The following is a 41,536-nucleotide window of genomic DNA, read 5'->3' as shown; positions in this document are numbered from 1 at the left end:
GACCGGCGCCGGCGGCGCTGCGGGCTCGCTGGCGGACGGCGGCGGCGCGAACGGCGGCGACGCCGGCAACGCCTGGGCGAACGGCGGCGACGCCGAGGGCGGCAACGTCAACCAGTACTTCGGCCAGAGCAGCCAGGTGGCCTCGGGAGACAACTCGATCGCGGCCGGCGGAGACGTCGACGTGCGCAACATCGACACCGACATCACCGTCGGCGACATCTCGATCGGGAACCGCTACGCCACGGACTCCTTCAACGAGGACTTCTCCGACAACTGGGAGATCAACGACTCGTTCCAGGACAACTCGGACAACTCCGACAACTGGTCGGTCGACGACTCCTTCCAGGACAACTCGGTCAACCCCGACGTCGACGTGGACGTGGATGTCGACAACTCGAACGTGCTGAGCCCCGGCGGCGACGCGAACGAGCTCGACTTCTGACACAGACGTCGTACACTCTGCCCGGTCGCCCCTCGCGGGCGGCCGGGCAGCACCACTACACTCCAGGAACACCCGATGCGGGGAGTGGATCATGTTCGAGATCGTGGATGGCGACCCGGCTGACGAGCCGGCGGTCGACCATTTCGGCGCGGGTGCGGAGCTCGACCCGTTCACGAGCAACGCCTTCACCGAGGAGATCCGGAACGTCGACGAGGCGGACTGGACGGGCCTCGACCCGGATCTGCTGTGGGGTGCGGATCCGGCGGACGGTCCTGACGCGGATGCCGCGGGACCGGATCTTCTGGCCTGACAGAGCAGGCCGACACGAACCAGCGGGGGACACGTGCAGCAGCAGGGGATGGACACCGAGCGGGCGCTCCTCGACATCGCGAAGGCGGTCGAGGAGCTCGCCGCGTCCGCGGGCAGGAACGATCTGGCGGCGCGGCTGGAGACGACCCGCGCACGGCTGATCGATCCGGCGGTCCGCGTGATCGTCGTCGGGGAGTTCAAGCAGGGCAAGAGCAAGCTCATCAACGCACTGGTCAACGCTCCGGTGTGCCCGGTCGACGACGACGTCGCCACCAGCGTGCCGACCGTCGTCGGCTACGCCGATCAGGCGGCAGCCTGGGTCATCGAGCGTGCCTCCGCGGACGCGCCGCCGGAGCGGAGAGAGGTGCCGATCGACCGGCTCGCCGACTACGTCTCGGAGCGCGGCAACCCCGGCAACGAGCGCGGCGTGCTCTCGGCCGAGGTGCAGCTGCCCCGCGAGATCCTGCGCGGCGGCCTCGAACTGGTCGACTCGCCGGGCGTGGGCGGGCTGGAGTCGTCGAACTCGCTCGCGACGCTCGCCGCGCTGTCGTCGGCGCACGCCGTGCTGCTGGTCTCGGATGCCTCGCAGGAGTACACCCAGCCCGAGGTGCAGTTCCTGCGCCATGCGATGCGGATCTCGCCGAACGTCGCGGCCGTGCTGGCGAAGACCGACCTCTATCCGGAGTGGCGGCGGATCGAAGACCTCGACCGTCGGCATCTGAGCACCACAGGGGATGTGCCGATCTTCGCCGTGTCCAGCGATCTGCGGCTGATGGCCGCCGAGATGCAGGACCGCGAGCTGAACGACGAGTCCGGCTTCCCCGCCCTGGTGTCGCACCTGCGGCGCAGCATCCTCGGCCGGGCCGAGGCCATCCACGAGCGCAGCGCCGCGCACGATCTCAACGCGATCGTCGAGCAGCTCGCGATGTCACTGAAAGCCGAGCTGAATGCGCTGCAGAACCCGGAGGACACCCCGCGGATGATCGCGCAGCTGGAGGAGGCGAAGGCGCGCGCCGACGAGTTCCGCGGGCGCTCGGCCCGCTGGCAGGTGACGCTGACGGATGGGATCTCGGATCTCGTCGCCGACATGGAGCACGATGTGCGCGACCGGCTGCGCCGCGTGCAGCGCGAGGCCGAGCGGGCGATCGACGAGGGCGACCCCGGCCCGATCTGGGACCAGTTCCGGGAATGGCTCGACCAGCGCGTCACCGCGGCGATCACCGAGACGTTCGTGTGGACCGATGAGCGCTCGCGCTGGCTGGCCGAGGAGGTCGCCGAGCTCTTCAGCCAGGACCAGACCGAGGTGCCTGTGGTCTCGCGAGGAGACGCCCGTGACGCGCTCGACCAGGTCGACGACATCGCCGGCCTGGATCCGGGGCAGCTGGGCGCCGCCGAGAAGATCTACATCGGCGTGCGCGGTTCGTACGGCGGCGTGCTGATGGTGGGCCTCGCGACCGGGCTGATCGGCATGGCCCTGATCAACCCCCTCTCGCTGCTGGCCGGCGTGCTGGTCGGCCGGCGCGCCTACCGTGAGGACATGAACTCGAGGCTCTCGCGCCGCCGCCAGGAGGCGAAGGCGATCGTGCGCCGGCACATCGACGAGGTGACGTTCCAGGTGGGCAAGCAGCTGAAGGACAGACTGCGCCAGGTGCAGCGCAACGCGCGCGACCACTTCGGATCGCTGGCCGAGGAACTGCACAGGTCGCTGTCCGAGGCGCTGACCAACGCCAAGGCCGCCGCCGGAACGTTCGCAGCGAATCGTGACGAACGCGTGGTCGTGCTGAAGCGCCGCCTCGCCGAGCTCGAGCGGGTGCGTCGCGCGATCCCCGCGCTTCCGGAGCCGCTCGAGGCGGGGCCCGCAGCGGGGACGGCCATCGCGCGCCGGCCGCCCGCCGGCATGATCGCCCCGGCGGCGCGGTCATGACCGCCGACGTCATCGAGCAGACCCGCGAACTGCTCGGCACCGCACGCGAGATCTACGAAGGCGAACGGGAGTCGCTCGCGCTCATCGACCGGCTCGAGGTGCGCCTGGACGAGCCGCTCCGGCTTGCCGTGGCCGGCATGGTCAAAGCGGGCAAGTCCACGCTGCTCAACGCGATGCTGGGGGAGCGGATCGCCGCCACCGACACCGGCGAGTGCACTCGCGTGGTCACCTGGTACCGGTACTCGGCCACGCCCACGGTCACGATGCACCTGAGGCAGGGTCCCCCGCAGCGGATGGCGATCAGACGCGATCAGGGCCTGCTCCAGTTCGACCTCGGTGGCCGCACCGCGGAGGAGATCGAGTGGATCGACGTGGGCTGGCCGCTCAGCGGCCTGAAGGACCAGATCCTGATCGACACCCCCGGAATCGCGTCCTTGTCCGAGGACACCTCGGCGCGTGCCGCGCGCTTCCTCACTCCCGAGGAGGCGCCGTCCGCAGCCGACGCCGTCATCTACCTGATGCGGCACCTGCACGGCTCGGACCTGAAGTTCCTGGAGGCGTTCCGCGACACCGCGGCCGGCGCCGCTCAGAGCGTGTGCGCCGTGGCGGTGCTCTCGCGCTGCGACGAGGTCGGCTCCGGACGCATCGACTCGCTGCTCTCCGCCCGCAAGGTGGCAGCCCGCTACGAGCGCGACGGCGACCTCGCCCACCTCGCCCTCGGCGTGATCCCGGTCACCGGGTTGGTCGCCGAGGGAGCGAGGACACTGCGCGAGAGCGAGTTCATCGCCTTCCGCGCCCTGGCGGGCATGGAGCGCACCGACCGCGAGCGGCTGATGGTGTCGGCCGACAGATTCACGCGCGTGGCCGATGCCGCCGGACTCAGTGCGCAGGTGCGCCAGGACCTGCTGGCCCGCTTCGGGATGTTCGGCGTGCGCCTGGCGACCGCGATCATCCGCGGGGGAGCGGACAGCTCCTCCGCGCTGTCCGCCGCGATGGTGGAGCAGAGCGGCCTCGACGGGCTGCAGGAGTTCGTGCGGCAGCAGTTCCATCCGCGTGCGGCCACGCTCAAGGCCCGCGGGGTGATCCTGCAGCTCGGCGCACTCGTCGAGCGGTCGCCGCGACCGGGGGACGAGCGGATCAGGGCGGGTATCGAGCGCTTCACCGCGTCGGCGCACACGCTGCGCGAGCTCTCGCTGCTCGCGGTGGCGCGGGCCGACGGGCTGCCCCTGGAACCCGATGACGCGCTGTGCGCGCAGCGGATCCTCGGAGCGGACGGAGTCGCGCCGCGCACCCGGCTGGCACTGCCGGATGAGGCGTCGGACGCCGAGGTGGCCTCCGCCGCCGAGGCCGAGATCAGCCGCTGGCGCTCGATCATGGAGTCGCCGCTGACAGAGCGCGCGGCCGCGGCGGTGTGCCGGGCGGTGATCCGCAGCCTGTCCGACGTGGTGTCAGAGCTCGGCGCCCCGCGGGCCCTCCGGCCCGCGCCGCACATCGACCCGCCGGGCGGACCAGGCGAGGGCTCGGGGCAGGACGCTGAGCAGCAGGGCGAGCAGGACAAGCGCCGCCTGCGCCGCCAGAAGTGGCTGAATCCACGATCCCTTCTCGCCGAGCGCAACCCACTCCGGTGACAGCAGCACCAGGGTCGCCTGCACGGCCAGTGTCGCCAGCTGCCACCAGCGCACCTGCGGCTTGCGGTTCAGGAACGACACCAGCAGGGTGATCTGCACCAGCAGCACCGCCAGGCTGATCGCGAACACGGTCCAGAACAGGATGTCGGCGGCACTCTTGTAGGTGTCCTCGGAGCGGCCCTTGTCCACCGTCTCGACGACGTCGGCGATCAGCGGCAGCAGGTCTTGCCGGATCACGAACAGGTACACAACGGCGAAGCCGCCGACCGCGAAGCTGAGGATCCACAGGAACTGGCTGAGGCGCACCTCGAACGGCGCGGAGTTCTTGACCACCACCGGCGCACCGTAACGGCTGGCGAGCGCAGGCCGCTCCGGCGCGTCCCGCGTGAACGGGGCGTCGCCGGAGTCGAGCTGCATGCGGACGGGCTCAGTCATCGGCGACCGGATCCTCGATGACCGCGTCGTCGGCGACGGCGGCGCTGGCCGCATCCGCGTCGTAGGCGTCTCCGCCGGACGGCGCGGTCATGTCGCTCTCGAGCAGATCCGCAGGCTCGGGCACATCCGCCGGAGCTGCGGGTGCCGCCGGGGCGCTCGCTGCCACCGGGTCTGGGGCGTCGGCGGCCGGTGCCCCGGCGGCTGTCGTTGCGGCATCCACGGCACCCTGCACCGCGTCGCCCGCGGCTGCGCCGGCGCCTCCATCCGTTCCGCCGGCGGCGGCGGCATCCGTGTCCTCCACCGCCGCGTCGGCATCCGCGTCGTCCGGATCACCCGTGGTGTTGTGACTGTCCGTGTTCGTCTCGTTGCCCACCGACACGTCGCCCACCGACACGTCCACGTCGGAGTCGACGGTGGTCGCGTCGTCGCCGGCGGCGATCGCGTCGTCGCCCGACGCCACGACGGCCTCCTGGTCGAACAGCTGCGTGACGTCGCCGCCCTCGGTCCAGATGTTCTGGTTCACCGACTGGTCGACGACCGTCGACCGCGCATCGATCGTGGTGAACTGCTGCACCATGCGCACGATGTCGTTGACGACGTCGTTGTCATCCGGCGGATTCGGATGCTGCGGCGGATTCGGATGGTGCACGACCGACGGATGATCGATGATCACCGGCGCCACCGCCTGCAGATCGGCACGGCACACGCCCCCGAGTCCGTGCCCCTCCATGGTCGACTGCGGATGCGCCGCGAACTCCTCCGCGGCGTCCGGGTCGCGTAGCAGACTCAGGATGAATGCGATCAGTGCATCCGCGATCGTCTCGACTGGTGAGATCATCAGTGGCCCCCTTAAACACTTCGATCCATGAGCATCCGCGCGTCCCCCCGCGATGCCCGCTCCGATCCCCGCACATGGAGGATCACATCGATGCCAGAAGCGTAATCGCGACGCGCCGCCAGGGGATCGGGGGTTGCCCCGATACCCGAGGGGGCTGCGACGGGGATCATGCGGGATCCCCCGTGATCTGCGCTCTCTGCGGCGCGCCCGCGCCGGCATCCGCGCCCAGCAGGACGCGCAGCTTGTCCAGAACGTCCGACCGCGACGTCGCGCCGAGACGCTGCCGGATGTGGGCGATGTGGTGCTCGACCGTCCGCGGCGAGATGAAGATCGTCTCGCCGATCTCGGCGTAGGTCTTGCCGTCGAGCACCATCCGCGCGACCTCGATCTCGCGCTCGCTGAGCATCTCGGTCGGCACGGCGGCCACCTCACCGCTCGCTGCCTCGCCGGTCGTGGCGGCGACCCGACGCGATTCGTCGGCCGGATGCAGCTCACGTGCGCAAGCCAGCAGCCGCGCGGCGATCCGCCGGTCGCTGCTGCGCGCGGCGCCGTGGCCTGCGAGGCGCGCCGCGTCCCACCGCATGCCCGCCGCGGACAGCCCCTGTGCGGCGGCCTCGACGGCATCCGGATCGACCTTCCCGGCGAGAACCGAGGTCCACACCCGACCGGCACGCGCCATCGCCGCGGCGACGGGGTCTGCGGCGGACGCCGCGACCAGGGCCTTGGCGTGCGGCGCAAGACTCTCCGGGGCGTTCAGCAGGATCCCCCGCTGGATGCCGGCCCAGTGCAGCTGGCAGGTCCACAGCGACGGGCTGCCCAGATCCGCCGTGATCGACAGGGCGCGCTCGAGGGCGGGCCGGACGCGATCGGCATCGCCGACCCGTGCGGCGGCGGTCGCGAGCTCGGACAGCGGATGCACCAGGAACAGGTCGATCTCGGTGCGCAGTATGCTGCCCCGTGCCTCCTGCCATGCGGCTTCGAGGCCTGCGGCGCTCTCGTACCGGCGGGCGATCGCCACGCGCAGCGCGCGGGCCAGCAGCTGATCGCGCGGTGAGAGCGCACATCCGTCCTCCAGCGCGCGCTCCAGGGATTCGCGTGCCTCAGCGGGGTGTGCACGCTGCATGGCGACCCAGGCCCGCCACAGCAGCAGCCGCCGCATGGCCCAGGGACCGCCGTGGCCACCGGCGATCGCGTCGTCGAGAACGGTCTGGGCCGTGGCGGTCGCGCCCGCGTTCAGCGCCACGACGGCGGCGATGACCGCGGGCAGTTCGCAGATCGCCGAGGCGGTGCCGGCGGATGTGTACAGCGACGCCGAGCGGACGAGATCGGACAGCGCCTCCTCGGCGCCGCCGGCTTCGAGCGAGGCCGCGAGGCCGCGGTGCAGCAGGTCCATCGACACCCCGAGCGCTGACGGCACGGGGGGAACCGCCGCGGCCTCCGGCGGGCGGAAGGCGCCGACCGCGAGGGAGGGGATGGCGGCGCGGGCCGCGGCGGTCGTCTCGGAGGCCGCCGTCGCGCGATACACGGCGTCGGCCTGCCGCATCATTCCGCGCGCGGCCCAGACAGCCGCTGCGACGTCGGTGAGCCGTTCGCTGTCGGGGGCTTCCTGCGGCGCGGATTCGGCGATCGCGGCCGCCCCGTCGACATCGCCGTCGGCCCAGGCCGCCTCGGCCCGGCGTCCGGCGACGGTGGCCTCATCCGCTCCGCAGCGCACGGCGGCGCGGTAGAGCGCGGTCGCACGCTGCGGCCGGGTCGCGAGCAGCCGGTCGGCCTGTCCGACCAGGACTGCGGCGAGCCTCGTGTCGTGCGGGAGATCCGGAAGGTCTCCGTCGACGTCCGCGGCGTGCCGGGCGAGTTCATCGCCGAAACGGGCGGTCAGTTCGCGCAGCCGGTGCGCGGGCATGACGGCGAGCACGGCGCTGCGCACCAGGGGCGACGGGCGGCCGTTCCGCTGCAGCAGGCCTTCGGCATAGGCCCGCATCAGCGCGAACTCGGCGGCCTCGTCCGCGGCCGTCGCATGGCCTGAAGGATCGACGCACGCCTCCTCGACGACGCTCCGGACGCTCCGGTCGACGGTGTCGAGGCGTTGGGCGATGCACTCCTGCAGGGCGCGCTCCACATCGGCATGCGCGGTGCCCCCGGGGCATCCGCGCGGATCGTGCCGCTGCAGCGCCTCCCACACCAGCCACGAGATGCCCAGCGTCGCCGACAGGATGCGGTCGATGCACGACGCCGATGCGGCGGCGTCGGTGCCGTCGAGGCTCTCCAGGACGTCGGCTCGCGAGGCGTAGCCCAGCACGACGGCGGGAAGGTGTCGCGACAGCCGCTGCGCGATGGCCGACTCCTGCTCCGGCACCCGCCAGGGCCGGCTCGCGACGATGAGCGCTGCGCGCGGATCCTGCGCCCGCCGATCGAGCAGGTCACGACCCTGCTCGTCGAGCAGGTGCGGATCGTCCACCAGCAGCACGTGATCGGAGGGGATGCCGACCAGATCGGCGGTCGCCCCGTGCGCGAGCACCGCCGCACGGGAGTCGCTCTCGAACTGGGCGTACAGGTGCGCGAGTGCTGTGGACTTGCCCGAACCGGCGCCCCCCACCAGCAGCGCGCGCGGCGTCGGGTTGCGCACATCCAGCTCGGGACGCCTCAGCCCGGCCAGCACAGGAGGCCGCGCACCGGAGCGCGGCGTCGTGGGTGTCACGTCTACGAGCGTCATGATGATCAGGAATGCGTGGCCGGCTCAGGGAGCCGGAGCCTCGGTCGGAGCGACACTCTGCGCGGGCGCCGGTGCCGGGTCGCTGGTCGGTTCCGGTGCGGGGTCGCTGGTCGGTTCCGGTGCCGGATCGCTGGTCGGCTCGGGCGCGGGTGCCGGGTCGGTCGTGGGCTCGGGCGCGGGTGCCGGGTCGCTGGTCGGCTCGGGCTCCGGTGCCGGGTCGGTCGTTGGCTCGGGAACGGGCACGGAGTCGGTCGTCGGCTCCGGAGCGGGGTCGGCGGGCGGTGCCGCGTCGACGGGATCCGGTTCGGATGCCGGCTGAGAAGGCTGTGGCGCCGGTGTGCCGCCGCCAGCTGAGCCGGATCCGCCGCTGGGTTCCGGCTCGTTCGTCTCCTGGATGGGTTCGGGTGCGCGTGCCTGCCGGCGCTTCGACTCGGTGGCGGTGCCGTCGGTATCCGACTTCCGCTCCACGTGCGACACAGGGTCGATGTCGGCTGCCGGCTCCGGGTCCGCGGCATCCGGAACGGACACACCCGGCACACCGATGAAGGCACCACTGCGCGGCGGGATGATCGAGGTGTGGGATGGCACGGACGCGCCCACGTCATCCGCCTCCGCCCGCTCTCCGGCCGGTGTCGTGGCGGCGAGGATCAGGCCGCCCGCGACCAGCACGGCCGCGGTGCCGAGCGAGAACGCCGGGATGAGCGCGGGTCGCGGCCGGCGCGACGGCGCCGCGACATCCTCGTCCTCGTCGTCGGGGACGTCTGCGACCGGCGCCTCGGTGTCGACCGCGGTCGCCGCGGAGGGCAGAAGGTAGGCCCCGGCCGCTCTCGCGGCGCCCCGCGCGATGGTCGCACCGGTGTCGTCATCGGCGAGCAGCGGCCGGTCGAACCTCTCGGACAGCCGTTGCGCGACCAGCGGGATGCGTGATGACCCGCCCGCGAGCACGATGGCGTCGATCGCCCCGGGAGTCAGACCGGCCGCGTCGATCGCCGCGTCGGTCGCATCCAGCGTGCGCTCCAGCAGAGGGGCGGTCATCGATTCGAACTCGGAGCGGGTGACCCGCACACTGGTCTCGATCGAGGACAGCCTCACCGGCACCGCGGCATCCGCGTCGCTGGAGAGCGATTCCTTCGCCGAGACGACGGCACGGCGCAGGTCTGCGAGCGCCACGCTCTGCTCGTGCGCGAGTACGCCGTCGGCATCCGCCCCCGACATGCGCAGCACGTGCGCGAGAAGCACGTCGTCGAGGTCGTCGCCGCCCACAGGCAGGGCGACCGATTCGCCGACGCACCGCAGGCGTTCGGCGTCCTGCTGCACGACCGTCGTGCGGAACCCGTCGGCGCCGAGATCGTAGACGACGACCGTGCGCGCAGCGGCGTCGGATGCCTGCGGCGGGTGCCCGTGCACCGCGGCGATCGGCGCGCGCATCATCGTCACGTCGTCCAGTCCGACCGCGTGCAGCGCCGCGTGCACGGCGGCGACACGGTGCCCCGACCAATCCGCAGGATGCGCGAGCACGACGGCGGCCGGTGCGGCTCCGCGCTGCGCGGACACGTCGTCCACGATCCAGCGCGCCTGTCGCGCGACGAACTCCGCCGGTGCCGCGGCGAAACCGCCGACGACCACCGGCGCATCGTCACCGACCTCGCGGGTGAACCCGCGGATCAGCCGGTCCGGTGCGCGCACGCCGCGCCGCTCGGCGTCGTGTCCGAACACGACGTCACCGTCGGCCGTCACGAATCCGAGCACCGCAGTGCCCCCGGGTCCGCCATCGATCTCGACGGACTCGACTTCTATCTCCCCACTCGACGCTGCATGGTAAGAAACAGCCGCCTCCCAACGGCTCGTTCCCGCATCCAGCGCGAGCATGAACTCCCTCATGAACATGCTCCGTCGCCCCAACCCTCCCCCAGGGTCCAGCTTCGAACCCTCACACCATACCCCCATCGCCGCCCGCGCGATAGGGCCGATGTCCGAACGAACCGCGAGCGGACGTAGGCTTGACCGGTGAGCTCGAAGACCGCGGGGGTGCTGTACACGGTCGGCGCGTACGTGCTGTGGGGTCTGCTGCCGCTCTACTTCATCCTGCTGAAGCCGATCGGCCCGTGGGAGCTGGTCGCCTGGCGGGTGCTTCTCTCACTGGTGTTCTGCGCCCTGCTGCTCACCGTCACCCGTGGCTGGCCGGCGCTGATGGCGGTCGTGAAGCAGCCCAAACTGCTCGGCCTCACCGCCCTCGCCGGCGTGCTGATCTACATCAACTGGCAGGTCTTCGTGCTCGCCACGCTGAGCGGTCAGGTGGTCGAGTCGAGCCTGGGCTACTTCATCAACCCGATCACCACCGTGCTGCTCGGCGTGCTCGTGCTGCACGAGCGGATCCGTCGGCTGCAGTGGGTCGCGATCGGCATCGCCGCGCTCGCCGTGGTCGTCATCATCGTCGCGCACGGCACCTTCCCGTGGATCGCGCTGTCACTGACCGCCTCGTTCGGCGTCTACGGTCTGGTCAAGAAGAAGATCGGGCCGGCCGTCGACGCCACCAGCGGACTGACCCTGGAGACGTTCTGGCTGATCCCGGTCGCGATCGTGACCCTGTTCTTCGTGGCGCAGGACGGCGGCATCACCTACGGATCCTCCGGAGCGCTGAACACGGTGCTGGTGTCGTTCGCCGGCGTCGCGACGGCGATCCCGCTGCTGCTGTTCGCCGCGGGAACCCGGCGCGTCGACCTGACGCTGGTCGGTATGATCCAGTTCATCACTCCCGTGATGCAGTTCCTCGTCGGCTGGCTGCTGCTGGGGGAGCCGATGCCGCCGGAGCGCTGGGCCGGGTTCGTGCTGGTCTGGATCGCCATCGTCGTGTTCCTCGTCGACATCGCCCTCGCGGCACGGCGCGGACGGCCCGCGGACACCACCGGACCGGTCGAACTCGTCTGACGGATCGTTAACGCACTGAAACCGAATGCCGTGCGCGGTGGCATCGGCACCGCCTAGGGTGGGAGTCACCCGAAGGTGGGTCAACCACGTTCATTCAGCAAGGGAGCACCATGAACGCACTGAAGAGCTCGCGAAAGACGCGGATCTTCGCCGGCATCGCGCTGGCCAGCGCCACCGCGCTCGTCCTGGCGGGCTGCAGCACGCCGAGCGGCGACGACGGCGGCGACGGCGGAGAGAAGCCGGCGGCCAACGTCACACTGAAGATGGGCTCGCTGCTGCCTGCCACCGGCGCGCTGGCGTTCCTCGGCGCTCCGATGGAGGCCGGCGTCCAGCTCGCCGTCCAGGAGGTCAACGACGCCGATGCAGGTGTGCAGATCGAGCTCAGCACCGCCGACGAGGGCGACCTCGACAACAAGGCGTACGAGACCTCGATGGCCAAGCTGCAGAGCGAGGGCATCACGACGCTGGTCGGCGCCGCATCGTCCAGCGTCACCAAGCTGATCGTCGACGGCAACACCAGCGCCGGCATCCTCGCGATCTCGCCGTCGAACACCGGTGTCGACTTCGCGGGTCTCAGCGACCTGTACTTCCGCACCGCGCCGAGCGACTACCTGCAGGGCGAGGTGCTGGCGAACACGATCGCCGAGGACGGGCACAAGTCGCTCGGCATCATCTACCAGAACGACCCGTACGGTCAGGGCCTCGCGGGCGCCATCAAGGAGGTGTTCGAGGGCACCGGCGGCACGGTTGTCGCGGAAGCCTCGTACAACCAGGGCGACGGGCAGTTCAACGCCCAGGTCAGCGAGGTCATGGCAGCCAAGCCCGACTCTGTCGCGATCGTGTCGTACGACCAGTTCGCGACGATCGCACCGCTGCTGCAGAACGCGGGCGCGGACGCCGGCGCGATGTACCTCGTCGACGGCAACCTGAAGGACTGGCCCGACCTGCCGGTCGACCTGACCGGGTCGAAGGGCACTCGTGCCGGCGCCGAGCTTCCGGACGACTTCGTGGCCGACCTGAACGAGGTCTGGACGGGGCTCGGCCACGAGGAGATCGACGCACTCACCTACTCGGCTGAGGCCTACGACGCGGTCATCCTGATGGCGCTGGGCGCACTGCAGGCGAACTCGGACAAGGGCGCCGACATCGCCGGCGAGCTGATCGAGGTCTCCGGCGGCTCCGGTGACGGTGAGAAGTGCGACAGCTACGAGGACTGCGCCGCGCTCATCAACGATGGCAAGAAGATCGACTACGACGGCTACTCCGGCGAGGTCACCTTCGACGAGGACCACGACCCGCAGGGCGCCGCGATGGGTGTCTACGAGTTCGAGTCCGGCAACGTGCTCAAGCGGATCTCCTGAGACCCGCTGCACGAGAGGGGGTTCGGATGCCACGGCATCCGAACCCCCTTTCTTCGTCTCCCCGGTTCCCGAGCGAGCGAAGCGAGACGAAGGGCTACGCGGCGTCCTCCTGACCGAGCGTGCCGAGGTACAGGCCGATGACCTTCGGGTCGTTCAGCAGGTCGCGTCCGGTGCCCTCGTAGGCGTCGCGGCCCTGGTCGAGCACGTAGCCGCGGTCGCAGATCTGCAGGCAGCGACGGGCGTTCTGCTCGACCATGATGGTCGTGACTCCGGCCTTGTTGATGTCCGAGACACGGATGAACGCGTCGTCCTGGCGCACGGGGGACAGGCCGGCGGAGGGCTCGTCCAGCAACAGCACGGACGGGTCCATCATGAGCGCCCGCGACATGGCGACCATCTGCCGCTCGCCGCCGGAGAGCCCGCCGGCGCGCTGGTTCAGTCTCTTGCCGAGCTCCGCGAAGATCCCCGTGACGAACTCCAGACGCTCCGCGTAGATCTTCGGGTTCTGGTACAGGCCCATCTGCAGGTTCTCCGCGATGGTCAGCGAAGGGAAGACGTTGTTCGTCTGCGGCACGAACGCCACGCCCCGCTTCACGAGCTTGTCGGCCTTGAGGCCCACGATGCTCTCGCCCTTGACGGTGATCTCGCCGGAGCGCACGTGCACCATGCCGAAGATCGACTTCAGCAGGGTCGACTTGCCCGCGCCGTTCGGTCCGATGATGCCGATCAGCTCGCCCTGGCGCGCGACGAGGTTGGCGCCGTTGAGGATGTTCACTCCGGGCAGGTAGCCGGCGTGCACGTCGGTGAGCTCGACGATGACCTCGCGGTCGTCCTTCGGCGACTCGAACACGGGCTCGGTGGCATCCGTCATGACTTCTCCTCCTCAGCGGCGTCCTCGGCCTCGATCTCGGCCTCCGCCTCGGTCTCGATCTTCCCGCGCAGCCGCTGCGCGCGTTCCGCCGACTCCTCGTCGACCACGGTCAGCCGTCCGGTGACGACGCCCAGGTCGAGATCCTGGTGGGCGCCCAGATACGCGTCGACCACAGCCGGGTCGTCCATGACCTCATCGGGCGGCCCCTCGGCGACCACACGGCCTTCCGCCATCACGACCACCCAGTCGGCGATGTGACGCACCATGTGCATGTCGTGCTCGACGAACAGCACGGTCATGCCGCGCTCCTTCAGATCGAGGATGTGATCCAGCAGCGACTGCGTCAGCGCCGGGTTCACACCGGCCATCGGCTCGTCGAGCATCACCAGCGTGGGATCGCTCATCAGCGCGCGCGCCATCTCGAGCAGCTTGCGCTGGCCGCCGGACAGCGAGGCTGCGAAGTCCTTCTCCTTGGCGTCGAGCTTGAACCTCGTGAGCAGGTCGCGCGCACGGGCCTCGATCTCCTTGTCCTGCTTGCGCCAGATCCCGGGGAACAGGCTCGACCAGAACCTCTCGCCCTTCTGCCCGGTGGCGCCGAGCTTCATGTTCTCGAGCACGGTCAGCAGCGACAGGGACTTGGTCAGCTGGAAGGTCCGCACCTGCCCCATCCGGGCGACCTTGAACGACGGCACGCCAGAGAGGTTGTGCCCGTCGAACGACCAGGTGCCCGTGTTCGGCTTGTCGAAGCCGCAGAGCAGGTTGAACAGCGTGGTCTTGCCCGCGCCGTTCGGGCCGATCAGCGCCGTGATCGCCCCGCGGGGGATCTCGACGTGGTCGACGTCGACGGCCACGAGGCCGCCGAAGCGCCGCTGCACGGCATCGGCGATGAGGATCGGGTCGACCTTCGCGACGCCGGGGGCGGCGGGACCCTTGGCGAGTCCGGTGGTCTTGGGGCGGCGGATGCTCCCGGTGCCGGGAGCCGCGTTCTCACTTGACAAAGGTCATCTCCCTCTTGTCTCCGAGGATGCCCTGCGGGCGGAAGATCACGATGAGCATCAGCGCGATGCCGACGATGATGTATCGCACGACGTCGGCCTGGGTGCTGCTCATCGGGAGCAGACCGGCCGATGCCATCTGGGGGAGCAGGTTGCCGAGGAAGGCGAACACCATCCAGAACAGCACCGCTCCGAGCGTCGGGCCCAACACCGTGGCGGCCCCGCCGAGCAGCAGGATCGTCCAGAGGAAGAACGTCAGCGACGTGGAGTAGCTGCCGGGGATGACGGCGCTGGGCAGCACGAACACGATACCGCCGAGCGCGCCGATCATGCCGCCGACGACCAGGGCCTGCATCTTGTAGGCGAAGACGTTCTTGCCCAGAGAGCGCACCGCGTCCTCGTCCTCACGGATGCCCTTGAGCACGCGCCCCCACGGGCTGCGCATGAGCGCCCACACCAGCAGGATGGCCAGGGCCAGCATGATCAGGCCGAAGACGCGGTTCCACAGCCCGACCTCGTTGAAGGTCCACGGGCCGAAACCGTAGGTGCCCGGCGGGAACGGGTTGATGTCGCGGAAGCCGCCGTTGTAGCCGCTGAGGCCGCCGGCGCCCTTGGTCCACTCCTCGAACAGTTCGGTGAGGAACATCAGGCGCACGATCTCGGCCGCCGCGATGGTCGCGATGGCGAGGTAGTCGGCGCGCAGACGCAGGGTCGGGATGCCCAGGACCAGGGCGAACAGCGCGCCGCAGAGCAGCCCGATGACCATGCCCAGCCACCACGGGGCGCCGAAGCTGAGGATCGAGATCGCGTAGCCGTACGCGCCGACGGCCATGAAGCCCGCCATGCCGAAGTTCAGCAGACCGGCGTAGCCGAAGTGCACCGCCAGGCCGGTCGCCGCCAGAGCGTAGGCGATCGTGACGGGGCTGAGCAGATAGGCGAGGGTGTTGCCGAAGATGGTGCCGAAGTCCATGTCAGCCCAACCTTTCCTTGCGGCCGAACAGGCCCTGCGGACGCACCAGCAGGACGATGATGAGCGCGGCGAGGGCACTGGCGTACTTGAGGTCGGTCGGGATCCACAGCGTCGAGATCTCCACCGCGATGCCGACGATGATCGAGCCGACCAGGGCCCCGAGCGCGGAGCCGAGGCCGCCGAGCGTGATCGCAGCGAACATCAGCAGCAGCATCTGCATGCCCATGTCCCACTTCACGCCGGGACGGAAGTACGCCCACAGGATGCCCGAGGCCGCGGCGAGCACACCAGCGAGGATCCACGTGATGCGGATCACCTTGTCGACGTCGATCCCGGATGCCGCAGCGAGCTGCGGGTTGTCCGAGATCGCCCTGGTGGCCTTGCCGATGCGGGTCCTGGTGAGGAACAGTGCCACGCCGAGGATGACGGCGAGGCTGATCGCCATGCCGATCAGGTCGATGTACGACAGGCGGATCGGGCCGAACGTCATCGGTGCGGGGCTCGCGCCGGGCAGCTGATACGTCGCACCGCCGATGAGGTACTGCAGTGCGTACCGCAGGGCGAGCGAGAGGCCGATGCTCACGATCATGAGCTGAACGACGCCGAGCCCGCGCTTTCGCAACGGCCGCCAGATTCCCGCATCCAGGCCCCAGCCGAGCAGACCGCCGGCGACGATCGCGACGATGATTCCGAGCCACAGCGGCAGCTGCCAGAACGAGGTGACGATCACCACGGCCACGCCGCCCCACGTCACCATCTCGCCGTGCGCGAAGTTCGACAGCCGCGTCGTGCCGTAGATCAGCGCGGCGCCCATCGAGGCGAGACCCAGCAGCAGGCCGAAGTTGATGCCGCCGATCGTGCGGTTCAGCAGCTGGTCGAAGAAGGACGTCGTCAGTCTCTCGCCGGCGCCGAGGAAGAGGTTCACGATCTTCGTGCCGGTCAGGCCGAACTCGGCCTCGAACTCGCCGGTCTTGCCCTGCACGGCCTCGATGCCCTCGGGCAGCTGCTCGGGATCGATGATCACCCCGTCGGGCAGGGTGTCCTCGTCGACGATCAGCGTGTACGTCGCCTTCTTCGGCACGTACAGGCGCCACTTGCCTTCGGCATCCGTCTCGGTCTCGGCGGAGAAGCCGTCGCCCTCCACGCCGATGACGACCCCGGCGACGGGCTCGTCCTTGTTCGTGATCACCCCGCCGAAGTAGAAGTCTGTCTTCTCCTGGTCGTCGCCGGGGGCGGCGTGCGCCGGGGGAGTGATCAATACCGCGAGCATGAGCGCTGCCAGGATCGCCAGCAGCGCCATCAGCCCGCTTCGAGGTCGGCTGAGAGCCGGGGTTCTGAGTCCCACAGGGCCTCCACATCGAGAGCGTCCGAGCAGGCAGCGGCGCCGCTCGGGTGACGGACGTCGCACTGAGCGTAACCCGCCGACCGCCGTGCGCGCACCTTGCGTGATGAAGCTGGAACCAACCTGGAATACCGCACAGCCGCACGCGTTTAGAATCTGTAGAGGCGGGCGTGTCCCGTCCGGCCACCGTCGTCCCCGCGCACCCGCCATCGACCGCGCCACCGGCGCAGAGGAGCCATTCATGGAGCAGCACGACCCGTTCGGTTTCGTCGGACTCACCTACGACGATGTTCTGCTGCTTCCGGGGCATACAGACGTCATCCCGAGCGAGGCGGACACCTCGTCGCGGGTCACCCGCCGCATCTCGGTCGCGACCCCGCTGCTCTCCAGCGCGATGGACACCGTGACCGAGGCGCGCATGGCGATCGCCATCGCCCGTGAGGGCGGCATCGGTATCCTGCACCGCAACCTGTCGATCGCCGACCAGGCCGCCGACGTCGACCGCGTCAAGCGCAGCGAGTCGGGCATGATCACCGACCCGATCACCACGACCGCGGATGCCACGGTCGAAGAGGTCGACGCGCTGTGCGCCAAGTACCGCATCTCCGGTCTGCCCGTCGTCGACGCCGACGGCCGCCTGATCGGCATCGTCACCAACCGCGACATGCGCTTCGTCTCGGGCTTTGAGCGGCAGACCACCCTGGTCAAGGACATCATGACCAGCGAGAACCTCGTCACCGCCAAGGTCGGCGTCGCCGCAGGCGAGGTCATCGCGCTGTTCGCGAAGCACCGCGTCGAGAAGCTGCCGCTGATCGACGAGAACGGCAGGCTCGCGGGCCTCATCACCATCAAGGACTTCGACAAGAGCGAGAAGTACCCGCTCGCCACCAAGGACGACCAGGGCCGTCTGCGCGTCGGGGCCGCCATCGGCTTCTTCGGCGACGCGTGGGAGCGTGCCGAGGCGCTGCGCGACGCGGGTGTCGACGTGCTCGTCGTCGACACCGCGAACGGGCAGTCGCAGGGCGTCATCGACCTGGTCAAGCGTCTGAAGGCCGACGAGTCGTTCGCGCACATCGACGTCATCGGCGGCAACGTCGCGACCCGCGAGGGCGCCCAGGCGCTCATCGATGCGGGCGTCGACGCCGTCAAGGTGGGCGTGGGCCCCGGCTCGATCTGCACCACCCGCGTGGTCGCCGGTGTCGGCGTGCCGCAGGTCACCGCCGTGTACGAGGCGTCCCTCGCCGCGCGCCCGGCAGGTGTGCCGGTGATCGCCGACGGCGGCCTGCAGTACTCCGGCGACATCGCCAAGGCGCTGGTCGCCGGTGCGGACGCCGTGATGCTGGGCTCGCTGCTCGCCGGCACCGACGAGTCGCCGGGCGAGATCGTCTTCCAGGCGGGCAAGCAGTTCAAGCAGTACCGCGGCATGGGATCGCTGGGCGCGATGCAGACCCGCGGCAAGCAGACCTCGTACTCGAAGGACCGCTACTTCCAGGCCGATGTCCCCAGCGACGACAAGCTCATCCCGGAGGGCATCGAGGGCCAGGTGCCGTACCGCGGCCCGGTGTCGGCCGTGGCCTACCAGCTGGTCGGCGGCCTGCGGCAGTCCATGTTCTACGTGGGCGCCCGCACCATCGAAGAGCTGAAGACTCGCGGAAAGTTCGTGCGCATCACCGCGGCGGGTCTCAAGGAGTCGCACCCGCACGACGTGCAGATCGTCGTCGAGGCGCCGAACTACAAGAAGTAGGCGCTGGACGGACGAAGGGCGGATGCTGCGAAGCATCCGCCCTTCCGCGTGTCCGGGGTGCGGCGTAGCGTGAACGGCATGTGCCGCAGCATCCACACCCTTCACAACTTCGAGCCGGCCGCCACCTCGGAAGAGGTGCACGCCGCAGCCCTGCAGTACGTGCGCAAGATCGCGGGGACGACCAAGCCGTCCAAGGCCAACCAGGAGGCCTTCGACAGGGCCGTCGCCGAGATCTCGCACATCACGCAGCATCTGCTCGACGACCTCGTCGCGACCACTCCGCCGAAGAACCGCGAGGAGGAGGCGGAGAAGAAGCGGGCGCGCGCGATCGCCTCGGGCCGCTACGCCGCCTGAGGCCGTCCGGGCCGAGGCGCCGGCTCCCATAGGCTGAGCGCATGGGGTCAGCGTCGTCACTCACGCGCGGTCAGGTCGCGCGCTATGCGATCGGTTCTCTCGGTACGGGCGGATTCGCCACGCTGCCCGGGCTCGTCCTGGTCTACTACCTGACCGACTCGCTCGGCGTGACGGCGCTCGCCGCGGGCGCGATCGTCACCGCGGCGAAGGTGTGGGACGTGCTGATCGATCCGGTGATCGGCGGCCTCAGCGACCGCTCCTACGCACGCACCGGCACCCGGCGCTGGTTCATGGTGCTCGGCGGGATCGGGCTGCCGCTGTTCTTCGTGCTGACCTTCGCGGTTCCCGGGTCGCTCTCGGCGGTTCCGGCGGCGGCCTGGGTGCTGCTCGCGTTCATGCTCGCGGCGACCTGCTTCAGCCTGTTCCAGGTGCCGTACATCGCGCTGCCCGCGGAGCTCACCGACGACTACCGGGAGCGCACCCGGCTGCTGACCTGGCGCGTGGTGGTGCTGACGCTCGCGATCCTGCTCTTCGGCGCGGGCGGCCCGGAACTGCGCGGCCTGTTCCCCGATGATCCGCTGCGCGGCTACCTCGTCATGGCGGTCGTCGCCGGCGTCGTGCTCGGCGTCGGGATGCTGATCTCGGCGACGGTCGCGCCGAAGCGGCCCGCGCTGCCGGTGGTGCCCGGCGCATCGATCGGCACGCACTACCGCGACGGCGTCCGGGTGCTGCGGCAGAGCCAGCCGTTCCGTGCGCTTCTGCTCACGTTCATGCTGCAGGGGCTGGCGACCGGTCTCATGCTCGCGGCCGCGCAGTACGTGGCGCGCTGGGTGCTGCATGACGAGGGCGCCGTGACGCCGCTGTTCGTGGCACTGATCGCCCCGGCGCTGCTGATGGCGCCGGTCTGGAAGGTCGTCGCCGACCGCACGGGCAAGGAGAGGGCGTTCCGCCTGGCCAGCCTGGTCTTCCTGCTCGCGACCCTCGTGCTCATGGTCATGGTGTGGCTGCCCGGGTGGTGGATCCTCGCCCCGGTCGCGCTCGCCGGAGCCGCGTACGCCGGCATGCAGACCCTGCCGATGGCGATGCTCCCCGACGTGATCGCCCATGATCGCTCGACCGGCGGCGGGGAGAACCGCTCCGGTGTCTTCAGCGGAGTGTGGACCGCGGGCGAGACCACCGGCATGGCGCTCGGCGCGACCGTGCTGTCGATCGTGCTCGCGCTCAGCGGATACGTGGAATCGACCGCCGGCGTCGCGGTCGAGCAGCCGGCTGCGGCGGTGGCGGGCATCGCGGTCGCCTTCAGCGCGCTCCCCGCGGTGCTCATGGTGCTGAGCCTCGTCACGCTCTCGCGCTACCGCCTGCGCGAGCAGGACATCGTGGGGACGGCGGCATGACCGGCATCCTGGACCGGCTGCGCGAACTGCGCGCCGGGGACGCGCCCACCCACGGCGGACATGTCCTCGCCTACGTCTACGACTCGGGGATGCCCGAGCTGGACGAACTCGCGGATGCCGCGGCATCCCTCGCGCGACCCGTCAACGGACTCGACCCGACCGTCTTCCCGTCGATCGCCGCGATGGAGCGCGACGTGCTGGGCTTCGTGCGCGAGGCGCTGCACGGCGGTCGCGACGTCGTCGGGTCGGTGACGAGCGGCGGCACCGAGAGCTGCCTGCTCGCGGTGAAGACCGCCCGCGACCTCTGGCGCGCGGAGGGCGGAGAGGGCCGGCCGAGGCTGCTCGCGCCCGCGACCGCGCACGCCGCCTTCCAGAAGGCCGCGCGGATGTTCGACCTCGAGTACGACGCGGTGCCGTGCCGGCCGGACGGCACCGTCGACGCCGGCGACCTGATCGCGCGGATGGCCGATGACGTGGCGCTCGTCGTCGTCTCCGCCCCCGCGTACCCGAGTGGCGCCCTCGATCCGGTGCGGCAGGTGGCTGCGGCGGCGAAGGCGCGCGGCATCCGCTGCCACGCCGACGCCTGCTTCGGCGGGCTGGTGCTGCCGTGGTGGCCGGATGCCCCGGTATGGGACTTCCGCGTCCCCGGTGTGACCAGCATCTCGGCCGACCTGCACAAGTTCGGCTACGCACCCAAGGGCGTCTCGGTGCTCATGCACCGCGGCCGGAGACAGCACCGCGCGCAGTTCTTCGCGACCACGCGCTGGCCGGGGTATCCGGTCGTGAACCCGACGCTGCTCGGCTCGAAGTCGGCGTCGCCGCTGGCCGCCGCGTGGGCGATCGTGCAGCGGCTCGGGGATGCCGGGTTCGCCGAGCTGACCGCATCGATGGTGAGGGTCGCGCGCGGCATCCGTGCCGAGGTCGAGACGATTCACGGACTGACGGTGATGGGCGATCCGGTGGGACCGGCGATCGCGCTGATCGCCGACACGTCGGCGCCCCCGGCCGAACGGGTGGACCCGCACCGGCTCGCCGATCAGCTGGCGCAGCACGGCTGGAAGATCCAGCACCAGCCCGGGTTCGTGCAGGCCGACGGATCGAAGCTGCCGCGCAGCGCGCATCTCACGCTCACCCCGGTGCTGGAGCGGAACCTGCGCGATTTCCGGCGAGCGCTCGCCGCGGCATCCGACGCCGTGCGCGGCCGCGGGCCGGCCGACGGGCGCCTGCTGGCCGGCGCGGTGCGGATGCTGGGCTACAGTGCCGACCGCGTGCCCGGCCCCGAGGCATCCTGGCGCCTGCTGCGGATCGCCGGCGCGGGGAGCGTGAAGCCCGACCAGCCGATGGCGACGCTCATGGCGCTGATCGAGGAGCTGCCGGCCCCCGTCGCAGAGGCTCTGCTGACCGAGCTGCTGGCCAGGTTCTCCGAGCCCCGCTGACCCACGGGCACACGACCTGATAGCCTGATCGGCTCGCCATCGCGAAGGAACGCGGCGGGCGGAAGGACCACCACCGTGGGATACATCGACGTCGCCGGCGTCTCGCTCACCCTGCCCGACGGCCGCCCGCTGCTCGACGAGGCGACTTTCCGCGTCGGCGCAGGCTCCACCAGCGCGCTCATCGGCCCCAATGGGGCCGGCAAATCCACCATCCTGCGCATCATCCGCGGCGACCTCGCGCCGGATGACGGCGTGGTGACGATCGACGGGTCGCTCGGCGTGATGGACCAGTTCGTCGGTCACGGACGCGAGGGGCAGACCGTGCACGATCTGCTGATCTCGGTCGCGCCGGCGCGCATCCGGCAGGCGGCCGAGGCGCTCGAGGCCGCGGAGAACGCGCTCATCGAGGACGACACCGAGCGCACCCAGATGCGGTACGCGACCGCGCTCGCCGAGTACGCGGATGCCGGCGGCTACGAGCACGAGACCGTGTGGGACCAGTGCACGGTGGCCGCGCTCGGCGTGCCCTTCGAGCGCGCCCGGTTCCGCGACCTGTCCACGCTCTCCGGTGGCGAGCAGAAGCGGCTCGCACTCGAGGCCCTGCTGCGCGGACCCGACGACGTGCTGCTGCTCGACGAACCGGACAACTACCTCGACGTGCCGGGCAAGCGCTGGCTGGAGGAGCGGCTGCGCGAGACCCCGAAGACCGTGCTGCTGGTCTCGCACGACCGCGAGCTGCTCGCCCGAGCCGCGGACCGCATCGTCACGCTCGAACCCGGCGGCGCCGGCGCGACGGCGTGGGTGCACGGCGGGGGCTTCGGAACCTACCACCAGGCCCGTCTCGACCGGATGGACCGCCTCGACGAGCTGCGCCGGCGCTGGGACGAGCAGCACGAGAAGCTGAAGACGCTGGTCGCGAACCTCAAGGTCAAGGCCGAGGCGAACGACGGCTTCGCCTCGCGGTACCGCGCAGCGCAGACCAGGCTTCGGAAGTTCGAGGAGGCGGGGCCGCCTGAGGAGCGTCCGCCCGCGCAGGAGTTCGACATGCGACTGCGCGGCTCGCGCACCGGCAAGCGCGCGATCGTGTGCACGGCGCTCGAGCTGACCGGGCTGATGCGCCCGTTCGACGCGGAGATCTGGTTCGGCGACCGCGTCGCCGTGCTGGGGTCGAACGGATCGGGAAAGTCGCACTTCCTGCGTCTGCTCGCCCGAGGCGGCAGCGATCCCGACCCGACGCTCGGGCACCTGACCAGCGCGGGGGAGCGGCTCGACGAGGTCGCGCACTCCGGCACCGCCGTGCTCGGCGCGCGCGTGGTGCCCGGCCTGTTCGCGCAGACGCACGCGCATCCGGAGTTCGCCGGACGCACGCTGCTCGAGATCCTGCACCGCGGTGACGACCGCAGGGCGGGGATGCCGCGCGACGCCGCGAGCTCGGCGCTGGACCGCTACGGTCTGGTGCGCCAGGCGCAGCAGGAGTTCGCCCAGCTCTCCGGCGGGCAGCAGGCGCGCTTCCAGGTGCTGCTGCTCGAGCTGTCGGGCGCGACGCTGCTGCTGCTCGACGAGCCGACCGACAACCTCGACCTGGAATCGGCCGAGGCGCTCGAGGACGCGATCGCGCGGTTCGAGGGTACCGTGGTCGCGGTCACGCACGACCGGTGGTTCGCGCGCTCGTTCGACAGGTTCCTCGTGTTCGGCGAGGACGGCGGCGTGTACGAGTCGGATGCCCCGGTCTGGGACGAGCGCCGCGTCGTGCGGGCTCGCTGAGCCCTCCGGGCAACCCGGGTAGTCTGAAGGGGTGAGCATGGACTTCGAGATCGGCCGAGGCAAGCGCGCCCGTCGCGCATACACGTTCGACGACATCGCGGTGGTTCCCTCGCGACGCACGCGGAACCCCGAAGACGTCTCCACGGCGTGGACGATCGACGCGTTCGCGTTCGACATCCCCGTCATCGGTGCGCCGATGGACTCGGTCGTCAGCCCGCAGACGGCGATCATGCTGGGCCGTCTCGGCGGCCTCGGCGTGCTCGACCTCGAGGGTCTGTGGACGCGGTACGAGAACCCCGAGCCGCTGCTCAGCGAGATCGCGGGTCTCCCTGCCGATCGCGCGACGGTGCGGATGCAGGAGCTGTACTCCGAGCCGATCAAGCCCGAGCTCATCAAGTCGCGTCTGGCTGAGATCCGCGAGGCCGGTGTCACGGTCGCGGGCTCCCTCACGCCGCAGCGCACCCAGGAGCTCTACCAGACCGTCGTCGAGGCGGGCGTCGACCTCTTCGTCATCCGGGGCACCACGGTCTCCGCCGAGCACGTCTCGAGCGTCGCAGAGCCGCTGAACCTGAAGAAGTTCATCTACGACCTCGACGTGCCGGTGATCGTCGGCGGCGCCGCCACCTACACCGCGGCCCTGCACCTGATGCGCACCGGCGCGGCCGGCGTGCTGGTCGGCTTCGGCGGGGGAGCGGCGTCCACCACGCGTGCGACGCTCGGCATCCACGCTCCGATGGCCACGGCCGTCTCCGACGTCGCCGCCGCCCGCCGCGACTATCTGGACGAGTCCGGCGGCCGCTACGTGCACGTGATCGCCGACGGCGGTGTCGGCACCTCGGGCGACGTCGTCAAGGCGCTCGCGATGGGTGCGGACGCGGTCATGCTCGGCGTCGCGCTCGCGCGCGCCACCGATGCTCCGGGCCGCGGCTTCCACTGGGGAGCCGAGGCGCACCACCCGCAGCTGCCGCGCGGTCGCCGCGTGCCGGTCGCGGGTGTCGCCACGCTCGAGGAGGTGCTGTACGGCCCCGCTCCGGTCGCCGACGGCACAGCCAACCTCATCGGCGCGCTGCGCAAGTCGATGGCGACTACCGGCTACTCGGATCTGAAGGAGTTCCAGCGGGTCGAGGTCGTGCTGGCGCCCTACGAGGCCGGATGAGTCTCACGCAGGACTTCCCTCCCACGCTCCGGGAGGTGATGCTGCGCGGGCGCTGGCTCGCCATGCTCGCGCTCTGCCTCGTCGTCGCGGGAGTGTTCGCCTGGCTGGGACAGTGGCAGCTGGGGCGCGCGATCGACACGACGCCGCCAGAGCCGGGGATGACCGAGAAGGTGCAGCCGCTCACCGAGGTGGTCGAGCCCGGCGAGTACCTCGCCGAGCCGCTGGTCGGGCAGAGGGTCACCACGAGCGGCACCTGGGTGCCCGAGGACTTCATCGTGGTCTCCGGCCGCTTCAACGACGGCATCGCCGGGTACTGGGTCACCGGCCAGCTGCGCGTCGCCGAGCGCACCTCTATCGCGGTCGCGATCGGGTTCGCGCCGACCCGGGAGAAGGCGGATGCCGCGGCATCCGCTCTCTCCTCGAGGGGAGCCGAGCAGGCCGAGATCACCGGCCGTGTGATCTCGGATGAGGGCCCCGTCGTCACCAGGGATCCCTTCGATCTGAACCGGATGTCGCCGGCGGCGCTGCTCAGTCGCTGGCACGAGATCGACCAGCTCGATGTGTACCGGCCCTATCTGGCATCCGCCGAGGCGACTGCCGGCCTGGACGACATCTCGTCGCCGGCGCCGGAGGAGCGCTCCTCGGTGAACTGGCTCAACATCTTCTACGCGATCGAGTGGGCGATCTTCGCGGGCTTCGCCTTCTACCTCTGGTACCGGCTCGCCAAGGATGCCTGGGAGCGCGAGGTCGAGGACTTCGAGGACCGTCGGAACGCGTCCGCCGCATCCTGATCGTCTCTCCGGTGACGTTTCGGTGACCGAAACGCGAACGCCATTGAGGAATGTCCCCGGCAAGGCCTAGTGTCTCTGTCATGCGCGTGCGCAGCCCGGCGCACGCGACCGGCGGTTCCACGAGAACCGCCGCTTGACCCGAGGAGACAGCACTGATGATGTCCGCCCCCGATGACGGGAACCGCCAGGTCCCCGTCCCGCGCAGGAGGGGGCGTACGTGCGCCCTCGTCACATCCGCAGCGGTCGCCCTGAGCTTCGGCTCGATCGCCGCGACGCCCGCCTTCGCCGACACGACCGGGACGGGGGTGGTCATCAACGAGGCCTACCTGTCCGGCGGCAGCGACGGAGCGGCGTTCAAGAACAAGTTCGTCGAGCTCTACAACCCGACGTCCGCGCCGGTGAAGCTCGACGGCATGTCGATCCAGTACCGCTCGGCCACGGGCACGGGGAACTCCAACGGCGTGGTGCCCCTCACCGGGACGATCCCCGCCAAGGGGTACTTCCTGGTCTCGGGCAACAGCAACGGAGCGAACGGCGCCGCACTGCCCGCCCCCGACATCGACGGCAGCGGCAAGCTGAGCCCGAGCGGCACGAAGGGCACGCTCGCACTGGTGAAGGGCACGTCCGCCATCGCTCTGCCCACGGGATCGGTCACGGGGAACGCGGACGTCGTCGACCTGCTCGGATACCAGGCCAAGAGCGCCGAGCCGACGAACACGTTCGAGACCGCTGCTGCCACCGGCGCGAGCAGCAACCAGGACGTCAAGTCGCTGAACCGCACGAACGGTGCCGACAGCGACGACAACAGCAAGGACTTCTCGCTGTCGGCGACGATCACCCCGCAGGGCTCCGGCGGGCAGACCGACCCGGGCACCGACCCCGAGCCATCGGTGAAGGCCACGATCGCCGAGGTGCAGGGCACCGCCGACAAGGCCGCGATGGACGGCCAGAACGTCAGCGTCGAGGGCGTCATCACCGCCGACCACCGCACGGGTGGGTATGACGGGATCGTCATCCAGACCGCCGGTTCCGGCGGCGACAAGGACGCCACTCCCGGTGCATCCGACGGCGTCTTCGTCTACCTCAAGGGCAAGACCGTCCCCGGCGCGATCGGCGACCTCGTCTCGGTCACCGGCGTCGTCGGCGAGTACTACGGGCAGACCCAGATCACCCCGAAGGACGCTGCCGGGGTCACGGTCGTGACGCCGGGCGTCGGCACGCCGAAGCCCGCGCCGCTGGCGACCTCGGTCGTCGGCTCCGCGCGCGAGGCGTACGAGAACATGCTCGTCGCCCCCGCAGGCGACTACCTGGTCGCCTCCAGCCACCAGCTGTACAACTACGGCACGCTGTGGCTGAACCCCGGTGTCCTGAACGTCAAGAGCACAGAGCTGAAGCAGCCCGGCGCCGCGGCGGACGCGATCGCTGCGGCCAACCGCGCCGACCGCATCCTGCTCGACGACGGCTACAGCATCCAGATCGGCAACGAGGCGCACCCGGGCGACCAGCCCTACTTCACCGAGGACGTCGTGGTGCGGAACGGCGACGCCGTCGACTTCGGCGACAGCGCGTTCGTGCTGCAGTACGGCTTCAACGACTGGCGGCTGCAGCCCGCGACTCCGCTGAACAGCGACTCGCCCGCGGCGGTCTCGTTCACGTCGAAGAATCCGCGCACCGAGGCTCCCGAGGTGGGCGGCGACCTGCAGGTCGCATCGTTCAACGTCTACAACTACTTCACGACGCTGAGCAGCGAGAACGAGGACGCGCGCGGTGCGGAGGATGCCGCGCAGTTCGCGATCCAGAAGTCGAAGATCGTCGCGGCGATAGGCGGGCTGGATGCCGAGATCGTCTCGCTCATGGAGATCGAGAACTCGGCCAAGTTCGGCAAGCCCGTCGACACGGCGCTCGCCGATCTCGTGAGCGGACTGAACGCCGCAGCGGGCAGCGAGGTGTGGGCCTACGTGCCGACGCCGAAGGCGCTGGCGGACGCGGCGACCACCGACTACATCAAGAACGCCATCATCTACAAGAAGAAGGCCGTCAAGACCGTCGGTCAGAGCTCGACGATCAGCGATGAGAGCGTGTGGGACATCGCCCGCGAGCCGATCGCGCAGACCTTCAAGTACAAGAACCGCACGTTCACGATCGTGGCCAACCACTTCAAGTCCAAGGGCGGCGACGGAGCGGAGCCGGCCGACGGCCAGGGCCGGTTCAACGCCGAGCGCGTGGAGCAGGCGAAGTCGGTGCTGAAGTTCACCGACCAGCTGGCGAAGACCAGCGGCAGCGACGACATGCTGCTGATCGGAGACTTCAACGCATACAGCGAGGAGGACCCGATCGACGTCTTCACCGACGCGGGCTGGAGCGACCTGGTGGCGGACAAGACCGCCGGCCAGTACACCTACACGTTCGACGGCGAGCTCGGCTCGCTCGACCACGTGATCGCCTCGCCCTCGCTGAAGGCCTCGATCACCGGCGCCGGCGTCTGGGGCATCAACTCTCCGGAGTGGAGCGACCGCGGCTACGCGTTCGGGGCCACCGAGGCGGGAACGCCCTACCGTTCCAGCGACCACGACCCGATCCTCGTCGGCATCGCCCAGAAGGCGAAGGACGTGCCGGTGAGCATCAGCATCGCCACGATCAACGACTTCCACGGGCGGATCGAGGCCGACGGTGCCAGCGCGGGTGCAGCTGTGCTCGCCGGTGCGGTCGAGCAGGTGCGCGACGAGAACCCGAACACGATCTTCGCCGCCGCCGGTGACCTGATCGGTGCTTCGACGTTCACGTCCTTCATCAACGACGACAACCCGACGATCGACGCGCTCAACGCGGCCGGTCTCGATGTCAGCGCCGCGGGCAACCACGAGTTCGACCAGGGCTGGGAGGATCTGCGCGACCGTGTGCAGGACCGCGCGGACTGGGAGTACATCTCGTCGAACGTGTTCGTCACCGAGACGGGTGAGCCTGCTCTGGCGCCCGCCTGGGTCAAGGAGCTCGACGGCGTGCGCGTCGGCTTCGTCGGCGCCGTGACCGAGGAGCTCGACTCGCTGGTCTCGCCCGAGGGCATCAAGGACCTCGAGGTCCGCAGCATCGTCGACTCCGTGAACGACGTCGCCGACGACCTCACCGACGGCAAGGACGGCAACGGCGAGGCAGACGTGGTCATCCTGCTCGTGCACGAGGGCGCCACGACCACCGACGCGTCGAGCATCACGCCCGACTCCGCGCTGGGCGAGATCGTCTACGGCGTCGACGACGACGTGGATGCCATCGTCTCGGCGCACACCCACCTGGCGTACAACCACGTCATCGACGGCCGTCCGGTCGTCTCGGCGGGCCAGTACGGCGAGAACCTCGGGGTGATGAGCCTGCAGTTCGAGGTCAAGAAGAACAAGGTCGAGCTGCTGTCGATCGAGAACGAGATCCGGCCGCTGGCCGGTCGCTACCCGGCCGACCCCGAGGTGCAGGCGATCGTGGCGGCCGCCAAGAAGGAGGCCGACGTGCTCGGCGCCGTCAAGGTCGGCAACATCTCGGCCGGCTTCACGCGTGCGCGCCAGAGCGACGGCAAGGAGAACCGCGGCGGCGAGTCGACGATCGGCAACTTCGTCGCGGACGTGCAGCAGTGGGCCACCGGTGCGGACCTCGCGCTGATGAACCCCGGCGGCATCCGCGCCGATCTCGCCTTCGCATCGTCGGGTGCGTCCGACCCGGACGGCAACGTCACCTATCGCGAGGCGGCCACGGTGCAGCCGTTCGCCAACACGCTGGTGACGCTGCAGCTCACGGGCGCGCAGCTTAAGTCGGTGCTCGAGGAGCAGTGGCAGCCGGACGGCGCGAGCCGGCCGTTCCTGAAGCTGGGCGTGTCGAAGGGGCTGACCTACACGTACGACCCGTCGGCCGCGAAGGGCGCCCGCATCACCTCGATCACGCTCAACGGCACGGCGATCGACCCTGCGGCGTCGTACACCGTCGCGGCGAACTCGTTCCTCGCAGCGGGCGGAGACAACTTCACCACCCTCGCCGCCGGCACGGGTAAGGCCGACACCGGCAAGATCGACCTTCAGTCGATGGTGGACTGGTTCGCCGCGAACGCGGCGGACGCCGCATCCGCCGCCGTACCGGATCTCGCCCAGCGCGCGGTCGGAGCGACGGTGACGCCGGCGGCTGACAGCTACCAGGCCGGACAGCAGGTCACCGTGGCACTCTCGTCGCTGTCCTTCAGCGCGGGCGAGCAGAAGCCGACCGCGGTGAGTTTCGCCATCGGCGACACGCAGCTGGGCACGGCCTCGGTGAACACCGCGATCGTCGACACCACCGACGAGGTCGGCAAGGCGACGTTCACCTTCACGGTGCCGGCGGGCGCCGCGGGCAAGGCGCTCACGGTCACCCCGGATGTCGGCGCGGCGGTCACGCTGCCGCTGACCTTCGGCTGAGCCGGCGCAGGCAGGGCGAGGGCCGTCGGGAGTGATCCCGGCGGCCCTCGTCGGTCGCGGGCGGCTTCTCGGCCCGGATCGCCGTTTCGTGCGCCTCGCCTAGAATGGACTCATGCCCGAACCGAAAGTCGCCAGCTTCCCGGCGATCCGCGGTGCGCTGAAGTTCTACCAGGTCGCCTCCATCATCACCGGCGTCATGCTGCTGCTGCTGGTCGCCGAGATGGTGCTGAAGTACACGCCGATCCATCTCGAGCTCTTCGCGGGCGGTTCCGGAGGACTGCTGTGGTTCGCACCCGTGGTGGAGGGGCCGGACGGCGATCTCATCTCCACCGGTGACGGGTTCAACCTCTCGCTCGGCATCCTCGTGGCGCACGGCTGGTTCTACGTGGTGTACCTCTTCGCATGCTTCCGCATGTGGAGCCTGATGCGCTGGCGGTTCCCGCGGTTCATCATGCTCGCCCTCGGCGGAGTCATCCCGCTGCTCTCGTTCTTCATGGAGACCCGCGTCGCCCGCGACGTGCGGGCCCACCTGGCAACCCGCGAAGCGGCGGATGCCGCCGCCTCAGCTCCCGCTCCCACCACGGAAGGCATCCGGTGACCGACCAGACCCCTGACACCGCGCAGCGCCCGGCGCTCGTCGTCGACTTCGGCGCTCAGTACGCCCAGCTCATCGCGCGCCGCGTGCGCGAGGCCGGCGTCTACAGCGAGATCGTGCCGCACACCGCCACGGCCGAGGAGATCGCCGCGAAGAACCCGGTCGCGATCATCCTCTCCGGTGGTCCGTCGTCGGTCTACGAAGAGGGCGCGCCGAAGCTCGACCCGGCCGTGTTCGACCTGGGCGTTCCGACGTTGGGCATCTGCTACGGCTTCCAGTACATGGCGCAGACCCTCGGCGGCGAGGTCGCGAACACCGGTCTGCGCGAATACGGAGCAACCGACGCGATGATCCCGGTCAACGGGAGCACGCTGCTCGGCGGCGAGCCGACCGAGCAGAACGTCTGGATGAGCCACGGCGACCAGGTGTCCCGCGCTCCTGAGGGCTTCGACGTGCTGGCGACCACCCCGTCGACCAAGGTCGCGGCGTTCGCGAACGAGGAGCGCCACCTCTACGGCGTGCAGTGGCACCCCGAGGTGAAGCACTCGGACCACGGTCAGGCCGTGATCGAGAACTTCCTGCACAAGGGCGCCGGTCTCGCCGCCGACTGGAACAGCGACAGCGTCATCGCCGAGCAGATCGAGCGCATCCGCGAGCAGGTCGGCGACGCCCGTGTCATCTCCGCCCTCTCCGGCGGTGTCGACTCGGCGGTCTCGACCGCACTCGTGCACAAGGCCATCGGCGATCAGCTCACCGCGGTCTTCGTCGACCACGGCCTGCTGCGCAAGGGCGAGCGGGAGCAGGTCGAGCGCGACTACGTGGCATCCACCGGCGTCCGCCTGATCACCGTCGACGCGGCCGACACGTTCCTCGGTCACCTCTCGGGCGTAACCGACCCGGAAACGAAGAGAAAGATCATCGGCCGCGAGTTCATCCGCGCGTTCGAGCAGGTGCAGCGCGATCTCGTCGAAGAGGCCAAGGCCTCGGGCGAGAAGGTCAAGTTCCTCGTGCAGGGCACCCTGTACCCCGACGTCGTCGAGTCCGGTGGAGGATCGGGTACCGCCAACATCAAGTCGCACCACAACGTCGGCGGTCTGCCCGACGACCTCGACTTCGAGCTGATCGAGCCGCTGCGCGCCCTGTTCAAGGACGAGGTCCGCGCGATCGGCCGCGAGCTCGGCATTCCCGAGGCGATCGTCGGCCGCCAGCCGTTCCCCGGCCCCGGCCTCGGCATCCGCATCATCGGCGAGGTCACCCGCGAGCGCCTCGACGTGCTGCGCGAGGCCGACGCGATCGCCCGCGAGGAGCTCACCCTCGCCGGTCTCGATCAGACCATCTGGCAGTGCCCTGTCGTGCTGCTCGCCGACGTGCGCTCGGTCGGCGTGCAGGGCGACGGCCGCACCTACGGGCACCCGATCGTGCTGCGCCCGGTCTCGTCCGAGGACGCCATGACGGCGGACTGGACGCGCCTGCCGTACGACGTGCTGGCGAAGATCTCGAACCGCATCACCAACGAGGTGAGCGAGGTCAACCGGGTCGTGCTCGACGTCACGTCGAAGCCGCCGGCAACGATCGAGTGGGAGTGAGCTCGCAGTCTCCCGCTTCGCGATGATCGCTCCGCCCTCATGCCTTCGGCATGGGGGCGGAAGGCATTGGCGGGGGGAGTAAGAGCGCTGCGCGGTCAGTCGCCGGGCGCGGTGATGCGGTGCGCGGCCTGGAGGACGGTGAGGCCGCGCGAGTCGGGATAGACGCCGTCGGCGAGGAGGGCGCGGATGCCGGCGCGCTCGGCGCCTGCCACGTCGGCGATCGGGTTGTCGCCGACCATCCAGGTGTCATCGCCGGCATCCGCCACGCGCAGCGCGTGCGCGAACAGCAGCGGGTTCGGCTTCTCGATGCCGACCGCTGCGCTCGTGATCGTCAGAGACACCAGGGCTGACAGACCGAGGGCATCGACGAGTTCCGGCAGAGCGGGGCCGTGGTTGCTCAGGATGACGTTGTCGTATCCGGCATCCGCCGTCTGCCGTAGCGCGTCCAGTGCCCCGTCGATCACCTGCCACGGCCCGACGCGGTAGTACTCGTCGAGCACCCGAGCGGATGCTGCGGATGCGACATCTGCGGGCACACCCTGTGCCCGCAGGGCTTGGTCGAACACCGGTGCGAGGCGCGCCGCCCAGGCATCCGCCGTGAGCGGGGGAGAGGTGACGACCTCGGGCTGGTGCCAGGGGAATCCGCTGCGCAGATGCGGACGGATCAGTTCCGCGTCGATCGTGATGCCGGCATCCACTGATCGCAGTGCGTCGACGACGGCCGCAGACCACATGCCCTCACGCACGGCGAGCGTGCCGTCGAAGTCCCAGAACACCACTCGCCGTCCGCCCACCGCCCCAGCCTAGACAGCTGACACCTCGCAGATGGCGGACGGATCTGCGGATGGCGGTGGAGACGCCGGTGTGTTGTCCGCCATCTGCAGATTCATCCGCCGCCCGCAAACGGATGGGCCGGTGCGTGCGGGAGGTCCGGTCTGAACACGGGCTGTGGAGAGTACGGGCGGCGATGGGACGCCTCGCGGATGGCGGATCGATCTGCGGATGGCGGTGGAGACGACGGTGTGTCGTCCGCCATCTGCAGAATGGTCCGCCACCTGCAAGGGAGGACGGGGCCGATCAGAAGCGGCGGCCGCCGGAACGGCCGGAGGAGCGGCTCGAGGAGCGGCTCGAGGATCGGCTGGACGAGCTGCGCGACGAGCGTGAGGAGCTGCTCCACGAGCGTCGCGACGACGAGCCCGACGACCCGCCCCAGCCCGAGGAAGAGCCGCCGCCTCCACCGGAACTGCCGAACGCGCCGAGGAGGGCCCCGAGCACGGCGCCGCCGATCACGAACATCGCGACCGCCCCCGGGTTCCCCTCGCCGACGGCCATGCCGCCAAAGAGCCCGATGACGCCGCCGCTGAGCCCTCCCGCGACGGCCTTGCCGCCCATCCCGTCGGTGTCATCCTCACCGACATAGTTCTGCCAGGACGACTCCCGGGCAGCCGCGCTGACGGCGGTGTCGTACATGACGGCCCCGTCGTCCGCCGGATGCGTGGATGCGGCCGACCGGACGAAGCGACCCCTCTCCGGAGCGGCCTCGCCGATGAGACTCTGCACCTGTTCGGCGGTGGCGAGGGCGGATGCGGCGTGGCGCTGCGCAGCATCGGGATCCGATGCCGCTGCGGCCGTGGCGAGCAGCCGCTGAGCGGCGTTCAGGCGCGACAGGGTGAACGCGCTGACCCCGCCCGGCCGCGCCTGCACCGAGGCCTCGGCCGCGCGCACGGCCGTCGTCGCCTGCTCCAACGTGGACGCGGCGGCAGCCGACGACGCGCTGCGCGCCGAGAGGGCATCCGCCTGGGCCTCGATGGCGCTCCGCAGCTCCTTCGCCTCGGCGAGCAGCCGCTCGACCTCGTGCACCGCGTCGGTGATCGCCTTCGGCTTGCGGGCATCCACAGCCCTCTGCAGTGCCTCGAGCTGCACATCCGCCGCCTGCAGCCGGCCGCCGATCTGATCCGCGTTGTCCACGACGCCGATCAGATCCGCCGGGGCGAAGGCCGCCGCGAGCGACGCGAGGCGATCGGCTGCCTCGCTCTGCAGGGTCGCCGCATCCGCGCGGGCCGTCCTCAGACGTGCCAGGGTGTCGGCCGCTCCCTCAGCCAGCGCGCGGAGCGATGCCAGCTCCTGCCGTCGACCGTCGAGGTCGTCGTCGACCTCGACGCAGAGCCGGAGGATCGTGTTCGTCCACTCCCTGGTCTCGGCGGTGGAGTCCTCCTCCGCATCCTGCAGCTTCTCCAGCAGCTGGAACGCCTCCTGCAGCCGCGCGCGGCAGTCGGCGAGCAGTGCTGTGAACGAGGCGGTCGTCTCCTCGCCGAACTCCGCGGTCACGAAGCCGAGCTCCTGCTCGCTGGTGCGCACGGCTTCGTCGGTCTGCACCAGACGCCGGGCCGCAGTCTTCTTCTGTCCCTCCAGTGTGCGCAGCTCGGCGGCCAGCGCGCGCCGACGCCGCACCAGGAGCACGAGCTGCGTGACGACGACGATCACCAGGCCGACGCCGGCGATGCCCAGCACCCACACCCACCAGGGCAGTGGCGCCTTCGCGAATTCGTCCGCGACGAACCCGATGCCGCCGGCCCAGTCATCATCGGCGAGATAGCGCGAACCGAGGTCGTCCTCGATCTGCAGCACGCGATCCTCGGACAGCGGGCCGGCTGCGACGGCATCGCCGCCGTACTCCGCGGAGATCGCGAGGCTGCGCCCCTCGGTCGCTATCGCGAGCAGATACTGGTCGGGCGCGAGGTTGTTGCGCAGCGCCGTCGCATCCGCCCAGGCGAGCGCGTTCGACGGCTCCGCGAAGTCGGGTACCAGCACCACGTACAGCTCCGGCAGTCCGTCAGACGATGCCAGCTCGCCGAGGCGCTTCTCGAGCCGCGTCTCCTGCGCATCTGAGAGCACATCGGAGAAGTCGCTCACGTACCCGGAATCGAGGTCGGGCGGGGTCTGCGCGCCCGCAGACAGTGCCGGTCCGGCAAGAATCCCGCCCAGCAGCGCTGCAGTCAGGACAGCAGCACGTCGCATCCGGTTCTTCATCAAGCCCTCCACCCGAAACGCCGTCCGGCCCATCTTGGCACGTCGCGATGCGGCATCCGGATTTCACGGAATCGATGGATGCCGCGCACCCGGCGGCTCCGGCAGGATGGTGGCATGAGCAGAGGACGCACGAAGCTTTCCGTGATCGGTGCTGGCGGAGTCGGAGTCAGCGTCGCGTACGCGGCGCTGATCCGCGGGAGCGCGGCCGAGGTCGCACTCTACGACATCGCCACAGAGAAGGTGGATGCCGAGGTGCTCGACCTCGCACACGGCACGCAGTTCACCTCGTCATCCGTGAGCGGTGGTTCCGACCTGTCCGTCGTGGACGGCAGCGATGTCGTCATCGTCACCGCCGGCGCCAAGCAGCAGCCGGGACAGACGCGCATGGAGCTCGCCGGCACGAACGTGCGGATCCTGCAGAGCCTGATGCCGGGGCTGCTCGAGCACGCCCCCGACGCCGTGTTCATCATCGTCACCAACCCCGCCGACGTGATGACCGTCGTCGCGCAGCGGATCACCGGGCTGCCCGCGCATCGCGTCTTCGGCTCGGGCACCGTGCTCGACACCTCGCGACTGCGCTGGCGGCTCGCCCAGCGCGCGGGCGTGAGCACTGCCAGCGTGCACGCGGACATCGTCGGTGAGCACGGCGACAGCCAGTTCCCGGTCTGGTCCAACGCGACCATCGGCCCTGTGCCGATCCTGGACTGGCCATCCGAGCAACAGTTCACACCCGACGAGCTCGACCGGATCGCGGTCGACGTGCGGGATGCCGCGTACACGGTGATCCGCGGCAAGGGGGCCACCAACCTGGCGATCGGTGTGAGCGCGGCGCGCATCGCCGAAGCTGTGATCCGCGATGAGCATGCCGTGCTGCCGGTCTCGACGCTGCTGAGCGGCGAGCACGGCATCGACGGGGTCGCGCTGTCGCTGCCATCCGTCGTCAGCGCGTCCGGCGCGGTCCCCGTCGCGGGGATGCCGATGACGGATGCCGAGGAGGCGAAGCTCCGGGCATCCGCCGCCGCCATCCGCGCGTCGCTGGACGCCCTCGGCTGACGGGCCCGCCGCTCACGACGCTCCGGTCTCACTCGTTGTGGGTGAGGACCCCTGGCACACCCGCAACCGATGAGACCGGAGCAGTCAGAGAGAGGCTGCGTGGGCCGTCAGCCGAGGTGCTTGAGCGCCTCGCGCCGCGACAGCGGCGAGAGGGCCGGATGCTGCGCGACGAAGTCCCGCACCCAGTCCGGATCCCGTTTGGCCAGATCGCGCAGCGCCCACCCGATCGCCTTGCGGATGAAGAACTCCGGGTCGGCGATGTTCGGCTCGATCGCATCCGTCAGCAGCGCGCGGTCCACCCGATCCCTCCTGCCCAGCTGGGCGATGATCGCGACCCGGCGCATCCAGAAGTCCTCATCGCCTGACCACACCCGCAGCTCCACTCCCATCTCGGCGGGATGCGCGTCGAGCAGGTCGGCGAGCCGGTGCGCCACCTCGTCGACGTGGTCCCACCACGCCCCGGTGCGCACCATCTCCTCGTGCACGTCCAGCAGGTCGAACCGGCCGCGCATCGGCGGCAGCGCCATCAGTGCCTGCGCGGCGTACCGCTCCTCGCGATGCGCGGCCTCTCGCCACAGTTCCAGGGCCGCGGTGCGCAGCGCCCCGGCATCCTTCTCCTGCCGCGCGACCTCGCGCACGAGTCTGCGCACCTCCGGAACCCGCACGCCGAGGAACGGCATCACGGACTTCATGTACGCCTGCTGGCCGGGCGCCAGCGCAGGATCCGCGGCATCCTGCAGGGCGTCGCGGATCTCGCCGACAATGCTCATCCGGAAATCCTAGAAAGAATTCTGCGCCGATGTCGATCGGTGCTCTTCTCGTTCGACGTCCTGAATGAGAGGGTCGAGAGACGGCCCCGAGATCGAGGAGATCATCATGAAGTACATGCTCATCATGCGCGCGGACGACGCCGGCGTCGAGGCATACCAGGACATCCCGTTCGAGCAGGTCATCGAGGCGATGGGGAAGTACAACGAGTCCATGCTCAAGGCCGGAGTGATGATCGGCGGCGAGGGACTGACGGATGCCGAGGAGGGCTTCGTCGTGGACTTCTCGGCCGAGGCTCCGCTGGTCACCGACGGACCCTACGGCGAGACCAAGGAGCTGTTCAACGGCTTCTGGATCATCGAGGTGTCGAGCCGTGAGGAGGCCGCGGAATGGGCCAAGCGTGCGCCGCTCGGGCCCGGCGCGTATCTCGAGGTGCGCCGCGTCACGGAGCTCTCCGACTTCCCGCAGGACAACGAGTGGATCCAGAAGGAGGCCGGCTGGCGCGAGGAGAACGAGCGCCGTGCCCAGAGCTGAGGATGCCGCGACGGTGTGCTCCCGCGAATCCGCGGAGCGCGCCGTCGCCGCGGTCTGGCGCATCGAGTCGGCGAAGATCGTCGCCACGCTCACCCGGATGACGGGCGATTTCGCGTTCGCCGAGGACCTCGCCCAGGACGCCTTGGCGGAGGCGCTGGAGAAATGGCCGGATGCCGGCATCCCCAGCAATCCGGCGGCCTGGCTGACCACGGTGGCGAAGCGCCGTGCGATCGACGGCTGGCGGCGCAGGGAGCGCTACGACGAGCGTCTCGCCGTGATCGCGCATGACCTCGAATGGGAACAGCAGGAGCAGTCCGCGCAGGGCGTGCCCTGGGACCCGGACGCGATCGACGACGACGTGCTCCGGCTGATCTTCGTCGCCTGTCACCCGGTGCTCTCGCGCGAGGCGCGGGTCGCGCTCACCCTCCGCGTGGTCGGCGGTCTGTCCAGCGAGGAGATCGCCAGGGCGTTCCTCGTGCCCGTCGCGACCGTCCAGCAACGCATCGTGCGGGCGAAGAAAACCCTCGGCGCGGCGAACGTGCCGTTCGAGGTGCCGCCGCGAGAGGAGTACGCCGAGCGCCTGGGCGCGATCCTCGGCGTGCTCTATCTGATCTTCAACGAGGGGCATGCGGCCAGTGCCGGCGACGACTGGATGCGTCCGGACCTGGCCCGCGAGGCCGTCCGGCTGGCCCGCGTCCTGGCCGAGATCACGCCTCGTGAACCCGAGGTGCACGGTCTCGTCGCGCTCATGGAGCTCACTGCGGCGCGCTTCCCCGCTCGTGTCGATCAGAACGGCGACCCGATCCTGCTCGCGGACCAGGACCGTCGGCGCTGGGACCGCGGGGCGATCGCGCGTGGACGCGCGGCGCTGGCTCGCACCGACGCACTCGGCCGCGGCCGGGGACCGTACGCTCTGCAGGCCGCGATCGCCGAATGCCACGCCGTGGCGGCATCCGTCGACGAGACCGACTGGGAGCGCATCGTGCTGCTCTACGAGGCGCTGGGTCGCATCGCCCCCTCGCCGGTGGTCGAGCTGAACAGAGCCGCCGCCGTGGCGATGGCGACCGGACCCGCGAACGCCCTGCGCATCATCGACCGGCTCTCGGAGGAGGGGGCGTTGCGCGGCTACCACCTGCTGCCGGCGACGCGTGCGGAGCTGCTGCTGCGGCTGGGCCGCACCGAGGAGGCGCGCAGCGAGTTCGCCGTCGCGGCGCGTCTCGCCGGCAACGACCGCGAGCGCGCCCTGCTCGAGGCGAAGGCTCGCGGCTGAGGAAACGGAAAAGGGCCGCTCTCCCGGGAGAGCGGCCCATTCGCGTGATCAGGTCAGTTGTTACCGCGCAGGATCGCGATCATGCGCAGAATCTCGACGTACAGCCACACGACGGTGACCATGATGCCGAAGCCGCCGAGCCAGCCGTACTTGCGGGGCGCGCCGTTGCGCACGCCCTGCTGGATCTGGTCGAAGTCGAGGACCAGCGAGTATGCCGCCATGAAGACGACGAGGATGCCGATGATCAGACCGAGCGGGATGCCTGCGACCTTCATGCTGTAGATGCCGAAGGCGCCGGCTGCCATCGGGACGTTCGTCCACATCAGGATGAGGTTCACGACGGAGAAGACCAGGTAGCCGAGCATGGCGATCATGACGATCTTGGTCATCTTCGCGGAGGCGCGGATCTTGCCGCTGGCGAACAGCGCCAGGGTCACGCCGACGACGGAGAACGTGGCGAGCGATGCCTGGACGACGATGCCCGGCCACATCGTCTCGAAGAAGGCCGAGATGGCGCCGACGAAAAGTCCCTCGAAGGCCGCGTAGCCGAAGATCAGCCCGGGGCGGACCTTCTTGCGCGAGGTGAACGTGACAACCATGGCGAGCACGAAACCGCCGAGCGCACCGACCATCCACGGGATCAGCGTGACATCACCGGTGATCGGGTTCAGGCTGGACATCGTCCAGATCCAGCCGACGGCCGCGGTGACCAGCAGGATCGCGAAGAGGCCGACGGTCTTCCAGACCGTGTCCTCGACGGTCATCCGGTCGGTCTCGATGGCACCGGCCGACGGCGCGGCGTACATGCCCTCGAGCTGCGCGTTCGCCGCAGCATCCACACCGGCGTGGGCCGCGGTCGGAGCGGGCGGCGGCGCGTAGGTGCCCTGCGGCGCGCCGGGGTACGTGGCGGCCTTGCGCGGGTCCTGCTGCTGGAACGCCGGGTTGTTGAAGGCGAAGTTGCTGCTCATGGTGCGGATCACTCCTGAGGGGGATCGGTCCCGAGGGATCGGTCGGTGTCCCATAAGTCTACGGAGAATCCCTATGAACGGGGTGCTTTACGCTGAAAGCGTGGTCAGAAGATCTCCGCTCGTCATCGGTCACCGCGGTGCACCCGGCTACCGGCCCGAGCACAGCCGCTCCTCCTACGAGCTCGCGCTCGCGATGGGAGTCGACGCGGTGGAACCCGACATCGTCGCCACGCGGGACGGGGTTCTGGTCGTCCGGCACGAGAACGACATCTCGGGCACGACGGACGTCGCCGAGCATCCGGAGTTCGCGGACCGCCGCACCACGAAGAAGGTCGACGGCGAGTCGCTCACCGGATGGTTCACCGAGGACTTCACCTGGGACGAGCTGAGCACGCTGCGCACCCGCGAGCGGCTGCCGAGACTGCGGCCCTCGAGCGCCAGCTTCGACGATGCGCAGCCGATCCTGCGCCTGACGGATCTGCTCGATCTCGTGCGGGAGGGCTCCATCGAGCACGGTCGCGAGATCGGCGTCGTACTGGAGATCAAGCACGCCACGTACTTCGAGGGGATCGGGCTCGATCTCGTGCCGCTCATCGTGCGCGATCTGCGCGTCGCCGGCTGGGCAGACGGCGAACTGCCGCTGATCGTCGAGTCGTTCGAACGGACCGTGCTGCAGCGGCTGCGCGAGCAGGGCATCGCCGCGTCGTACATCTATCTCATCGAGGCGAGCGGCAAGCCCTTCGACCAGATCGCAGCGCTGGGGCGCGCGGCCCCCACTTATCGCTCCGAGGTGGAGCCGGAGGGTCTCGATCGGCTGGTCGGCTCCGTCGACGGCATCAGCGTCAGCAAGCGGATGCTGCTGGGCCGTGACTCAGTCCTCGTCGACCGAGCGCACGCCAGGGGGCTGCGCGTGTTCACCTGGACCTGCCGGCCGGAGAACAAGTTCCTGGACCCCGCGTACCGCGGTCCCGGCGGCAAGGCGGCGTTCGGCGAGTACGAGGCCGAGTGGGACGTCATCGCCCGCACCGGCGTGGACGGCGTGTTCGTCGATCATCCGGATCTCGGGGTCGCGTTCTTCCGTCGCTGAGCCGAAGGCTCGCCGAGTCGCTGTCCGTGGCCGCGCCTAGACTCGAAGTGCCATGACCGAAGCTCCACTCATCGTTCCCGCCTCCGCCGGCCCTCAGGCCTCCGACGACCTGCTCGCAGGGCTCAACCCGCAGCAGCTCGACGCGGTGACGCACCGCGGCCCCGCGCTGCTGATCGTCGCGGGCGCGGGGTCGGGCAAGACCAGCGTGCTCACCCGCCGCATCGCACTGCTGCTGCGCAACAGGGAGGCGTGGCCGAGCCAGATCCTGGCGATCACGTTCACCAACAAGGCGGCCGGTGAGATGCGCGAGCGCGTCGGCGCCCTGGTCGGCGATGCCGCGCGCGGCATGTGGATCTCGACCTTCCACTCCGCCTGCGTGCGCATCCTGCGCCGCGAGGCGGGGCAGTTCGGCTTCACGCAGAACTTCACCATCTACGACTCCGGCGACTCGCGCGCCCTCATCAAGCGGCTGGTCAAGGAGCACGAGGCCGACGCCTACGGCCTGACCCCGGCATCCGTGCAGGGCCGCATCTCGAAGCTCAAGAACGAGCTGCAGGATGCCGAGTCCTACGCCCGTGACGCGAACATGAACGACCCGGCGGAGCGCCTGTTCACCGAGATCTTCGCCGACTACCAGCGGCAGCTGCAGAAGGCGAACGCCTTCGACTTCGACGACCTCATCGGGCAGACGGTGTACCTGTTCCGGGCGTTCCCGCATGTCGCCGACACGTACCGGCGCCGCTTCCGCCACATCCTCGTTGACGAGTACCAGGACACCAACCACGCCCAGTACGCGCTCATCCACGAGCTCACCAGGCCG

Annotated in this window: 31 protein-coding genes and 1 pseudogene (1 of these 32 only partly in view); 21 read left to right on the top strand and 11 right to left on the bottom strand. The window is 70.0% G+C overall.

The features are described 5' to 3' along the window. The 4 genes and pseudogenes from DY023_RS18010 to DY023_RS10730 form a co-directional block, all read left to right on the top strand. Positions 1–442: pseudogene (locus tag DY023_RS18010) on the top strand (hypothetical protein); the annotation flags it as partial. A gap of 91 nt (positions 443–533) precedes the next feature. Beyond that, complete coding sequence (locus DY023_RS10740; protein WP_116242332.1) at positions 534–752, top strand: hypothetical protein; 219 nt, start codon at positions 534–536, stop codon at positions 750–752. Between the two features lie 48 nt (positions 753–800). Next, on the top strand, positions 801–2,675 hold the full coding sequence (locus DY023_RS10735; RefSeq protein ID WP_116242331.1) for a dynamin family protein: 1,875 nt from the start codon (positions 801–803) through the stop codon (positions 2,673–2,675). After that, the gene (locus tag DY023_RS10730) at positions 2,672–4,303 is read left to right on the top strand and encodes a dynamin family protein (RefSeq protein WP_116242330.1); all 1,632 of its coding nucleotides are present in this window, start codon (positions 2,672–2,674) and stop codon (positions 4,301–4,303) included. Before DY023_RS10735 ends, DY023_RS10730 begins: the two co-directional genes overlap by 4 nt. A 427-nt stretch (positions 4,304–4,730) precedes the next feature. Here the strand turns inward: DY023_RS10730 and DY023_RS10725 are convergent, their stop codons facing one another. The 3 genes from DY023_RS10725 to DY023_RS10715 form a co-directional block, all read right to left on the bottom strand. Continuing rightward, positions 4,731–5,576, bottom strand: a complete 846-nt coding sequence (locus DY023_RS10725; RefSeq protein ID WP_116242329.1) for an IniB N-terminal domain-containing protein — start codon at positions 5,574–5,576, stop codon at positions 4,731–4,733. 166 nt (positions 5,577–5,742) lie between these two features. Continuing rightward, on the bottom strand, positions 5,743–8,274 hold the full coding sequence (locus tag DY023_RS10720; protein WP_147303289.1) for a LuxR C-terminal-related transcriptional regulator: 2,532 nt from the start codon (positions 8,272–8,274) through the stop codon (positions 5,743–5,745). A 39-nt stretch (positions 8,275–8,313) separates the two neighbouring features. Beyond that, positions 8,314–10,026 (bottom strand): Hsp70 family protein, encoded by a 1,713-nt coding sequence (locus tag DY023_RS10715; RefSeq protein WP_181905810.1) that lies wholly within the window; start codon positions 10,024–10,026, stop codon positions 8,314–8,316. Positions 10,027–10,296: 270 nt separating this feature from the next. On the opposite strand from DY023_RS10715, the gene rarD reads away from it, so the two are divergent. Beyond that, entirely contained in the window at positions 10,297–11,217 is a 921-nt protein-coding gene (rarD, locus tag DY023_RS10710; RefSeq protein ID WP_116242326.1) for an EamA family transporter RarD, read from the top strand. Positions 11,218–11,327: 110 nt separating this feature from the next. Continuing rightward, positions 11,328–12,578, top strand: a complete 1,251-nt coding sequence (locus tag DY023_RS10705) for an ABC transporter substrate-binding protein (RefSeq protein ID WP_116242325.1) — start codon at positions 11,328–11,330, stop codon at positions 12,576–12,578. A gap of 94 nt (positions 12,579–12,672) precedes the next feature. Here the strand turns inward: DY023_RS10705 and DY023_RS10700 are convergent, their stop codons facing one another. From DY023_RS10700 to DY023_RS10685, 4 genes are read right to left on the bottom strand one after another with little or no spacing between them, the layout of a single operon-like run. Beyond that, positions 12,673–13,449 (bottom strand): ABC transporter ATP-binding protein, encoded by a 777-nt coding sequence (locus tag DY023_RS10700; RefSeq protein ID WP_116242324.1) that lies wholly within the window; start codon positions 13,447–13,449, stop codon positions 12,673–12,675. Then, on the bottom strand, positions 13,446–14,447 hold the full coding sequence (locus DY023_RS10695) for an ABC transporter ATP-binding protein (RefSeq protein ID WP_220347283.1): 1,002 nt from the start codon (positions 14,445–14,447) through the stop codon (positions 13,446–13,448). The genes DY023_RS10700 and DY023_RS10695 overlap by 4 nt, the downstream gene beginning before the upstream one ends. Beyond that, entirely contained in the window at positions 14,437–15,414 is a 978-nt protein-coding gene (locus tag DY023_RS10690) for a branched-chain amino acid ABC transporter permease (protein WP_116242323.1), read from the bottom strand. Before DY023_RS10690 ends, DY023_RS10695 begins: the two co-directional genes overlap by 11 nt. Before the next feature lies 1 nt (position 15,415). Continuing rightward, positions 15,416–16,714: a branched-chain amino acid ABC transporter permease gene (locus tag DY023_RS10685; RefSeq protein WP_116242322.1), complete on the bottom strand. Its 1,299-nt coding sequence runs from the start codon at positions 16,712–16,714 to the stop codon at positions 15,416–15,418. Between the two features lie 283 nt (positions 16,715–16,997). Between DY023_RS10685 and guaB the strand changes: the two genes are divergently transcribed. The 10 genes from guaB to guaA all read left to right on the top strand — a co-directional run bounded on the left by guaB (position 16,998) and on the right by guaA (position 32,006). Further along, on the top strand, positions 16,998–18,500 hold the full coding sequence (guaB, locus tag DY023_RS10680; RefSeq protein WP_116242321.1) for an IMP dehydrogenase: 1,503 nt from the start codon (positions 16,998–17,000) through the stop codon (positions 18,498–18,500). A 78-nt stretch (positions 18,501–18,578) separates the two neighbouring features. Next, entirely contained in the window at positions 18,579–18,854 is a 276-nt protein-coding gene (locus DY023_RS10675; RefSeq protein WP_116242343.1) for a DUF2277 domain-containing protein, read from the top strand. 41 nt (positions 18,855–18,895) lie between these two features. Then, positions 18,896–20,248 (top strand): MFS transporter, encoded by a 1,353-nt coding sequence (locus tag DY023_RS10670; protein WP_116242320.1) that lies wholly within the window; start codon positions 18,896–18,898, stop codon positions 20,246–20,248. Further along, positions 20,245–21,684 (top strand): pyridoxal phosphate-dependent decarboxylase family protein, encoded by a 1,440-nt coding sequence (locus DY023_RS10665; protein ID WP_116242319.1) that lies wholly within the window; start codon positions 20,245–20,247, stop codon positions 21,682–21,684. Before DY023_RS10670 ends, DY023_RS10665 begins: the two co-directional genes overlap by 4 nt. Before the next feature lie 75 nt (positions 21,685–21,759). Continuing rightward, positions 21,760–23,448: an ABC-F family ATP-binding cassette domain-containing protein gene (locus DY023_RS10660; protein ID WP_116242318.1), complete on the top strand. Its 1,689-nt coding sequence runs from the start codon at positions 21,760–21,762 to the stop codon at positions 23,446–23,448. Positions 23,449–23,485: 37 nt separating this feature from the next. Beyond that, complete coding sequence (locus tag DY023_RS10655) at positions 23,486–24,604, top strand: GuaB3 family IMP dehydrogenase-related protein (protein ID WP_116242317.1); 1,119 nt, start codon at positions 23,486–23,488, stop codon at positions 24,602–24,604. After that, positions 24,601–25,395, top strand: a complete 795-nt coding sequence (locus DY023_RS10650; protein WP_245958666.1) for an SURF1 family protein — start codon at positions 24,601–24,603, stop codon at positions 25,393–25,395. Before DY023_RS10655 ends, DY023_RS10650 begins: the two co-directional genes overlap by 4 nt. Before the next feature lie 155 nt (positions 25,396–25,550). After that, positions 25,551–29,825: an ExeM/NucH family extracellular endonuclease gene (locus DY023_RS10645; protein WP_116242316.1), complete on the top strand. Its 4,275-nt coding sequence runs from the start codon at positions 25,551–25,553 to the stop codon at positions 29,823–29,825. A 112-nt stretch (positions 29,826–29,937) separates the two neighbouring features. Beyond that, entirely contained in the window at positions 29,938–30,423 is a 486-nt protein-coding gene (locus DY023_RS10640; protein ID WP_116242315.1) for a DUF3817 domain-containing protein, read from the top strand. Continuing rightward, positions 30,420–32,006: a glutamine-hydrolyzing GMP synthase gene (gene guaA, locus DY023_RS10635; protein WP_116242314.1), complete on the top strand. Its 1,587-nt coding sequence runs from the start codon at positions 30,420–30,422 to the stop codon at positions 32,004–32,006. Before DY023_RS10640 ends, guaA begins: the two co-directional genes overlap by 4 nt. A gap of 95 nt (positions 32,007–32,101) precedes the next feature. Here the strand turns inward: guaA and DY023_RS10630 are convergent, their stop codons facing one another. After that, the gene (locus tag DY023_RS10630; protein ID WP_147303288.1) at positions 32,102–32,800 is read right to left on the bottom strand and encodes an HAD family hydrolase; all 699 of its coding nucleotides are present in this window, start codon (positions 32,798–32,800) and stop codon (positions 32,102–32,104) included. 283 nt (positions 32,801–33,083) lie between these two features. Further along, positions 33,084–35,024, bottom strand: a complete 1,941-nt coding sequence (locus DY023_RS10625; protein WP_181905809.1) for a TPM domain-containing protein — start codon at positions 35,022–35,024, stop codon at positions 33,084–33,086. A 126-nt stretch (positions 35,025–35,150) separates the two neighbouring features. Here DY023_RS10625 and DY023_RS10620 point away from each other — a divergent pair, with 126 nt between their 5' ends. Beyond that, complete coding sequence (locus DY023_RS10620; protein ID WP_116242311.1) at positions 35,151–36,089, top strand: L-lactate dehydrogenase; 939 nt, start codon at positions 35,151–35,153, stop codon at positions 36,087–36,089. 107 nt (positions 36,090–36,196) lie between these two features. Here the strand turns inward: DY023_RS10620 and DY023_RS10615 are convergent, their stop codons facing one another. Then, entirely contained in the window at positions 36,197–36,859 is a 663-nt protein-coding gene (locus tag DY023_RS10615) for a DNA alkylation repair protein (protein WP_116242310.1), read from the bottom strand. Positions 36,860–36,965: 106 nt separating this feature from the next. Here DY023_RS10615 and DY023_RS10610 point away from each other — a divergent pair, with 106 nt between their 5' ends. Beyond that, the gene (locus DY023_RS10610) at positions 36,966–37,391 is read left to right on the top strand and encodes a YciI family protein (RefSeq protein WP_116242341.1); all 426 of its coding nucleotides are present in this window, start codon (positions 36,966–36,968) and stop codon (positions 37,389–37,391) included. After that, positions 37,378–38,661 (top strand): RNA polymerase sigma factor, encoded by a 1,284-nt coding sequence (locus DY023_RS10605; RefSeq protein WP_245958665.1) that lies wholly within the window; start codon positions 37,378–37,380, stop codon positions 38,659–38,661. Before DY023_RS10610 ends, DY023_RS10605 begins: the two co-directional genes overlap by 14 nt. A 53-nt stretch (positions 38,662–38,714) precedes the next feature. On the opposite strand, the gene DY023_RS10600 is transcribed toward DY023_RS10605, so the two are convergent. Beyond that, on the bottom strand, positions 38,715–39,629 hold the full coding sequence (locus DY023_RS10600) for a Bax inhibitor-1/YccA family protein (protein WP_116242340.1): 915 nt from the start codon (positions 39,627–39,629) through the stop codon (positions 38,715–38,717). Between the two features lie 100 nt (positions 39,630–39,729). Here DY023_RS10600 and DY023_RS10595 point away from each other — a divergent pair, with 100 nt between their 5' ends. After that, entirely contained in the window at positions 39,730–40,716 is a 987-nt protein-coding gene (locus DY023_RS10595; RefSeq protein WP_116242308.1) for a glycerophosphodiester phosphodiesterase family protein, read from the top strand. A 52-nt stretch (positions 40,717–40,768) separates the two neighbouring features. Next, positions 40,769–41,536 carry the beginning of an ATP-dependent helicase gene (locus tag DY023_RS10590; protein WP_116242307.1) on the top strand. It continues 1,668 nt past the right edge of the window, so the window shows 768 of its 2,436 coding nt (coding positions 1–768); the start codon lies at positions 40,769–40,771; its stop codon lies off the right edge, out of view.

Origin of the sequence: Microbacterium bovistercoris, from assembly GCF_003387575.1 — a bacterium.
Taxonomy (GTDB): domain Bacteria; phylum Actinomycetota; class Actinomycetes; order Actinomycetales; family Microbacteriaceae; genus Microbacterium; species Microbacterium bovistercoris.
This window is presented reverse-complemented; position numbering and strand designations above follow the sequence as displayed.

What these genes read in the sequence shown, in the direction of transcription:
- DY023_RS10740 (WP_116242332.1), top strand. Translation starts at nt 534, where the DNA reads ATGTTCGAGATCGTGGATGGCGACCCGGCTGACGAGCCGGCGGTCGAC.
- DY023_RS10735 (WP_116242331.1), top strand. Translation starts at nt 801, where the DNA reads ATGGACACCGAGCGGGCGCTCCTCGACATCGCGAAGGCGGTCGAGGAG.
- DY023_RS10730 (WP_116242330.1), top strand. Translation starts at nt 2,672, where the DNA reads ATGACCGCCGACGTCATCGAGCAGACCCGCGAACTGCTCGGCACCGCA.
- DY023_RS10725 (WP_116242329.1), bottom strand. Translation starts at nt 5,576, where the DNA reads ATGATCTCACCAGTCGAGACGATCGCGGATGCACTGATCGCATTCATC.
- DY023_RS10705 (WP_116242325.1), top strand. Translation starts at nt 11,328, where the DNA reads ATGAACGCACTGAAGAGCTCGCGAAAGACGCGGATCTTCGCCGGCATC.
- DY023_RS10700 (WP_116242324.1), bottom strand. Translation starts at nt 13,449, where the DNA reads ATGACGGATGCCACCGAGCCCGTGTTCGAGTCGCCGAAGGACGACCGC.
- DY023_RS10690 (WP_116242323.1), bottom strand. Translation starts at nt 15,414, where the DNA reads ATGGACTTCGGCACCATCTTCGGCAACACCCTCGCCTATCTGCTCAGC.
- DY023_RS10685 (WP_116242322.1), bottom strand. Translation starts at nt 16,714, where the DNA reads ATGGCGCTGCTGGCGATCCTGGCAGCGCTCATGCTCGCGGTATTGATC.
- guaB (WP_116242321.1), top strand. Translation starts at nt 16,998, where the DNA reads ATGGAGCAGCACGACCCGTTCGGTTTCGTCGGACTCACCTACGACGAT.
- DY023_RS10675 (WP_116242343.1), top strand. Translation starts at nt 18,579, where the DNA reads ATGTGCCGCAGCATCCACACCCTTCACAACTTCGAGCCGGCCGCCACC.
- DY023_RS10670 (WP_116242320.1), top strand. Translation starts at nt 18,896, where the DNA reads ATGGGGTCAGCGTCGTCACTCACGCGCGGTCAGGTCGCGCGCTATGCG.
- DY023_RS10665 (WP_116242319.1), top strand. Translation starts at nt 20,245, where the DNA reads ATGACCGGCATCCTGGACCGGCTGCGCGAACTGCGCGCCGGGGACGCG.
- DY023_RS10655 (WP_116242317.1), top strand. Translation starts at nt 23,486, where the DNA reads ATGGACTTCGAGATCGGCCGAGGCAAGCGCGCCCGTCGCGCATACACG.
- DY023_RS10650 (WP_245958666.1), top strand. Translation starts at nt 24,601, where the DNA reads ATGAGTCTCACGCAGGACTTCCCTCCCACGCTCCGGGAGGTGATGCTG.
- DY023_RS10645 (WP_116242316.1), top strand. Translation starts at nt 25,551, where the DNA reads ATGATGTCCGCCCCCGATGACGGGAACCGCCAGGTCCCCGTCCCGCGC.
- DY023_RS10640 (WP_116242315.1), top strand. Translation starts at nt 29,938, where the DNA reads ATGCCCGAACCGAAAGTCGCCAGCTTCCCGGCGATCCGCGGTGCGCTG.
- DY023_RS10625 (WP_181905809.1), bottom strand. Translation starts at nt 35,024, where the DNA reads ATGCGACGTGCTGCTGTCCTGACTGCAGCGCTGCTGGGCGGGATTCTT.
- DY023_RS10620 (WP_116242311.1), top strand. Translation starts at nt 35,151, where the DNA reads ATGAGCAGAGGACGCACGAAGCTTTCCGTGATCGGTGCTGGCGGAGTC.
- DY023_RS10615 (WP_116242310.1), bottom strand. Translation starts at nt 36,859, where the DNA reads ATGAGCATTGTCGGCGAGATCCGCGACGCCCTGCAGGATGCCGCGGAT.
- DY023_RS10610 (WP_116242341.1), top strand. Translation starts at nt 36,966, where the DNA reads ATGAAGTACATGCTCATCATGCGCGCGGACGACGCCGGCGTCGAGGCA.
- DY023_RS10600 (WP_116242340.1), bottom strand. Translation starts at nt 39,629, where the DNA reads ATGAGCAGCAACTTCGCCTTCAACAACCCGGCGTTCCAGCAGCAGGAC.